We start from the raw sequence: 57,671 nt of genomic DNA, 5'->3' as shown, positions 1-57,671 counted from the left end.
CAGCCATAAAGCGCAAACGGTAAACGTGCGATTGATTTGTGCCACGACTGAGCCGGTCAATTCCACGTTGTTGCGTACTTTCCAACGCCGTATTCAGGTTAGTATTGATCTACCCGCTTTGCGCGAGCGTTCGATGGAAGAGCAGATTGAGCTGATTACCGGATTCCTGCATCAGGAAAGTCGCAAAATTAGCCGAACGATAAGAATCGATAAAGCGTTGCTTCTATGGCTGCTAGAGAAGCCGCTGGAAGGAAATATCGGTCAGTTGAAAAGTGATATCCAGTTCTTGTGTGCTCAAGGTTGGGCAGCAGGAATGGGGCAGCAAAATGATGTATTAACGCTGGATAAAAAACTGGTTGAACAGTCTGTGATGCCAAGCGCCGATCAGCGCCTGTTGGTTGACAGTATTTTTGGTCAGCAGCAGTGGCTGGATATCAGTTCTCAAACGCTGTCTGCGTTTAAACCTTCGCTTGGGGTATCGGCGGGGCACGAGGATAGCGATTTATTCTATCGATTCCTCACGCGTGAATATGTCAACCTGCGCAATAGTAACGTTCCGCCACAGGAAACGTTGGCTATTTTGAAGAATAAGCTGCGTTCAATCTTCGAATATGGCTTGTATAGCCGTGATACTGCGGTGGTGGGCTACAGCGGCCAACTCGAACAACGTTTGTCTCTGCTGATTGGCTATGTAGAACAGGTGGTGGGTTTTGCTCTGCCAGAAAATATGGTTAACCATCTGCGTAAGCATTTTCTGACTTTACTAAGCTATGTGCAGCGCGGGCTTATTCCACAGCTTTACTCTTCAAGTCTGATCCTCGATCACTGCAAAAATGAATACGATAACGCGATGCAGTTATGCAGACGCATTGATGAAATATTTAATATTCAATGTCCTGCTACCGAAGTCGTGTATTTATGTATGTTCCTGAAAGAGTGTCGCCAATACCGTTGTCAGATAGATGACAGCCCTGAGTTAGGCGTCATTTTTGTTGCCCATGGCGCGACTACGGCAACGAGTATGGCGCAATATGTTAATCAGGTTTTAGAACGAGACCTGTTCACCGCCATTGATATGCCTTTTGAGCAGTCCATTCATGACACGTTAGAAGTGCTGACCAATATCATTCGCAGCCGTGGCTACCGGCGTTTAATTCTGATGGTTGATATCGGTTCTCTGGTGCATTTTGGCAGCACCATTAGCAAACTGTTTCAGTTTGATGTCCTGCTGCTACCAAACATGACATTAACCAGCCTGTTGGAAATCGGTCTTGATCTGACCTACGAGTCCAGCGATTTTGCGGCGCTCACCGCTTTGATGAACGAGAAGCAAATACCTTGTCACTGGTGTTCACCTGAACAAGCGGGCGCGGGAAAAGTGCTGGTAGTTTCCTGTATTACAGGGATGGGGACGGCGGAAAAAATTCATAAAGTGCTATCAGAAAGTTTTGGTGAGTTGATGGCGCAGGATACGCGTTTGCTAATCCTTGATTACAACGAGGTACGTAGTCTGGAGCGTATTCAACAGGCACTGGCTCCGCATGAACGTTTAGTTGGGATTGTCGGCACTTTCCAACCGGGCTTGCCAGATATTCCGTTTATTTCTCTGGAAGAGATGTTTTCAGAACAAGGACCCGAACTGTTACTCAGCTTATTGAATCCTGACCTTAGCAGTATGGAGCGCAGGCTGGAAGTTGAGCGTAGTTCAATGCGTTTCATTAGTGCGCTGACATTAGAAAGTATTATTAATCAAATTTCAGTCCTGAACCCTCGGCGCATTTTGCAAGAAATGGAGGGGGTACTGCAGCACATCTGTCAGATTTCAGACCTCAAACCTAGCCGTCAGGTGACACTACGTTTCCTGATCCACTGCTGCTGCATGGTCGAGCGTATCGTGATTAGCCGTAAACCGTTACAGATGGCGCTGAACACGCCGCAGGATCTCGACGTGAACGCGATGAGTGTCATCAAACAGGCATTTTTGCCTATTGAAGAGGCTTACGCGATTCGTTTATCTGACGCCGAATTTATTTATATCTACGAACTTCTCTACTGCTAGCCCGCATCCAGCGGGCTTTCCCCTGAGTGCCCCACATAAATTAGCCTACCGTGACACATTGCTGGCATGCGCTTTGCTATATCAGACATAGATAGTTTTTTATTTCTTTGACTGAATGCCAGGAGGCTCATTTTGTCTACCACCGCTTCAAACTCGGCCCATGCTGTACCGCAAATATTGCTGCTTACTCACGGCGGCTGGGGTAGCCAGCTGTGTGCCAGCCTAAGAATGGTTGCCGGAGATATTCAAGGTGTTACCGAAATCGCATTAATGCCGGTAGATACCTTTAGCGATTTTTTCCAACGTGTTGAACATGCCGTGAGCACGATGCCTGCGGGGTCGCTGATCCTAACGGATTTCATTGGTGGCACAACGTCAAACGTAGCGGCACGGTTAAGCGTTGATTATCCCATCGGCGTCGTCGCTGGGCTCAATGCATCGCTGCTGCTTCAGGCGTTAGAACTCCGTGAAAACGGTCCGCTGACGGAGAGTATCGACGAACTGGTTGAGGCTGGTCGTGAAAGCTGTCGCGATGTTGTGGCGCATATAAACGGACTACAGAACAACGCGTGAACCATTTAGTACACAGTATCTAAACTCAATAAATATAAAAGGAAAATCACATGGCTAGCATCGTTTTATGTCGTATTGACAGTCGTTTAATCCATGGTCAAGTCGTTACCAAATGGGTAGGGCAATCGCAGGCAAATCGTATCGCAGTGGTGAGCGATGAATTAGACGCCGATCCTTTCATGAAAAATATTTATCTTATGGCTGCCCCACCAAGCATCAAAGTGGATTGCTATAGCAACAGCAGCTTCGCAGCGGCATGGAAAGAGAATCAGCTTGGTGAAGGTAAGGTTTTAGTGCTGTTCCCATCTTTAGTGGCGGTACAGGGTGCCGTTCATCAGGGATTTGATGTTCAGAGTATTCAAGTCGGTGGTTTAGGTGGTGGTCCAAGCCGTAAAGCCGTATTCCAAAATATTACGCTGGATGACAAGGACGTTGCGATTCTGGGCGATTTAAAAGATCACGGTATTAAAGTGTTCTTCCAAACCATCCCTGAAGATAAGCCTCAGTCATTAGAAGACATACTAAAAAAATATTAATCACCGTCTTGTACCAATTTGAGCTTACCCAGAGGAAATAACTATGGATACCTTGTTTATTGCCATCAGTATGGGGCTGTACTACTGGTTTGCCCGTTTACGCTTGGGCTATACCTTCTCAGGCATGTTAGTTCAGCCGATCGTTATCGCGGTGTTCGTTGGGCTTATTCTCGGCGACATGCAAACGTCGATGATCATCGGGGCCGGCATGCAGTTGGTTTATCTTGGTGTAACGTCAACGCCGGGTGGCAACGTCCCTTCAGACCCTGCATTAGCCGCGTGTATCGCTATTCCTATTGCTGTTCAGGCACATATGGAGCCGAATTTAGCCATTGCGTTGGCAATCCCGTTCGGCGTGATTGGGGTATTCCTCGATCAGTTGCGTCGTACTCTAAATGCTGCGTGGGTGCATATGGCCGATAAGTATGCCGAAGAGGCAAACACCGGTGGGATTATGCGCTGTGCCTTCTTATATCCGGCATTACTAGGATTAGTGTTGCGTTTCCCAGTGGTGTTTGGCGCCAACTATTTCGGCCAAAGTGTCGTGGAGAAATTCCTGGCGCTGATGCCGCACTGGCTGACTCACTCATTTGAAATTATGGGGGGCATTCTGCCTGCGTTAGGTTTTGCTATCACGATTATGGTTATCGGTAAGAAAAGCCTGTTGCCATGGTTTATCGGTGGTTTCTTCGCGGTGATTTATCTGAAGGTCGACATCATGGCTATGGCGATTTTCGGTACCTGCGTTGCGTTTTTGGTGAAAGGTTTGGCAAAGAATGAAGGAGCATCATCATGAGTGAATCCACCCAAGATATCATGCAACATGAACTGGTTGAACGTGCCCGCCATAGTTCGGCATTGACCAAAGGCGATATTACCAAAGCATGGTTTATTTATTGGCTCGGAGCCGAGGTTTCCAGTTCCTATGAGCGTTTACAAAGCCTGATTTTCTGCGCGTCAATGACGCCGATTATCAAAAAACTCTACCCAGAAAAAGAGGAGCGGGCAGAAGCGCTAAAACGCCACCTGAACTTCTTTAATACTGAACAGACCTTCGGTGCGGTTATCCAAGGTGTCGCCATCGCGATGGAAGAGCAAAAAACTCGCGGTGAACCTATCTCTGATGCGTCGATTACGGGGATTAAAACGGGTCTGATGGGACCGTTAGCTGGTATCGGTGACTCGGTGATTTGGGCTGCGGTCATGCCGCTTCTGATTGCCATTTTCATTCCGTTTGCTGCCAAGGGCAGCGCCTTCGGCGGGATCCTGCCGTTGATTCTCTACACCGGGATTACCTTGGCGGTGAGTTACGGTCTGGTACATAAAGGGTATACCTTGGGGCGGGATTCCATCATCACCTTACTACAAGGAGGGCGCATCAAAGAGCTTATCTATGGGGCCAATGTGTTAGGTCTCATCATGATGGGCGCGCTATCCGCCAGCTACGTTAAGATTACTTCTCCGCTAAAAATCAGTGCGTTGGAAGGTTCGGAGATAGTGGTACAGCAGATATTGGATTCTATCGCCCCTGGTTTATTGCCATTGGCCGCGGTGTTTTCTATCTACTTCTACCTAACTAAAAAAGGTCCTCGTTACACGACTATCCTGCTATCCGTCGTGGTGATTAGCGTGGTGTGTTCTCTGCTGGGTGTGCTGTAAAGGGGGAAACCATGAATCAAAATATTTATCAACGCCTAGGGCTTAAGCGAGTGATTAACGCCTGCGGAAAAATGACGATTTTGGGCGTATCGGCGGTTTCTCCTGAAGTCATGCAGGCAACGGCCGAAGCTGCGGGCTCCTTCGTTGAGATAGATAAACTCGTCGATAGAACTGGGCAGTTGGTTTCCACTCATACGGGGGCAGAAGACAGTTACATCACGTCATGCGCCTCCGCAGGGATTGCTATTGCGGTTGCGGCAGTGATTACACGCGGAGAGCCCGATCGTGTCGCCTTGATGCCGGATAGCTCCGGCATGGCAAACGAAGTTCTGATGCTGCGTGGACACAATATTGACTACGGTGCGCCAATCACTAGTGCTATCCGCTTAGGTGGCGGGCGCGTGGTTGAAGTTGGGCAAAGTAATCTTGCGGCGCGGTGGCAATTAGAGAAGGCCATCAGTGAACGTACTGCCGCGTTGCTGTTCGTGAAATCACATCACAGCGTACAAAAGGGCATGCTCACCCTAGCCGATTTTGTCGAGGTCGCTAAAGCGCATCAGCTGCCGTTGATTGTTGATGCCGCCGCGGAAGAGGATCTGCGTTTATATGTATCGCAAGGTGCCGATCTGGTGATTTACAGCGGAGCGAAAGCGTTCAATGCGCCAACCTCAGGCTTTATTACCGGCAAGCGAGAGTGGATTGAGTGCTGTAAAGCCCAGCACCACGGCATTGCGCGAGCAATGAAGATCGGTAAGGAAAACATGGTTGGCTTGGTCAAGGCGCTGGAGTTATACGCCGAAGGTGCAGATAGCATGACGCCTGACGCATTGGCAACCACCGTGGATGCGATTTCCGCTTTGCATGGTTTTAGCGCGGAAATCGAGCAAGACGAAGCGGGGCGTGCAATTTGGCGTGTACAGGTGCGTGTTCATCCTGATGTCTTAGGGATAGACGCCCGTCAGGTGGAAGCTCTGCTCCGTACGGGCGATGTGGCTATCTATACTCGCCGCTATTTCTTGCACCAAGGTGTTTTCAGCATCGATCCACGCACTTTAGATCAAAGTGAGTTGGCGATGATCGTCGAAAGACTGGCACAGATCTCTGCGGAACAGGAAAATTGTCATGCAAAGCATTAAGTTTTATCGGGACCGCGTAGCCATTAATGTCTTAGCGAAAGATATTGATAATGCTCGCGCTATCTATGATGCAGCGGAAGGACACGCCGTGATTGGCGTACTTTCCGCACAGTTTGAAAATGTCGCTCAGGGTGTCACGGAAGTGAAACGCTGGATAGCGCAAGTTCCGTCAATTTCGGTAGGTCTTGGGGCTGGCGATCCGGCTCAGTTTTATAAAGCCGCAATGATCGCCGCTGCCACGGGCGCCGCTCATGTCAACCAAACCTTTACCGGCTGTGGTTTTGCAGCAGGCGCTTTGGCTCAGGCACAGCATCCACATACGCATATCAACGCATTAGTGAGCCCAACGGGCGATGTTGGAACGGTGCAAATATCGACCGGAGAGCTCAGTGCGGCAGGCGATAAAGCCCTTGTTTCCTGTGATAGCGCGGTAAACATGATGCTGGATATGGGAGCACATGCTGCGAAGTTTTTCCCAATGGGCGGCGAGCGGAGCTTGCCAGAGCTGAAAGCGTTGGCGGAAAGCGCAGCGCGTAACGGAATGACGCTCATTGAACCAACCGGCGGTATTGATTTAGAAAACTTTGGCATTATTTTACAGACCTGCTTGCAGGCGGGCGTAGCGCGAGTAATGCCACATGTTTATACGTCGATTATCGATCCGCAAAGTGGTGAAACGCGGCCTGAAGATATTAAAACATTGCTCGAAATCATTAAGTCTATTGTGTAGATAACGCTTGCTGACAAGGGGCTTTGGAAAGGGATTTCCAGAGCCCTATTTTTTATCGCTATAAAAAGTCATGCCTCTTTGATTTTCCACATACATACCACACCGACCAACAGCAAAATCAGTGAAACAAAAAACACGGCGTAGTAGTCCCAGAATTGGGCGATTAAGCCAGCAACAGAGCCTGCAAATATCCAGCCTGTACGCGTTGCTGTAGTAAACAGCGTGGTGGCCGACCCCGCTTGACCGGGCATCAAATCCTGAAAATAAAGCATGCCAATCCCTGCCAGAATGCCGATGAAAATCGCATTCAACAACTGTAGTGCCAGCAATGCCCAAGGCGAGATAAGAAATAGCAGACCCGCATAAAAGGCGAGCCCAGCCACTAATGCCACCAGCATTAAGAAGCGCTTGCCGAAACGTTTGGCGTAATAGCCGGCAATGAGCATCGTTGGAATCTCTAAACCCGCAGCCGTTCCCATCATGACGCCCGCCAGCTTATCCGGTAAATGCAGTTCGTGGATGATGTATAACGGCATGTTGATGAGGTACATGCTGTTGCAGGTCCACATCAGGGTGCATGCGGCAAACAGTAGCAAGGTATCACGGCGATTGCGGCGCGGGGCATCCAGTACGCCGGTGGTTCGTACGACGGCTTTAGGCATAGAAGGCAGGGTGTACCAGACAATCAGCCCACAGACTAAAAATGTGGCCATCGCCGCCAGATACATAAACGGAAAGCCAAATCCTAATGCCAATGCAAATGAAATCGGCGGGCCTATCACCCACGCCAGAGAAACTTGTGCACGCAGAATCGAGCTAAACATGACGGCTTCTTTGCCCGTTTTATCCGCATATTCACGCGCCAGAGCAAACATTTGCGGGTTAGCCGTGGATCCAAAGCTGGTCAGCATCACGCCGACGATGAGCAGTAAATAATAGTTTCGGTTATAGGCAAACAGCAGACAACCCGCCGCGCCAAGAATACAGCACAGCAGGATCAGCTTTTTACGATCGCCGGAGCGGTCAGAGCGTGCGGCTAAAAACTGACTAACAATAATCCCGATAATGGCGCTGCCGGTATAAAAGAGTCCCACCATGAAAGGGCTTTTAACCACCTCAGTGGATAGAAAAAGGCTCAGCGTTGGTGTTTGCAGCGCGCCAGCAATGCCGGTTAAAAAAGCCACAATTAAGAATGAGGTCGAGGTTAAATCCGGCAGACGGCGAAGGGCGGTCGAATACATACGCATAGGTTTATCAGAGACGTGTCAGAGGTGGACGAGTTGTTTCAGGCGGGGGATGTTACGCCTGAATATAAAAAATGAAAAGCTGTTTCAGCTGATACGATGTAAGAAAGTTGCACAAACTGTACGGATTAAATAACGCTCAATAATGAATGGGGAGCGCTAAAAAATAGTCTGCAGCCAACATTCCATGCTTTTTCGCGGATGATGGCACATGATAGAAAGTCAGAAAAAACGGGGCCGAAGCCCCGTGGATATTAAGCGATATGACACATTACAAACTATGCGCCAGCAGGCACAGTATGAGCAGTGTTATTCAATACCGGTCCCTGATATTTTTCGATTTCAAGCTGAGCCATTTGTCCGCAGTTACCCTGCGCCAGACTGGATGAGCCGATATCGAAAGTCAGGCAGTTTACGTTACCATTTTTACACAGTGAGCCTGGCGTAGCAGGATCGGCAGGATCGAACCACGCACCTTCGCTGATACGGATAACACCTGGGCGTACGTCTTCGGTGACGACCGCACCGACCAGAATCTGGCCACGATCGTTAAATGCACGAACCAGATCGCCGTTGCTGATGCCGCGAGATTTAGCATCTTCAGGATGAATCAAGATCGCTTCACGATCGGCGACGGCGTATTTCTTACGCAGCGGCGTGTTATCCAACTGAGAGTGCAGACGGTTAATCGGATGGGCGGTATTGAGCGACAGCGGATACTTCGCCGCTTCCGGACCTTTATACCATTCGTGCGGCGGCATCCAAGTTGGAATGCCTTTGCAATCCTCATAACCCATTTTCTCAATGGCATCAGAGTAGATTTCAATTTTACCCGATGGAGTCCCTAATGGATTCAATAGCGGGTTTTCGCGATAGTCTGCGAAGCGTACCCATTGTTTATTCGCCTCAGGAACAGGGAAGCGTACATAGTTGTTTGATTCCCAGAACATATCGAACGGCGGCAGGGCAACACGGGCTGCACGAGCCTGCGTTTTCATGTCGTCATACATGCCTTTCAGCCATTGAGTCTCATCTTTGCCTTCGGTAAACGCGTCTAGTACGCCCAGTTTTTCAGAGATACCGGCGAAAATATCGAAGTCGCTACGAGATTCAAACTGTGGCGGTACGCACTGATGCATCGGGAACACATAGAGCTGTGAATAGTCACCGCCCATTTCCAGATCGTTACGCTCGTAGCTCGTTGTCGTTGGGAAAACGATATCAGCGTGCTTGGCCGTCGCTGTCCAGTAAGGCTCGTTTACCACAATGGTTTCAGGTTTTTGGAAAGCTTTGACCAGTGAGTTCGTGTCCTGATGCTGGTGGAAGGTGTTGCCGCCTGCCACATAAACCATTTTCACATCAGGGTAGGTAACCTGAGCCCCGTTGAAATTAATGGTTTTCCCCGGATTCATCAGACACTCGGCAATACGAGCGACAGGAATTGGCGTTGGTGTATTCTTCGGTGAGTTACCCGCAGAGATACCGGCTAAAATCCCACCTTTAGCGGTTGGGCTACCGCCGGAAGAGTAATGATAGCTAAAGCCAAAACCACCGCCAGGCAGACCTATTTGCCCCAACATGGAAGCAACGGTCACGAGCATCCAGTGTTGTTGCTCACCGTGATGCTGACGCTGGATCCCCCAGCCCCCCATGATCATGGTGCGATTTTTCGCCATATCGCGTGCTAGCTGACGCAATGTTTCAGCGTCCACGCCGCTGATTTCTGCCGCCCAATTTGCATCTTTAACAATACCGTCGTCCTGACCCATTAGATAAGCTTCGAATTTATCAAAACCAACGGTGTAGGTATTCAGGAAGTCTTGGTTATGCAGTTTTTCAGTCAGCAATGTGTGGGCAATACCGATCAGCATGGCAGTGTCGGTATAAGGGCGTGGTGCAATCCATTGAGCGTTAACGAATTTAGCGCTGTCGTTATGCACAGGATCGATGCTAATGACGCGCGTGCCTTTCTTCTTCAAGGCTTCGAAGCCTGTTTGGCCTACGTGATCTGGAACGTTCCAGCTATTTTTTAAGGTGATCATCGGGTTACAACCCCACATCACCACTAACTGGGTATTTTCAATCACGTTAGGCCATGCGGTTTGTTGCTCATAAACTTCCATTGAGCCAACCACATGCGACATGATGACCTGTGCTGCGCCAGTAGAGTAGTCGCCCGCGTAGCCAAGGAAGCCGCCGCTGAGGTTCATCATTCGCTGGAGTAGGGTGCGGCTGTTGTGTAACATCCCGACACTTTTCCAGCCGTAAGAACCCGCATAAATAGACTGTGGGCCATGTTCTTTTTGCAGACGAGCAATCTGATCGCTTACCAGCGTCAGCGCTTTGTCCCAGCTAACGCGAACCCATTCGTCGCGGCCGCGTAACTCTGGCTGGCTATTGGATGGACCACCTTCTAACCAGCCTTTACGCACCATTGGGTACTTAATGCGGTTTTCAGCATGTACCTGATAAGGCGCCATCGTGATCAGCTCATTTGGGAACGGATCGTCGCTAATGGCTTTCACGTCGACCATTTTGCCATCTTTGACGATAGCTTCGAACGCGCCCCAGTGTGCTGCGGTGAGGATACCGGTCTGAGCCTGACGTAGCGCGGTAAACTGCGGAAGTGCTTTACTGATCGCTTCTGCCAAAGCGGACTTCGGCCAGAACCCAGCCAGCAGCGGCACACTTAATACGGCGCCTGCACCTGTCAGGAAGCGACGACGGCTTACCTGAAGTGGTTTTTGTTCGAAATCGCTAACGCTTTCAATGTGGGAGTTCAATTCTTTTTTCATTGTTATAGCTCCTTAAATCTTGTCCGGCTGATTGGCAGGCATATCACTGGCATGTTTCTGAACGTATTGCGTCAGAACGCGCAGTTGTTCCTGCGTCAGGGATGTACGTGGAGCCATACCTTTGACCACACCGATCCACTGGTTGGCATTAAAGCGGTCGAGCGCCGTCAAGCCGTGGCAACCGGTACAGTTGGCAGACATCATGTCAGACGCGTAGCGCCAGATTTGCTGTTGATCGTCAACCAGCTGTTTCTTAGGCAACCAAACCTGCAGTGAAACTTGATGCCAAACCAAACCGGTTTCTGCATCTTTAGCCGTGCTCAGCGTTTTCAACTGTTTACGCGCATCTTCACCCAGCAGAACGCTGAGAATGCGTTTGCCTTGCGCCGCGTAGAAGACTTCGCTTACGCCGTCTTGCTGCCAGCCATTGACGTCAGCCAGAACGCGATCGCCTTGACGTTTCACCACTTTTACTTCGGTGGATGGCATCAGGTTACCGGCATTGTGCTGGGTTTCGTCTGCGCTGAGATAGAACGGTTCGGTAGCGATGGTATACAGCGTTGTCGCCGTGTCAGGGGTTTTGGCAGCAGCGTTAGCCAGTTCGCTGGCACCAGCAGCGGCTAAACCACTCATATCAGGTAAAATATGCGCAACGCCTTTATGGCAGTCGATACAGGTTTCGCCATTCTTGATAGCAACCGGATGCTGCTGGCGTGCTTCAGGTTTTTGAGCTGTCACATCCATTGCATCATAGCTGTGGCATGAACGGCAGGTTGCAGAATCGTTTTTCTTCAAGGTATCCCACACGCTTTGCGCCATAGCGAGCTTATGGGCTTCATATTTTTCAGGTGTATCAATTTTACCAGTGACTTCACCGTAGACGTCTTTCAACGCAGCAACTTTGGTCAATAGATAATCGATTGGCTGATGTGGAACGTGACAGTCAGCACATTCAGCGCGGATGCCCTTGGTGTTTTGGAAATGGATGCTGCCCTGGTATTCGGCGAGAGGTTGTTCCATCGAGTGACAAGAAATACAGAATTCCGTATCACTGGTTTTGTGCATGACGGTCGCGGTTCCTGCAAGGAGGGCTGCCCCGATGATGGCCCCCAGCAACAATAGCCACAGCCAGGCTCTGCTCCGGCGTTTACCGGGAGTCTGATATCGATTGCTCATAGTTTATTCCATATAATTATTAATATAGTCTTCTTGCCATAGTGTTTCTGCATAAATGAATTGATTTACTTTCAACACGCTAGAATGCAGAAACTGGCTAAGTATAGGAAATTTTCTCGTTGATTACCTATAAAGAAGTAACAGAAATGGCAGCTTTTTATTTTGTTTCCCTAACTCGAGATTACGTTGTTAATCCTTTGTTTTAATGGAGTAACACATTTTGTTAACTGTATGGGATGTTCTGCAGGTACATTGAGCGTTATAGATATTGTTTTGATTAAGCTAAACCTCTGCATCATTTTGCGAATGTCGTTTGAGCGGTAGGTCAAGACATTGGCCGTATGAAATCCTTGAAGGGTGAATCAATGAAGAATTTTGACTCCGCAACACTGCTCTCCCAGCTCCAGCAATCTCAGCCTCAGTTAGAAAAAATCCGCCATGAACTTCATGCCCATCCTGAACTGGGTTTTAATGAAACTCGTACCGCGAATAAAGTTGCAGAACTGTTGAAGACGTGGGGCTATGACGTTGCTACAGGGATTGGAGGTACAGGGATTGTTGCGAGCCTGACTAAAGGCTCAGGCACGAAATCGATCGGACTGCGTGCCGATATGGATGCATTGCCGATCCATGAAGCCAGTGGTGTGAAATATCAAAGCGGCTGCGAAGGAAAAATGCATGCTTGCGGTCACGATGGACACACATCAATGCTGCTAGGCGCTGCGCAGTGGCTGGCGAGCGACAGTGCGAGTTTTAATGGCACTGTGCGTTTGATTTTCCAGCCTTCAGAAGAGGATATGCGCGGAGCTCAGGCGATGATTGATGATGGGCTGTTGACTCGCTTCCCAGTGGATGCAGTGTATGGCATGCATAACATGCCTGGTTACCCGCAAGGGCATATGGCCTTTAAAGAAGGCGCCACGATGGCGGCAGTAGACAGTTTGACCATTACACTCACGGGCAAAGGTAGTCACGGGTCAACACCGGAAAAGAGCATCGATCCGATTGTGGCAGGGGCTTCGTTGGTGATGGCGCTGCAAACTATTGTATCGCGTAATGTAGCCGCACAGGATCAGGCGGTTGTTAGCGTGGGCGCTTTCCAAGCGGGGGACGCGGGTAATGTGATCCCACAGCAGGCGGTTTTGCGTTTGAGTATTCGCTCCACGGATGAAGACGTGCGCAAAAATGTGTTACAACGTATTCGAACGATCACCGAATCACAGGCTAGCTGCTATGGCGTGACCGCACAGATAGAAAGCGCCGTTGCCGGTGTGGTATTGATGAATACACCGCATGAAACTGCGTTTGCTAAGCAGGTTGCAGTGACGTTATTAGGAAACGACAAAGTTGTCGATATGCCGAATACGTTCATGGGCAGCGAAGATTTTGCGTTTATGCTCAAGCATAAACCTGGTTGCTACTGCGTTATTGGCAACGGTGATTCGCCGATGTTACATCATCCACAGTACGATTTTGACGACCGCAACCTCAGCGTGGGGGCGGCCTATTGGGTAGCGCTGACACAATCTTATTTGGTGTGATATTTGTATGAGCTGAGGTAGATTTATGCGTCTACCTCAACTGACTGTCTTTACTGCCGCGGCGGTTATAGCCGCTGTTGGCCTGCATTTTCTTATCAATTTCAGCCTGACAATTAACGCAGAATTGCACCCCAGGCAGCGCCTGGCGTCTGGCCTCCGGAATTTCGGCACCGCACTCTTCGCAAAAGTGCGCGCTTTCACCGTGACTTAGCTGACTACGAGCGCGCGCAACGGCATCATCCACCGTCGCATCAATCTGATCTTGTACTGCGCCATCATTCGCCCAACCACTGGCCATTTCTCACCTCCGGTTATTTTTTAGGCTCATTAAGTATAGATGGGGACGGGAGCGAGGGGATCAAGTGTACGAGGATATACGCGGTGTATCCGAGAAATAGACCGCCAGGCACTGCTGGCAATGATCCACCAACGCAATCCTTTTACTTTCATACGATTCTCACCTCGTCATTTTTAAATGAAGCGGCATTTTTATTTATCGATCGTTTAATTTAATTATTTCGGCCAATATTTTTTATTCATAAAATAATTAAAGAAAAATCAATACGTAAATTTTTTCTGAGGAGGCGTTAATAACAAGGACTCTACTATATAGATAACAATCTACAAAAAGAGCTTTCGAGAAGGGGCGGGTATTATCTCAACGCCAACCCAAGAGGAATGGATGACGTTGAGAATTGATATTAAGTTTAAATATTATTTTTCGTGACGTTTACGTAGATTATTAATGACCGCGCTTAAATCCAGATCCTGATCTTGCAGTAAAACCATCAGGTGGTACATCAGGTCAGAGGCTTCGTTCACCAGCTCGTCTCGGTCATGCACGGTGGCCGCCAGGGCGGTTTCCACGCCTTCCTCTCCCACTTTTTGAGCAATACGCTTGGTTCCGCTGGCGTAAAGGCTGGCGGTGTAGGAGCTCTTAGGATCGGCATTTTTACGCTCGCCCAGCAGTTGCTCTAACTGGAATAAAAATGCCCAATCGGGGGTGGCTGGTGAGAAGCAACTACGGGTGCCTTTATGGCAGGTCGGTCCCTGTGGTTCTGCGAGCACCAGCAGCGTATCGCTGTCACAATCAGGCGTGATGCTGACCACGTTCAAAAAGTGTCCAGAGCTTTCTCCTTTCGTCCACAAACGCTGCTTGGTACGAGAGTAGAAGGTGACGTGGCGGCTGCGATTGGTTTCGTCTAGCGCTTCTGGCGTCATATAACCGAGCATTAATACTTCGCCAGATACGGCATGTTGCACGATGGCTGGCATCAGATTATCGACTTTGTTCCAGTCTAGTTGTTCTTTTTGTTGTTCTGATAAAAACGATTCTTTTAGCACAAGCGGATCTCCACACCTTGTTGTGATAGGTAACGTTTTAAGTCGCCAATATTGATAATTTGTTTGTGGAACACCGAGGCGGCTAGCGCGCCATCAACGTCGGCATCGCGGAATGCGGCAAGGAAGTGTTCAGGCGTACCTGCGCCGCCGGAGGCGATCAGTGGTACATGGCAGACTTCACGGATCAGTTTGAGCTGGCGAAGATCGTAGCCGTTACGCACGCCGTCTTGGTTCATCATGTTTAACACGATTTCGCCCGCGCCGCGTTTTTGTACTTCTTGCACCCAGTCGACGGTTTGCCACGTGGTGGCTTTAGTGCGCTTTTCGTCACCGGTAAATTGGTAAACCTGATAGCTGTCGGTTTCTGCATCAAACCAAGTATCGATGCCCACCACGATGCACTGTACGCCAAAGCGATCGGCTAAGCGTGAAATCAAGTCAGGATCGGCGAGCGCGGGGGAGTTAATCGAGATCTTATCGGCGCCAAAAGTGAGAATTTGCGAAGCGTCTTCGACGCTTTTGATGCCGCCGGCTACGCAGAATGGGATGTCGATCACCTCTGCTACGCGTGACACCCAACTTTTGTCGACCACGCGCCCATCAGAAGAGGCGGTGATATCGTAAAATACCAATTCGTCTGCCCCTTCTTGGGCATAGCGTTGGGCAAGTGGAACGATGTCACCGATAATTTCGTGATGACGAAATTGTACGCCTTTGACCACTTGACCGTCGCGAACGTCCAGACAAGGAATTATGCGTTTTGCCAGCATGCGATAGCCTCCTTCACGGTGAATTTCCCTTCTAATAACGCGCGGCCTACGATAACCCCTTTGACGCCGCTGCCGCGTAGCGCAGCAATATCCTCTAAGCTACCGATACCGCCGGAAGACTGGAATGCCACCTGTGGGTAACGCGCGCAGATCTCTTGATAGAGCGCGACGTTAGAACCGCTCAGCGTTCCATCGCGTGAGATATCGGTACACAGCACGTGTTTCAGGCCATAGGGCAAGAATTCGTCGACGATGTGTTCTAGGGTGACGCCAGAGTCTTCCTGCCAACCACTGACGGCGATATTTTTGCTGCCATTAGCGTCAATGCGGACATCGAGCGCCAGAACCAGCGCGTCAGCCCCAAAACGCTGAAACCACTGCTTCACTTCTTCTGGCTGACGTACCGCCGTTGAGCCCACGACCACGCGCGAAGCTCCGGCTTCAATTAAGGCCGCTACGTCTTCTGCACTGCGAATTCCACCGCCAACCTGTACGGGAACCGAGATGCCCGCTAACAGTTTACGCAGTAGCGGTATCTGTCGAGCTGCAGGATCTTTGGCACCGGTCAGATCGACCAAATGCAGCACCTGACCACCTTGCTGTTGGTAGTCTTGCAAGCGCGGTAATGGATCGTTGCCGTAGTCGCGTTGCTGCCCGTAATCGCCCTGATGCAAACGGACAACGTTGCCGTCGATTAAATCTAATGCTGGAATGATCATCAGCGTGCCGCTCCTTAAAGGGTCAATTCCAAAAAGTTTTTCAATAATTGGGCACCGGCAGCGCCGGAGCGTTCTGGGTGGAATTGCACGCCAAAGAAATTATCTTTTTGTACCGCGGCACTAAACGGTGCGCCGTAGTGAGTTTGCGCGATGGTGTTCGCACATACCGGATAAGCATAGCCATGCACAAAGTAAAAATAGGCACCGTCTTCTAGCCCACTAAATAGGCGATGGCCCGCCAGCGCAGAAACCTGATTCCACCCCATGTGCGGTAAAGGCAGCCCGAAATCTTTCATGGTTTCAACGGGGGTATCGATAATGCCGAGGGTTTCGGTATCCCCCTCATCGCTGCGGCTCGCGAGCAATTGCATGCCCAAACAGATGCCGAGTACCGGCTGCGTACACGCCTTGATGAGCTCAATAAGATTGCGCTCGCGTAGCTGCTGCATGGCGGCCTGCGACGTTCCTACGCCGGGAAGAAATAGCTTATCAGCGGTGAGCACCACATCAGGCTCACGGCTGACTTTAGGCTCATAGCCAAGGCGCTGAATAGCGTATTGTACCGACGATAAATTAGCGCAGCCGGTATCAAGAATAACGACGTTGGTCTCTTTGGCATTCATCATAAAACCCCTTTCGAGCTAGGAAGGGTATCGCCCTCAACGCGGATGGCCTGACGAAGCGTGCGGCCAAATACTTTAAAGAGACTTTCGACGCGGTGATGATCGTTTTTGCCTTTGGTTTTCAGATGCAGAGTGATCCCCATGGCATAAGCCAGCGATTGGAAAAAGTGCTCGACCATTTCAGTACTCAAATCGCCCACTCGCTGGTGGGTGAACTCGGCTTTATAGACCAAGTACGGGCGGCCTGAAATATCCAATGCGCAGCGTGCCAGACATTCATCCATAGGCAGAACAAAACCGAAGCGCGAAATCCCCCGCTTATCACCCAGCGCTTTTTTCAACGCTTCGCCCAGTGCCAATGCAGTGTCTTCCACGGTGTGGTGATCGTCGATATACAGGTCGCCTTTCACGTCAATATTCATGCGAAAGCCGCCGTGAGTCGCGATCTGATCCAGCATATGATCGAAGAAACCGACGCCGGTACGGATGTGGCTTTCGCCTTCACGATCGAGCCAGACATTGACATCTATCGCCGTTTCTCGTGTTACTCGGCTAACCTGCGCGTGGCGGTCACGTTTGGTCAAATCATCCGCGATTTTCTCCCAGCCCATGGTTTCAGCGCTGTAGCGAATACCGGCGATCCCCATGTTTTCAGCCAGTTGAATATCAGTTTCACGGTCGCCGATGACGCGCGATGCCGCGTAATCCATGACGTCGGCATTCAGATAGGATTGCACTAGCTCGGTTTTGGGCTTACGGCAGGTGCAGTTATCCGCTGGCAGGTGTGGGCAAATCAATACGTCGTCAAATACCACACCCTGTGACGTCAGTATTTGCATCATCAGGTTATGCGGGCCGTCAAAATCAGCCTGTGGGAAGCTGGCGGTGCCTAGACCATCCTGATTCGTAATCATCACCAAACGGTAGCCTGCCTGCTGTAGCTTCAACAAGGCTGGAATGACGGCGGGCTCGAATGCCAGCTTGTCCATGCGGTCTACCTGAAAATCGACCGGCGGTTCGCTAATCAAGGTGCCGTCACGGTCGATAAAAAGAAACTTCTGGCTCACATCGCCTCCTGGCTGAGTTGTTTTGACGCTACGGTAGCGGAGAATGCGCGTAGGGCATCGATCACTTTACGGTTTTCTTCCTGCGTGCCTATGGTGATTCTCAGGCAGTTTGACAGGCTTGGCTGTTTGCTTTGATCGCGCAAGATAATGCCCTGATCCCACAATAACTTAAACACTGCCGCCGCCGCTGAACAGCGGAAAATTAAATAGTTTCCCTCACCAGGATAGACGGCTTCAACACAGTCGCATTCGGTTAATTCTTTCACCAACAAGGCGCGGTTTTCTAACACGCTTTGTACCCGCTGGCGCATCGTGGCTACGCCTTCGGGAGAAAGCGCCTGCGCGGCGATATCGGCGACCGGCGTAGACAGCGGGTAGGGGGCAATGACCTTCAGTAATAACGTGATCATTTCTGGGCTAGCGACAGTAAATCCACAGCGTAGACCCGCTAACGCAAAGGCCTTAGACAGCGTGCGGAGAACGACCATATGGGGGAATTCGGCTAGCCAAGGCACCGTTGTCGCGTGTGGTGCGAATTCGATATAGGCTTCATCCACGGCCACGATGGCTTTGCCCGCGGTGAGCGTCAACAGCCGACGCAGGTCGCTTTGACTGAGTAAATTCCCCGTGGGGTTATTCGGGCTGCAAACGTAGATCAGTTTTACCCCTGCCAAGTTTGCTTCGATGGCGGGCAAATCTAGCTGCCAATCTTCACGTAGCGCGATAGTGCGGCGTTCAATGCCAAACGTTTCAGCGCTGACGCCATACATACCGTACGTCGGAGGGCAGTATAGAACCGCATCTTGCCCCGGCTCACAGAAGGCGCGGATCAGCAATTCGATACCTTCGTCGGCACCGCGGCTCACCAACACCTGATCGCTATTCACACCGGCATAAGAGGCGTAGTTTTCAATAACCGCTTTAGGCTGGCACTCTGGATAACGGTTAAATGTCTCGGTACTCAGCTGATAGGGCGTCCCAATGGGATATTCGTTGGCATTAAGCCATACATCACCTTTTCCCCCCAAACGACGAGCGGACTGATAAGGCGTTAACTCACGGACGTTGGCGCGGGCTAATTCTTCAATGCTTGAACTCATCAGATGCTCTCCTTGGGTGAGGTTGTCGTCTCTTTTGCGCGCAGAGCGGCAACGCGCAGTGTCACGGCGTTCTTGTGGGCGGTAAGCAGCTCGGCGGCGGCCATTGCTTCAATGACCGGCGCTAACCCGAGCAAGCCTTCAGCGCTAATTTGTTGAACGGTCATGCGCTTTTGGAAATCAGCCAAGCCCAGGCTTGAATAGGTGGCGCTGTAGCCATAGGTCGGCAGTACATGGTTGGTGCCCGACGCATAGTCACCGGCAGATTCTGGTGACCAATCGCCTAAAAATACCGAACCGGCGCTCGAGATTTTATCCACCCATTGACGGGGTTCTCGGGTTTGGATAATCAGGTGTTCAGGGCCGTAGCGATTACTGATCTCAACGCACTCTTCGAGAGAGGAAGTGACAATCAAACGGCTTGAATCCAAGGCTTGGCGGGCGATGTCAGCGCGTGACAGGGTTGCCAACTGATTGTCGACTTCGATGGCGACACGTTTCGCAATCTCGGCATCAGGCGTAAGTAAAATAACCTGTGAGTCTGGCCCGTGTTCAGCCTGCGATAGTAAATCAGCCGCGATAAATGCGGGAGTAGCTTTCTCATCGGCGATGACCAACACTTCAGAAGGCCCCGCGGGCATATCAATAGCCGCACCGTCGATACGTTGGCTAACCTGACGTTTGGCTTCGGTTACGTAGGCATTTCCGGGGCCGAAGATTTTATCGACCTTAGGAATAGATTCACTACCGAAAGCCAGTGCGGCGATTGCCTGTGCGCCCCCCACCTGAAACACCTCTGTAATTCCGCATAAGGAGGCGGCAAACAGAATTTCATCGGCGATGGGCGGCGGTGAACACAGAACCACACGCTTACAGCCTGCGACACGGGCGGGAATACCGAGCATTAACACGGTAGAAAGCAGTGGTGCTGTTCCTCCCGGTATATACAGTCCAACCGAGGCCAGTGGGCGAGTGATTTGCTGGCAGCGAACGCCCGGCTGCGTTTCTACGTCTACTGCTGGCAGGATTTGTGCGACGTGGAATTTCTCAATATTCTTGGCCGCTTGCTGCATGGCATCTTTAATTTCATCGCCTAAGCGTGACGCAGCCTGTTCAATATCACGGATGCTGATGCGTAGCGCGTTGGTTTCGACCTTATCGAATTTGGCGCTCAACTCACGTAGGGCCGCATCACCGCCAGATTTCACCTGTTGCAATATCTCCGCCACGCTGGTGCTAATGCGGTCAGAAGCGGTTACTGCCGGACGTTGCAATAGCGCTTGTTGCTGCTGCGCATCGCATTCGCTCCAGAAAGTGATGTTGTTAAAATTATTATTCTTATCAGCAGCAGTCATGGCCGTTACTCCATCATTTTTTCAATTGGCAGAACCAGAATCGAGCTCGCACCCAGAGACTTCAATTTTTCCATGGTTTCCCAGAACAGGGTTTCGCTACTCACCATGTGCATCGCTACGCGGTTTTGATCTCCTGCCAGTGGCAGCAGGGTTGGGCGTTCAGCGCCAGGCAATAGCTGAATGATTTGCTCCAGTTTGTCGCTGGGCGCGTGCAGCATGATGTATTTGGATTCGCGTGCCTGAATCACGCCTTGAATACGGGTCATCAGTTTATCGATGAGTTCTTGTTTAGCGGCTGGCATTTCGCCATCGCGCTGGATCAGGCAGGCTTTGGAGCGGTAAATCACTTCCACTTCGCGTAACCCGTTGGCTTCTAACGTTGCGCCGGTGGAAACCAGATCGCAAATGGCATCAGATAAACCGGCACGCGGTGCGACTTCCACTGAGCCATTCAGCAGGCAGGACTTGAAACGGATATTTTGTTTATCGAGATATTGCTTGAGCAGGTGTGGATAAGAGGTGGCGATACGTGAGTCTTGCAAACACTGCGGGCCGTCGTAAGGAACGTCTAACGGCATAGCCAGCGAGAGACGACAGCTGCCGAAATCTAAGCGACGCAGGGTAAAGTAACGAGGATCTTCCCCTTGAGCGCGACGGCTTAACAGTTCTTCTTCCAAAACGTTTTCGCCGATAATGCCCAAGTCAACGACGCCATCCATAACCAGACCGGGGATATCGTCATCGCGAACGCGCAGGATATCGATAGGCATGTTTTCCGCGAACGCAATCAGGCGCTGTTGTTGTAGGTTGATTTTTATTCCGCAGCGAGCCAGCAGTTCTTGCGAGTCTTCACTCAGGCGACCGGATTTCTGCATGGCGATACGTAAGCGAGTTTTGTCTAACATGGTACTTCCCCTAATATTTTGAATTCTGTGATGTTGTATGTCAGTTAATGCTGTTTGCTGAGTTGTTGGCTAAATCGTAGATAACAAAAAAGCCCTCGGAAGATAATCTTCCGAGGGCTCTCTTTTTGCGTTCTGCGCCACTGGAAGATTGTTAACCGTCTTCCAGCACTCATCGGCCTGTCAGACTAGTCAGGATGATGGTGATGATGGTGGCTGAACTGAACGCGAGTAAGCATTTTTTGTAATCCAATAAGCAGGCAGACACGATTGTCTGCGTTAACTGTAAATTAACCTAAACCATATGACAGGGGGATGGCAACCCCTTTTTTATGGTTATTTTTTGTTTGATTAGCCGCTTAGTTCGACAGTAAAAAGTTTAATATTTCGTTTTTGTTTCATTTATCTAGCATGATTGATTATTACTGACAGTACTTTACTGCACGATATCTCGTGAAAGTGGCTTATAGCCGTCATACTTGAAGTTGCATCTTACTGGCGGTGCTGAGCGTGTCCTATTCACGGAATCGCTCTTAAGAGCCAGTATTTGCTGCCTTGATGTAATGCCAATTATTTTGGGGATAGAGGATGAATTGTGCTATATGGTCGGGCTATAGTTTGTGCTTGAATTATTTGCGATTGAATCGCAAGTCATAGGTGTCGAGAGGGTGCCGCAATGAATAAAGTAGCGATAGTTGGCCTTGGTTGGGTGGGGATGCCACTGGCTTTGTCACTTTTGGGACGTGGTTATCGAGTGGTGGGGAGTAAAACCACTCCAGATGGCGTTGAAGCGGCCCGCATGAGCGGAATTGAATGTTATCCATTGGTGATGACGCCTGAGCTTGAATGCGAGCAAGACGATTTAGAACAGTTGCTGGATGCTGACGCGTTAGTCATTACGCTTCCCGCAAGTCGTAGACCGGAAGAAGGCGAACGTTATCTTCATGCCGTTCAACTGCTGGTGGATAGCGCGCTGGCACACAATGTGCCGCGCATTATTTTCCTAAGCTCCACGTCGGTTTATGGTGACGCCGTGGGTACGGTAAACGAGCGTAGCGAACTGCAACCGACGACCAGTGCAGGCCGCACGTTAGCAGAGCTGGAAACATGGCTGCACGATCTGCCAAATACCTCGGTAGACATCCTGCGTTTGGCTGGATTAGTGGGGGCGGGCCGCAATCCTGGAAGATTTCTGGCGGGGAAAACCGGCGTAATAGGGGCAAGCAGTGGGGTGAATTTGGTGCATCAGGATGATGTTATCGCCGCGATTCAAATGCTGCTGAAATTGCCGCAGGGTGGGCATGTATACAATCTGTGCGCGCCGATACATCCGACTAAAGCGGAGTTCTACCCACCGCTAGCGCGTTCTTTAGGCTTGGAGCCGCCGCAGTTTGCACCTGAGGAAAAACCATCGCAGGGTAAGTTGGTCGATGGTTCGTTAATCAGCAAAGAACTGGGATTTGAATATCAGTATTCTAACCCCGCGCTGATGCCGTGGAATTGATTTTGTCTTTTGTTGTCATAAAAACGCTGCCAAAAGGCATAATGCCGGTCACTTAAGCGTGATTTTAGGGGAAGTACACCGATGGGGTCGTAGCAGCTTTAGCTGCCGACAACTTTGCAGGGAGCAAAGTTGAACAACGCTTTAGCGTTGACCCCTAGGGTGGAACACATAGATGTGTTCCATAACCGCCCCGCGGTGTGCTAGCCCCGTGTATCTCGATCTCTTAAACGATCAGCATTAGTCAAAAGGCAGCTGTTTCGTATCAAGTGAGCAGATTACGCTAAGTTTAAGCGCAAACGCTGCCCCACATGTCATATTCATCGACGTTTTCAATGGTGACGTTAACCACATCGCCCACTTTCAGCTTGGTTTCACCGTTCAGGTAAACGACTCCGTCAATCTCTGGAGCATCGGCCATACTACGGCCAATGGCGCCTTCTTCGTCTACTTCGTCAATAATAACCGGTAGTGTGTGGCCTACTTTGTCTTGCAGACGTTGAGCTGAAATCTGCTGTTGAAGCTGCATGAAACGGTGGAATCGTTCTTCCTTCACTTCTTCAGGAACTTGGTCAGCCAGTTCGTTGGCGGCAGCGCCTTCAACAGGGCTGAACTTGAAGCAACCCACACGGTCCAGTTTGGCTTCGCTTAGGAAATCCAGCAGCATCTGGAAATCTTCCTCGGTTTCACCTGGGAAACCAACGATAAATGTCGAGCGCAGTGTCAGCTGTGGACAGATTTCACGCCAACGTTTGATTCGTTCCAGCGTACGTTCTACCGCACCAGGACGCTTCATCAGTTTAAGGATTTTTGGACTCGCATGCTGAAGTGGAATATCCAGATACGGAAGCACTTTTCCTTCTGCCATCAGCGGGATCACGTCATCGACGTGCGGGTACGGGTAAACATAGTGCAGACGAACCCAGACGCCAAGCGATGATAGCTGCTCGCACAGGCTAATCATGCTGGTTTTGACCGGCTGGCCGTTCCAGAAACCGGTGCGGTGTTTAACGTCTACGCCGTAGGCAGAGGTATCTTGCGAAATGACCAGCAGCTCTTTCACTCCGGCATCCACCAGCCGTTTGGCTTCATCTAAAACAGAGCCAATCGGGCGGCTATCGAGATCGCCACGCATGGATGGAATGATGCAGAAAGTGCAGCGGTGATTACAGCCTTCGGATATTTTTAGATAAGCGTAATGTTTTGGCGTCAGTTTCACGCCTTGTTCCGGCACCAAGCTGGTGAAAGGATTATGCGTTGGCTTAGGCACGTACTGATGCACGTGTTTGAGCACGGCTTCATAACTATGCGGGCCAGTAATTTCCAGAACTTTAGGGTGAACTTCGCGGATCTGGTTCTCTTTTGCCCCTAAGCAGCCAGTAACAATTACTTTTCCGTTTTCGTTGAGAGCTTCACCGATAGCCTCCAACGATTCCTGAACGGCACTGTCGATAAAACCGCAGGTATTTACGATGACAAGCTCAGCGTCATCGTAGCGAGGCACAACATCATAACCTTCGGTGCGCAGTTCGGTCAGAATACGTTCGGAGTCCACCAGATTTTTCGGGCAACCAAGGGACACAAAACCAATACGCGGTTGTTGCATATATTACGCTCACAAAATGTTCAAAGAATAAAAACGGCTGAGATTTTACACGGGAATGTACCCCGCCTCTAGTTTTTATCATTGTGAGCTAGCTCAATTGAGCGCAACGGCTTAACCGGATTGTTATCCTCATGTTTTTGTGGATGTTGTTTCATTGCCTGCCTTAGCGCACTGGGTGTTAAGCCGAAATGTTGGCTAAAACGAGCACTAAATCGCGATGCGCAATTATATCCTCCATGATACGCAATCTCCCCAATACTGAGCGTACTGCTTTGTATTTCATAGAGTGCGTTACTCATACGAACACTTTCTAAAATAGAGCGAAACCCCTGATTTTCTGCCGCTAAACGGCGTCTCAGCGTTGAGCTTCCCATCTGCAGTTGATGAGCAACGTCATTTACACTCCAGTTGTGCGCAGGGTCTCGCAGCAATACCTGTTGTACCTGAGCCGTAAGGGGATCGTTTCTGTTGCGAAACAATATTTCGCCATAGCCAGAAAGTGCCAGTGCCAGCAATACTCCATGAAGTTGGTGTTTTTGCAGCTGTGGTGGTGTGTCATTGTGCAAGGTGTTCAGCAGTCCTTGCCACGTCAGACGAATATTGTCATTAAGGGGAATACATAGTGAGTTTGTTTGGGGGCTCTGTCTCGCCACGGAGCCATGAGATTGCTTAAATTCGCGTAACAATGGTTCTGGAATATAAACCATGTCGGAGATATACAGCCCTTGTTTGGGGGTATTGGCGATGCTGATTTCTGATCCTGCGGGGAACAGGATAAGAGAATGGGGAGTGGCAATTTCAGCGTGCTTTCCCCATTGCACTGTTTTGCTACCAACACGAACATGGCATAACGCGGGGGTGAATAGCGTGATTCGATGCAAGCTATGAGCGCAACGAGCGACTATTTCCTGTGCGGTTAATCGATGTTCCGCGTGATTGATAGCATGCATGTTTAGCGTCCGTAGTGAGGGGTGATTTCCGCATGGGCCAAGGCGTTGGTATTCAACATAAAACCGACTAAAGCACCACTGGATTGACTATCAATGGGTAATTTATCCGTTTTAAGTGCCCAAACGGTAAAGCGATAAGGGTGAGGTTTATCCCCTGGAGGAGGACAAGCACCGCCGAATCCGGCATAACCGAAATCATTCCGGCCTTGAACTGCGCCTAAGGGCAGATTCTTCCCATCTTTTGCACCGGCATTGGCCGCCAAAGTATGAATATTGGCTGGAATATTGACTACCGTCCAGTGCCACCAGCCGCTACCTGTCGGGGCGTTGGGATCGTAAGCCGTGATGGCAAAGCTTTTTGTTCCTTTTGGCGCATTTACCCACGAGAGTTGTGGTGAGGTATTTCCCCCATTACAGCCAAAACCTTGATAAACCTGCGACTGTTGTAACGATTTACCTTGCTGAATATCTGAACTGTGCAAGGTGAAGCCTTCAGCAAACACGCTTAATGACGAAGTTAACAGTGCTATACCTAAAATAGCTTTATTCATTCTGATGTCTCCCTTGATTGGTATAAATACAATACCCAAAGGAATATCAGTAGATTATGCCGAAACGCTCTGATGATGTGCTGAAATGCGCATGGAACAACATTGGCGTATTCCGTTTGAGCCTTGTGCGTAAATTTTTCCGTAGCCCCACCAGATATCACCCACCATTTCTGACTATCTATCAAAAATGAGATGCCGATCCGTTGAGTAGGACTTATGTCCTCAAACTATGACCTGACCATACATACAATCACGTCAACGGCTTCTCCTTTCTACCTTAATTTGCAGGAAATTTTATGACAGCACACATTAATGCGAGACCTGACGATTTTGCCTCCACCGTTGTCATGCCAGGCGATCCACTGCGGGCAAAATTTATTGCCGAAAACTACCTGACAAATGCGCGTGAAGTGACCAATGTTCGCAACATGTTGGGCTATACAGGCCTCTATCAAGGACAACCTGTTTCGGTCATGGGGCACGGTATGGGTATTCCATCAATGACGTTATATGCCCATGAACTGGTTCACGACTTTGGTGTTAAACGAATTATTCGCATAGGAAGCTTAGGAGCAACACAGCGCGATATTCGTATGAGAGACATTATTTTGGCGGTTGCTGCAGGTACGGATTCAATCACTAATGCTAAGCGGAGTGCCGGTTATCACATGGCGACCTCCGCATATTTCCCTCTGTTGCATGAAGCATGGTGCCAAGCAACAAAGGCCGGAATTCCAGTCAAGGTTGGTAATGTTTTCAGTGGAGATCTTTATTACGATCCTGATGAAAATTTGATCCCCGCGTTAGAGAAATTCGGTGTGTTGGGAATTGATATGGAGGTGGCAGGGTTATATGGGCTTGCACACCAGTTTGGGATAGAAGCTTTGGCAATTCTCACCGTGTCAGATCACTGTTTAACCGGAGAGGAAACAACAGCCGAAGAACGGCAGCTGACATTTAGCCAAATGATTGAGCTAGCTTTAAATACGGCTATAACAGAATAAAAACAGCCTAAAGCGATACACCAGGGAAATATAATTATGAAAAATAAACTTGCACTTACGGCTATTAGTTTCCTAGCCAATTTTATTATGGCTGGTTTTGCTAGCCAGTTTGGGATGTTAATCGAACCTATCGCTAACAGCTATAACGCAGATATTAATGCGGTAGCCTCAGTTTTCTCATTATTAAATGGGGGAGCGTTAGCGGGAACCGTGGCGGCGTTCTTCTTAATTGAGAGAATAGGCGTCAAACGCATGACATGTATTAGCTATTCGATTGTGTTTCTTTGTGCCTTAGCAATGCATTGGATAGGGGGGATCTGGGTCGTCATGGTTGCCATGACGCTGGTGGGTTTTTGCGGTGGTATTGGCTTATGTATCGCAGGAACTATCGTTGTTGCCGTTTGGCATGACAAAATCCAAAGTACAATGTTAGTGGTTCAAGATGCGACTTTTAATGTGGCAGGAGTGGTGTTCCCTCTAGTAACGACATATGCACTCACCCATAATATGTCTTGGAGTTATAGCTACTTAACGGTTGGGATAGTGGCTCTAGCGACGTTAGGCATTGTGGCAATGACAAACTTCTCTCGCTGTGAACCTGAAAAAGTATCGGGTCAGACAGAAGCGGTTAAATCTGAATGGAACTTCGGCATTATTAGCGGTGGCATTGGGTTGTTTTTAGGAATGTTAGCGCTATATACCTTCCTAACCTGGGCTCCGCTATTTGTTAAACAAAAGTTTGGTATACCATTCGAAGTTGCCGGAAGTATTATTACGCAATACTGGGCCGCTGCATTGGTCGGGGCATTGGTTTCTACGGTAATTGTGTCCAGAGTGAAAATCCATTATTTCTTGATGGGGGTTATCATGCTGGCATTCATTATCACGACCTGTATTGTAACGACAAATAATCTTAATCACTTAGACTATTTAGCCTACGGTTATGGCTTTGTTTGCGCGGCGCTTTATAACTCATTCATTGCTTATGGTGTTTCATTTGTAAAACACGCCAGCAGTCGAAATGTTTCTTATATTCTGATTAGCGGTAGTGCTGGTGCAATGTTTAGTCCTGCTATTAGTGCTTTGTTAGAAAAAACGCTAGGTATACAAACAATTATGTACGCCATTCCTATTCTCTATTTCGTGATCATGCTGATGCTAGTTGCAGTATTAAAAACGTTTAACCGTAATTCTCATAAGGAATCTTGTGTTTTATAGCATGATTATTTCATCTTATTGATTCGCCAATACTCTGGGAACTAAAAATAACTATTTTAATAAAACAAATTAATTGTACTAATGCTTATTATTAAATTTATAAGGAACGTAATTATGGCCAGCACAGTCTCTTTGGGTTTAAATAAAACTATATTAGCCTTTATTTTCTCTGGGTTAACGTTTGCTGCAAGCGCAGCTGACTATAAGGACGGAGACACACATAAAAATGATTATAAGTGGTTCCAGTTTAACCTCATGCAAAGCGTGGATGCCAAAGTACCTTATGGCGCACACAATGATACCTATTTAGAAATGGAGTTTGGTGGTCGTTCTGGGATATTTGATTTATATGGCTACGTTGATATCTTTGATATTTTCGACCGCAAACAGGATGATCGCCATGATAGCGATAACTTTTTTGCAAAAATCTCTCCTCGTGTATCCTTGGATGGGCTATTTGAAACTGATTTATCGGTTGGCCCCATTGAAGAATGGTATTTGTCGACCGTAACAAACATTGGCGATCGCGAATTATTTGAGCATTATATTGGTCTGGGTGCTGATGTTAATGTACCTTGGTTCGGAAAAATGGGGATGAACGTTTATGCTCATTATGTCCGAGAAAACTATGGAGCAGCCAATGAAGGAAAATGGGATGGCTACATGTTTTCAACCAATTGGTCTACGCCATTTTATAATTTCTCAAACGGAAGCTATCTAAGCTATCAAGGATATTTGGATTATCAATTCGGTGCCAATGAGATATCTAACGATGGGCTGCATAGCAATAATGCCATTGAGTGGTATAACGGATTGTATTGGCACTCAGAACGCTATGCTATCGGTTATGGTTTAAAATACTTTCGAAACATGGCACTAACCCAAAATGAGGTTGGTGCAGGTAAAACGACCGGTATAGGTCATTACTTCGATGTGACCTATAAGTTCTAATGGTTAGTCTTTAATAATAAAAGCCGAATCTATCTATTGAACACGGCCTGCTGCAATAAACTGTAGTTGTCAGTATTTATTGTGGCAGGCTTACTCTTCAATATCGTTGCCTAAAAATTTCTTCAGCTCAGCAAGGTTTTTAATTTCTAAACCTTGTGGTCCACGCATAATTAAACCACCATCTATGAGTTCTTTGACTGCCCTGCGATAGACTCGATCGGTTGTACCAAAACGCTCAGCCTCAAGATAGTTTTTTGTAAAGCCATCCATGGGTAATTTATTCTGATACTGTCGGTAGAGATCGTAAGCGACGTTATGAGCTATCGGATAAAGCATGCGATGAAGGAAAATATCTAGCGTATCTTGATAATCAATAGCCATAGCGCTGGCAAAATAGATTGCTAACTTGGGGTGCTGACTCAGTGCTATTTCTAGCTGTTCACAGCTACAGAGTGCAACGGTCAGCGGTTCCTCCGCGATAATATCGAGTTGGCAGGGATATCCTGTGAAGAACTCCATTTCACCAAATAATTGCTCATCACATTCCATTGTGCCTAGCTGAAAGCGCCTGCCATTTTCAGCGCTGTAGCCGAGGGAGATTTTGCCTGAAGCCACCATCATCAGCTGTTTAACTGCTTGACCCTGCCTGAAGAGATGCTCTCCCTCTGCGATGAGACATGTTTCGTTTAAATATGCACGCAGAGTTTTTTCAACGAGAGCATCATCCTGCTGCCAAATCCCCTGAAAGCGTCCTTTAGCCAATGATTTTAGCTGCATACTCTCACCTGTGCTGTATTCGTACTGTTTAATTCATATGATACCTGAATAAACATTAAGAATAATCGCTTGGCTGGTGAACATGCAGCTTGTATTTAAAAACTGCGATCCTGCTAGAGAAACCGCAGTTAACCGTGTTGACTAGGCCACCACGACTCTTACTCCATTAGTTTTCTTTTAACAAATAGCTGAGCACAAAGCAGAAGCACCAAGATACCGGCCATCACGAGTAAATGCTCAATGCGGAAATGATCGGCCAGTGGGCCAAACAGCACCATCCCTAGCGGCAGTGCACAGCAGTTAGCCACCTGTACCAAGCTGAAAATTCTGCCATGCATGACAGGGTCAACCTTTTCCTGTAATAACGCGGTGATAGGTGCGTTAAAACATGGCATGGTAATTCCAATCAGAAAATTAAAGGCCAGATAAATGGCAAACACCGGTGCGCAGCCGAGCGCAATCATGCAAAAGCCATAGGCGCCGCCCGCCAACAAGGTGGTTCGCAGGCGACTGTTGAATCCGCCCCACATCGCAATCGCGATGCCGCCCACGATGGCTCCGCTGCTAAATGCCATTTCATTGATAGCCAAACGCCAGGCCTCAGGGCCAAACGAACGGCTAACCATTAACGGAGTCATAAACGCCGCGGGACTTATCAGAATCATCATGACAATCAAAAAGATAATCAGATAGCGGATAAAAGGGTTTTCCTTCAAATAGTAGAAACCTTCTCTGATGGCCTTGATTGTCGATTTGCCCTCAAGATTTTGGCTGGAAAGTCTGGCTAGCTTCAGCATCGACATCAGCGTGAGCGCGATAGCCGCGGTGATAACATCGACAAAGAAGATTTTCTCGATAGATAAATAGGCATAGAGAACGCCGCTCGTCGCGGGAGCAATGAGCATATTCAGTGAACTCAGTGTGCTATTGATCCCGTTAACCCTGATTAAATGCTCTTTGGGAACCAACTGAGGAATAATGGAGTTAACCGTTGGCGTTTGGATTCCTGTACCAAAAGAGCGTACCGCTAATACCGCAAAAATGAGCCATAACGGCTTGTATCCAAGGATAAATGAAATCGCTAACAGCAGCGTAACTACGGCAATCACCGCATCCGAAATCATGCTGACATACTTGCGGTTATAGCGGTCAACCCACACGCCAGCAAACAGAGAGATGATGAGCTGTGGTAAAAAGCCACATAGGGTGGATAGGGTGATCATCAGCCCAGAGGATGTGGTCAGCGTGATATACCAGATAATGGCGTACTGCACGATCGAAGAGCCAAACAGCGAAATGGTTTGGGCAGATAGGAAAAGGGTAATGTCCTTTTTCCAGTAAGAATGTGGAGTCATAAGGTTGATACTCATTCATAGAAAGCCATTCAAAAGCCGGATAACGTTGAGCCGGCTTAAAGATTGTTTACTTCAACAATCCGTCACAGATGTCTTGCAACATCAAGGGGCACAGATAAAGCGTGGAAGGTAGCTTGTAAACTCTCGATTTCAGACAGCACGAAACGACGTAATTAAACGACGAAAAGCGGCTGGCTGATGAAGAGTTTAAGCGGCAATACGCTGCTGATTAGGCTCCGAACAACGCTTCATCTTTCGATTGCGCGGAGCTGCGTCTGGTGACGGACTTTTTGAAGTAGCTGCAGACCATGAAATAAGCTCACTAATAGGGGATGAATTCCCCTTAGATTGAGCGTGGATTATATCTATGGCTTATGGATTGGGCAAACCATCGTTGTTAAAAGATTATTCCAAACTTAGGCTATCGCCGGTGTTCAGCGGCTGCGAGTTGGGCAGCCATAAACGCCCCCAGGCTCCCGTGCAGTGACAACCATAGATGAGATCGATATTTTGTGCTTGAAAATAGCGGCGGGTGCTGAGCATTTCGCGAATGCCTGCACTGCGTAGATGCAGACCGCCAATAACGGCGCTGACTTTATCGATGCCGGTAATATGCTTGGCATAACGGATGATATCGCAGATGCCTGAGTGAGAGCAGCCAACGATAATGATGAGGCCTTGGCTTCCCTGCCAAATGAGACAGCTATCATCCTTAACGTAGTCGGTGGTGAAGCCATCTTCGTTTTCAATAAGGCCAAAACTTTTGTGTTTATTGCTGCGCTCAATTTCACCAGCAAAAATAAATCGACTGCCAATCGATACGGGATGGCGAGAAAGGCGAAAAGGAAAATGCGTTTTAAGCGCTGTTTCGCTATTTTCTGGGGAGATTTTTTTTAGTCTTATCGCGCGTGAACCGACAAATTTTCCCGCATAACGAGTAAGAAAGACGTCTGGGTGACAAATGACTTCGGGCTTATGCGGCGTATGAGGAATGAGGTAGGGCAGACCGCCAAAATGATCGTAGTGTCCGTGCGATAACACGACGCGAGTAAGGGTGCCTAAATCAATTCCTAAGCGGTGTGCATTGTCACAAAATCGCTGATCTTGTCCGGTATCAAATAAGATGCGTTGTTCACCATCGTCCAACAATAAACTTAATCCTACGCCGCCGTCTAACTGTGGGTGATGGTTTTTATTTTCTAACAGTACCGTGATGTTGAGCGACATCCGTTTTCTCTTCTATTTATTATCTTATCCGCGGGCTTAGGCCGCGCTTTTTAGATATGAATTAGGCAGCCCTGTTTTACGAGTGAAGCCAATTGCTCTGGATAAGTGGTAAATGAATTCCAGCGTAGATCGAGGCGTTTAAGATTTTTAAGTTCCTGAATGCTTTCCGGCAGCGACGTCAGATTATTGGCGCGCAAATCCAGCGTCTGCAGTTGAGTCAGTGCGGCAATCGTATCTGGCACTTCAGACAGATTGTTAAATCTGAAGTTGAGATCTTGTAAGTGGTTCAATTGAGCAAATGAATCAGGGATAGATTTAATCCTATTACCTGAGATATCGAGTACCCGAAGCTGGGTAAGTTGCCCGATTGAATCAGGAAACTGACTGAAATGGTTGTTCATCAGATGCAATTCTTGCAGATTTTTCAGTTCGCTAATTTTTTCTGCAAGAACGGATATTTTGTTGTTGTATAAGCGTAACTCCTCCAGCGCTGACATCGCAAAAACAGCCTCAGGGATCGCCGTGAGATGATTATCGGTGATGTTGAGGTAGCGCAAATTCCGCAGGGCAGAAAATGTGGCGGGAATGTCCGTAAGCGAGTTATTACTCAAATAGAGATAAATTAGCTGCGTGAGCTTTCCCATGGTGTCTGGCAGTTCGGACAACCGGTTATGCCCGAGATCGAGCATTTCTAACGCCCTAAGCTGCCCGATGCTGTCGGGAATTTTGGTCATCTGATTACAGGAAATATTGAGCACCTGAAGTTCAGATAGCATTCCAATTTGCTCAGGGTATGAGCTCAATTGATTATTATATACGCTAAGCCCCGTCAGGCTTGCGTTGAGTTCAATACCATCGAGACATTCAAGCTGTTGGTTATCCAGATTGAGGAACCGTGTATTGCTTTGGCTAGAAGATGAGCTTGTTCGCTGGTGTAATAACATACAAACTGTCCCAATAAGTCATGCCGAGGGCGAATTCATCAATCTAGCCAGTTTGCCAAGAGATGAAAAGGTTAAGGGGCTAAAACTGAGGTGTGGAAGAACAAATAGCCTCTTCATGACGCGATGAGATCTTTGTGAATACGCTTGTTTTTAAATAGTGATAGAGAGCACATCGCTGCGATGAATAGATTTTCATAATGCATAACATATTGGCAAAAGTTGAGATGAGCTATGGAACCACTGCATGCGATTTGGGTCACTATTGGGTTGTTTGTTCTCACATTTTTTAATCCCGGCGCAAACCTCTTTGTGGTGGTGCAAACCAGCTTATCTTCAGGGCGTCGAGCGGGTGTGTGTACGGGTTTAGGGGTTGCACTGGGGGACGCTATTTATTCCGGTCTGGGTCTATTTGGTATGGTTGCCTTAATGACCCAGTTTGAAAGCCTGTTTTCATTGATAAAAATAGCAGGCGGCCTCTATTTGCTTTGGTATGCCTACGGCGTCGTGCGTAATCAAAATGACGTGCAAATTAGCGCATTGCATACGCTTATTCCCGGAAAGGGCGCGGTGTTTTTTCGCCGTGGTTTGATTACCGACCTTTCTAATCCGCAGACCGTGCTTTTCTTCATCAGCATTTTTTCCGTCACGCTGAGTGCAGATACCCCTATCTGGGCTAAGTTGTTGACATGGGCAGGTATTGTTTTGAGTTCTGTGCTGTGGCGAATTTTTCTCAGTCAGGCTTTCTCTCTTTCCGTGGTGCGTCGTGCCTATTCTCGTATTCAGCGCGTTGCCAGCAAAATCATCGGCGCAGTGGTGGGCATATTTGCTCTGCGGCTTATCTATGAAGGTGGCCGTGAATTAAGCCACTAATCGTAATATAACATCACGTTGCTGAAGTATTTGCTCAGATATCAACTATGCTGATACTGGGTGAATATTGTGACATCGTGTTGGGGGCGATATGTATGATTAATATGCCTAACGGCTATATTACTAGGTAAGCCACCTCTTTTTACGCTAGCGAATATCTGCGCTTGCTGCTCTGTTTTTGTATATAAACTTGTTAGTTTTTATTGTTTGTTTTTTGTTCAATTAAGCAACATTTCGTGCGATCTATCACATTAAACAATTAACAAATTTTTAGTGTTCCTTTTCTACCCTAATCAGCAAGTTACCCGTAACAGTGTCCATTATTTAGCCCAAAACCGCCATTTCAAAACGTAGCGGAACGTAAATAAATGTTTCATAACAACACATTCATCAAGGAAATGGTGTTAAATAACTGATAACATTTTGTAAGTGGGCAATGTCATGGCAAAAGAAACCTCAGGAAGCTCGAGAAGAGATTTCCTACTAAAAACAATAACGTTAGTACCCGCAGTGGCTATTGGCGGAACGGGAATCGGCTCTCTTGCCGCTCCGGCCATCGTTCAAGCGGCAGAACCTAAAGCGCCAGAAAAACACACGGCGCGTGATTACAATCCTACCTTTTTCACCCCTGAAGAATATGCCTTTGTCAAAGCCGCCGTCGCACGTTTGATTCCCAATGACGATCGCGGCCCTGGGGCTTTGGAAGCAGGCGTTCCTGAGTTCATCGATCGCCAGATGAACACGCCGTATGCCACGGGTTCCCAGTGGTATATGCAAGGGCCATTTAATCCAGACGCCGAGCACGATTTTGGCTATCAACTACCGCTAACCCCACAGCAAATTTATCGTTTAGGCGTGGCTGAAGCGAATGATTATGCCAAAAAGCAGGGAGGTAAAGTTTTTGCTGAGCTACCGCAAGATAAGCAAGACGATCTCTTAAGCCAGATGGAAGGCGGTAAGGCTGAATTCACTCAGGTTCCGTCTAAGGTCTTTTTCTCTTTCTTACTGCAAAACACGCGTGAAGGATTCTTTAGCGACCCTATTCACGGTGGCAATCAAGGAATGGTGGGCTGGACGTTAATTAACTTCCCCGGCGCACGAGCCGATTTTATGGACTGGGTAGAGCGCGGTGAACGTTATCCGTTCCCTCCGGTATCTATTCGCGGAGAAAGGGGATAAGTCATGGCGAATACAATGAAGAAAGTTGATGCGGTCGTGGTTGGGTTTGGTTGGGCCGGTTCTATCATGGCGAAGGAGCTAACCGAAGCGGGCTTAAACGTGGTGGTATTGGAAAGAGGTCCGCATCGTGACACCTATCCTGACGGCGCTTATCCGCAGGTTATCGACGAATTGACCTATAACATCCGCCGTAAACTGTTCCAAGACCTGTCGAAAAGCACCGTCACAATCCGCCATAATGCTTCGCAAACCGCATTACCCTACCGTCAGCTTGCTGCATTTTTACCCGGTACGGGAACCGGTGGGGCTGGGTTACATTGGTCAGGTGTACATTTTCGTATCGACCCTATGGAATTGCGCATGCGCAGCCATTATGAAGAGCGTTACGGTAAAAACTTTATTCCTGAAGGCATGACCATTCAGGATTTCGGCGTGACTTATGAAGAGCTTGAACCCTATTTTGATAAGGCTGAAAAAGTATTTGGCACTTCGGGTACACCGTGGAGCGTAAAAGGTAAAGTTGTCGGACAGGGTAAGGGAGGCAATCCGTTTGCGCCGGATCGCTCAGATAACTTCCCACTGCCTGCGCAGAAGCGCACCTTCTCTGCACAAATGTTTGCTCAAGCAGCTGAATCTGTGGGCTATCATCCTTATGATTTGCCATCGGCAAACACCTCTGGTCCATATACCAATACCTATGGTGCGCAGATGGGGCCATGTAATTTCTGCGGATTCTGTAGCGGCTATGCATGTTACATGTATTCCAAAGCCTCTCCGAACGTTAACGTGTGGCCAGCGCTGCGCCAAGAACCTAAGTTTGAGTTGCGTACCAACTCACATGTGCTGCGCGTTAATCTGACCGATGATAAAAAACGCGCCACTGGCGTAACTTATGTGGATGCGCAGGGGCGTCAGGTTGAACAGCCTGCTGATTTGGTGATTCTGGCTGCATTCCAGTTCCACAACGTGCATCTGATGTTGTTATCTGGAATTGGTAAACCTTATAACCCTATTACCAATGAAGGTGTGGTGGGGCGTAACTTCGCTTACCAAAACATTTCGACTATCAAGGCTTTCTTCAATAAAGATATCTTCACCAATACGTTTATTGGTGCGGGTGGCGCTGGCGTGGGTGTCGATGATTTTAACGCTGATAACTTTGACCATGCGAAATACGGCTTTGTCGGGGGATCTCCATTCTGGGTGAATCAGGCGGGGACCAAACCTATTTCAGGTTTGCCAACGCGTCCGGGCACACCAACGTGGGGCAGTAAATGGAAAGCGGAAGTAGCTGATGTCTATTCGCACCATGTCTCTATGGATGCACATGGCGCACATCAGTCTTATCGTGCCAACTATCTGGATCTCGACCCGAACTATAAAGATGTTTATGGCCAGCCGCTGCTGCGTATGACGTTTGATTGGCAAGAAAATGACATCAAAATGTCGCAGTTCATGCATGGCCGGATGCATAAGATTGCGGAAGCCATGAACCCTACTGTAATCAGCGGTTCGCCAAAATCTGAAGGAACGCATTTCGATACCACGGTCTATCAGACCACGCATATGAACGGCGGCGCGATTATGGGGGAAGACCCTAAAACTAGCGCGATTAACCGCTATTTACAAAGTTGGGATGTGCCAAACGTATTTGTACCGGGGGCATCTGCATTCCCACAAGGTTTGGGCTATAACCCAACAGGTACCTTAGCGGCACTGACTTACTGGTCTGCTCGTGCAATTCGCGAACAGTATTTGAAAAATCCAGGACCGTTGGTGCAGGCATAAGGAAACCAGAAAATGAAAAAACTTATCTCAGCTCTGGTGCTTAGCGCGATTAGTCTTAGTGCCGCTGCGCAAGAAACCAGCGGTGTCGATTTGATTAAACGTGGTGAATATCTGGCGCGAGTCGGTGACTGTGTGGCATGTCATACTAGCAAGGGGGGAACACCTTTTGCGGGGGGGCTGCCAATGGCCACGCCGATTGGCACCATCTACAGTACCAATATTACTCCGGATAAAAAGCACGGTATCGGTGAATACTCATTTGAGGATTTTGATAAAGCGGTACGCCACGGCGTTGCTAAGAACGGCGATACACTTTATCCCGCGATGCCATATCCTTCTTATGCGGTGGTGACTGAGCCGGATATGCGTGCGCTCTATGCTTACTTCATGCAAGGGGTAAAACCTGTCGCTCAGGCAAACAAAGACAGTGATATTCCTTGGCCTCTGTCGATGCGTTGGCCGCTGTCTATCTGGCGCGGTATGTTTGCCCCTGATGTGCAAGATTTCACCCCAGCACAGGGTGAAGATGCCGTATTGGCGCGCGGTCGCTATTTGGTTGAAGGCTTAGGGCACTGTGGTGCCTGCCATACACCTCGCAGCATCACAATGCAGGAAAAGGCATTAAATAACGATGAGGGCGAAGTCTATCTATCAGGTAGTGCACCGATTGACGGTTGGATTGCCACGAATCTGCGAGGCGATTATAAAGACGGCCTAGGAAGTTGGAGCGAGCAGGATCTGACTGAGTTCTTGCGTACGGGGCGCAACGATCGTACTGCGGTGTTTGGCGGTATGACTGATGTGGTTGAGCACAGCTTGCAATACTTAACTCCTGAAGATGCCACGGCGATTGCGCGTTATCTGAAATCGCTTCCAGCGAATGATAAGGATCAAAAGCCGTTTAAAGAGGATAAAACCGTTGCTAATGCGCTGTGGAAAGGCGATGACAGTAAAACGGGCGCTGCATTGTATGTGGATAACTGTGCTGCGTGTCACCGCACCGACGGCAGCGGCTATACTCGATTCTTCCCAGAATTACGAGGTAATCCTGTCGTGATGACGGATGACGCCACTTCGCTGATCCACGTGGTACTTACGGGTAATACGTTACCCGGAGTGCAGGGGGCTCCATCGTCTATCACCATGCCAGCGTTTGGATGGCGCTTAAACGATCAGCAGGTCGCAGACGTCGTTAACTTTATCCGCACCAGCTGGGGGAATAAAGCTCCAGAAATTACGGCTAAAGATGTGGCCAAGGTGCGTGAGGATAAAGATATTATCCCTGACCCTAAACTGCTTGGTAGCCCTGACATTGAAAAATTGACGGCGAGTCAGCACTAGCATAAACGACCCCGGCAAGTCCGGGGTTTTTTATCGATTGTAGATAGGACAAATTTATATAAGGCATTACCCCTTAGTCTGTTGATGCGGCAATCTAGCGGCAATGGCGAACGCGTTTATTCTCTCCCCAGTACCCAAGAAAACGCTATCGCATCGTGAGTTAGTGACAAATCGACCATGAGCAGCACAACGATTAAGCAAAAAAATTGATTAGCGAGTCTGTAAGGTTGGATTATATTTAAAGGACTAATAATCGGGGGTTTATTCTTTAAGTTAAAGCCGTTATGGTTCCAAGCAGGGCTTGAAAAAGCTTTGCGAAGGTAAAGATTAATTTTTGTTTATCTGAATGGATACGCTGGCATCATCATGAAGAAAATCGCACTCACTACGTTAATCAAAAAAATCACTCTCGGGGCAGGCCTAACACTAATGGCGATCCCGATGACCTATGCCGATGAGGCTGCACCAGCGGCCCCACAAATCAACGCCAAAGCCTATGTGCTGATGGATTACGATAGCGGGAAAATCTTGACTGAAGCTAACGCCGATGAGCGTTTGGATCCCGCAAGTCTGACAAAAATCATGGCCAGCTATGTGATTGGACAGTCAATCAAAGCAGGAAAAATCACGCCGAACGATATGGTGGTGGTGGGAAAAGATGCTTGGGCAACGGGGAATCCCATCTTACGTGGCTCGTCGCTGATGTTCCTCAAGCCGGGCGATCGCGTGCCCGTCTCTGAGTTAAATAAAGGTGTGGTTATCCAGTCGGGTAACGACGCGAGTATTGCATTAGCTGATTACGTTGCTGGAAGTCAGGACGCTTTTGTGAGCCTGATGAATAAATACGTTGAGGCTTGGGGGCTAAAAAATACGTCGTTTAAAACCGTGCATGGTTTGGACTCTGAGGGCCAATACAGCTCGGCACGCGATATGGCGCTGATTAGCCAACGTCTGATTGCCGATGTGCCTGATGAATATGCGCTACATAAAGAGAAAGAGTTTACCTTCAATAAGATTCGTCAGGTCAATCGTAACCGCTTGCTCTGGGATAGTAGCCTAAACGTGGATGGTATTAAAACCGGCTACACGTCTGGCGCGGGGCACAATCTGGTTTCTTCGGCAACCGATGGGCCAATGCGCTTAATTTCCGTCGTGTTGGGTGCTCCTACGGATCGTATTCGCTTCGAAGAAAGCAAAAAATTGCTGACTTGGGGCTTCCGTTTTTATGAAACTGTAACGCCAATCAAAGTGGGTCAGGCATTTACTACCGAAAAAGTCTGGTTCGGGGATAAGAGTGAAGTCGAGTTGGGCGTGAATAAAAACGCCGCTGTCACTATTCCGCGCGGGCAGTTAAAAAATCTGAAGGCAAGCTTTACGCTCAATCAGCCACAGCTTGAAGCCCCTCTAGCTAAAGGGCAGGTGGTGGGAACTATCGATTTCCAATTGAATGGTAAAACTATCGAACAGCGCCCGCTGGTGGTGCTAAATGAGGTTAAAGAGGCGGGGTTCTTTGGCCGGATGATCGATTTTGTGATGATGAAAATTCATCAGATATTCGGCTCGTGGTTTGATTAAGTCATAGTGCCAATAATCAGCGTGCAGGACGCACGCTGATTTCTTATTAATTACTCCTCCGATCCCTATGTGCGACTAACTTAACCGATAAAAAGAGTGTACTTACCTATTTTATTGGTTTTGAAAGGTCTGTGATGAGGTCGCTTACTGAGTCGCTTTGGCTGGAATACAAGAGGGGGGCGCGGTGGGAGAGGCTATTGGGGATAGAGATATTCACCATATTGAGACTCAAAGTGCGAGCAACAATTGTTAACTCGCACTTTGAGGTTTTGTGGCTGAATCAACGGGTGTTTAGTTTGGCCACTAAGCACCCATTAACAATAGAATCAACCGCAGGTCAGTACTTTCAACGCCAAGCCACCGCGTGATGTTTCGCGGTATTTTGAGTTCATGTCTTTGCCCGTTTCGTACATCGTTTCGATGACTTTATCCAGACATACGCGTGGGTCGCTGGTACGGCGCATTGCCATACGTGAAGCATTCACCGCTTTTACCGCAGCGATGGCGTTACGCTCGATGCAAGGTACTTGAACCTGACCGGCAACTGGGTCGCAGGTTAAACCAAGGTTATGTTCCATAGCAATTTCTGCTGCCATGCATACCTGTGCCGGACTTCCGCCCATCAATTCGGTAAGACCTGCTGCGGCCATCGAACAGGCTACGCCAACTTCACCCTGACAGCCCACCTCTGCACCAGAAATCGACGCATTCATCTTGTAAAGTGCACCGATAACCCCAGACGCCAAGAAGTAACGAGAGTAGGAATTGGTGTTAACTTCGCGAATAAATTTATCGTAATAGGCCAGAACCGCCGGAATAATTCCGCATGCGCCGTTGGTTGGCGCCGTCACGACGCGCCCGCCGGCCGCGTTCTCTTCGTTTACCGCAAAGGCGTACATGTTGATCCAGTCAACAACGGCCATTGGGTCCACGCTCATTTTATCATGGGTGACCAGCATGCGACGCAGTGCTGAAGCACGGCGCGGAACACGTAGTGGCCCAGGCAAAATGCCTTCAGTATTCATACCGCGCTCAATTCCGCTGCGCATAACATCCCAAACGCGCGTGAAGTGTGCATCGATCTCTTCTTTGCTATGCAAGGCGAGTTCGTTTTGCATTACCAAACCAGACAGAGACAGGCCCGATGCTTTGCAGTGCTCTTGCAAATCAGCCGCGCTCTTGAATGGATAAGGTACCTGAACTTCATTTTCAGATTGCTTGCCGAAGTTTTCTTCGTCAACGATGAAACCGCCGCCGATAGAGTAATAGGTTTTGCTGTGAACAACGCTATCCCCTGACAGCGCAGTAATGCGCATACCATTTTCATGCAGGGAAAGATTGTCTTGGTGGAAATTCATGCTGGTTTCCAGCGGAAAATCCACTTCGTGCTGGCCTTTAGCCAACAGTAAACGCCCACGCTGTTCTACATCTTTGATAAAGCCTGGGATCATGTCGATATCGACGCTATCAGGCATGTTGCCTGCTAATCCCATGATAATAGCCAAATCCGTGTGGTGGCCTTTACCGGTCAGGGAAAGTGAGCCGTAAACGTCAACCACTACGCGGGTGACATCGTTCAAGATGCCTTTTTTAATCAGATCGTCAGAGAACTCTTTACCGGCTTTCATTGGGCCAACGGTATGGGAGCTGGATGGGCCAATGCCAATTTTATAAATATCAAATACGCTAATCATGTCGCCTCCGTACGTGAAACAGGGCTATATCCTTCGTACTTGAAGCTGCTGCCGTGCTGCAATTCCAATTACTTTGGATATAAAGAATGATGCTGCCAGAGAAGGGGAGTGATACGGCCAGCGCGAGAGAATGTGCGCTGGCCGGTAGAACATAACTCTTACAGCGATTAACCGAACAGGGTGTACAGGATTGCAGAGATTGCAATCAGACCCATGACAACCACGAACACGTTGCTGATGTGGCCGCTGTATTTACGCATCGCAGGTACTTTATGGATGGCATACATTGGCATCAGGAACAGGATCATCGCGATGACTGGGCCACCCAAGGTTTCAATCATGCCCAGAATGCTTGGGTTCAGCGTTGCAACAGCCCAAGTCGTCAGCAGCATGAACAGCGCAGTAATTTTGTTCAGCTTATTCGTTTCGATGGTTTTGCCTTTGCTACGCAGAGACTTGATAACCATACCGTTGAAGCCTTCACGAGCACCCAAATAGTGACCCAAGAAGGATTTAGTGATCGCGATGAAGGCAATAACAGGCGCCATGTATGCGATAACTGGAGTATTAAAGTGGTTAGCTAAGTAGGACAGAATTGAGATGTTCTGTGCTTTAGCTTCTGCCAGATCTGCTGGAGACAGGCTCAATACACAGCTAAATACGAAGAACATAACGGTCAGAACCATCATGATGTGCGCATAAGCCAGAATTTTGGAGCATTTCTTTTCAGCATCTACGCCATATTCTTCACGTTTTGCTACCGCGAACGCAGAGATGATAGGTGAGTGGTTGAAAGAGAACACCATGACAGGAATAACCAGCCACAGAGTCATCCACAGGCCGCTTCCGTTCATAGACTGAGTCATTGCAGCCGTTTCGAAGATAGCGCCATTCCAGTTAGGGATCAGATACAGAGCCAGCAGCATCAGTACCGCAACAAACGGGAATACCAAGATGCTCATTGCTTTAACGATGAACTGTTCACCCAGACGAACAATCGTCATCAGACCCAGAATCAGGATCAGAGACAGAATTGCACGTGGAGGAGCCGTCATACCCAATTGGTGAGTAATGAAGCTGTCAACGGTGTTAGTGATAGCAACGCTGTAAACTAACAGAATTGGGTAGATAGCGAAGAAGTAAAGCAGGGTAATCAGTTTACCTGCGCCAACGCCAAAATGCTCTTCTACAACTTCGGTGATATCTTCACCAGGATTTTTACCAGACAGCACGAAACGGGTCAGACCGCGGTGCGCAAAGAAAGTCATAGGGAAAGCGATAATAGCCATGATGATCAGTGGGATTAAGCCACCGACACCGGCGTTGATTGGCAGGAACAATACGCCCGCGCCAATCGCTGTGCCATACAGGCCCAGCATCCACATGGTATCTGACTTACGCCAGGCCGTTGCGGAACCAGAAGTAGAAGTAACAGTACTAGTCTGAGTAGTGTCCATAGGGTCTCCGAAGTGAACACGTTTAAAACAGTTTCTTTTCAAAACAAGACATCGTTCTAGCGTGAGATTTCACGAAAGAACTTTATTCAATTCAACATACTTAGTGTGTTGTTTATAACCTGGTTTATTAAAAAATGGATTTACACCATTAAATAAAGCCTAAAGCCGCTGCACTATATAGGAACTCACTTTTGTCTGCTCGACCAAAATAAGAAAAATCGAACAAAAAACAGTCCGTTCATAACGCGATCTTTTATTCGTAATGTGCAGCAATGGTTTTCGGCGGCAAAGATATATTTTTACAGTTGAAACGTCCGTGATCCGCCTCTCAAATGCGATATTCACTCGATTTTATGGCGTTTTTTCTATTTTTGGGGCTAAAACAAACACACAAATTTAACAGGGAAAACAATGCTGATTAACAGTCATAGGATAAATAGTAAAAATTCGTTTCTTATGTGAAATAAAAATCACGATTTCACTTAATTTCAAAAAACGACAATTTATAACAATAGTTATAGTAAACAGGTAAATTATGAGCTGGTAATAACATAACTAACTGTTTTTGTATGATTTTATTCTTGTGTGAATTTAGTACAACGTTGAACATAAAATATGCGTATCAAGCATGGTAATTATAATAAAATAGGTTATTAAACTAGAGTGATTAATAATCAATAGTCACGAGTATAAATAGAATTGGCAATTAAGTATGACTAATTAACTCACTGGTAGTAAAGGAATTGGCTAGGTAGGAATTTGTGAATGGTAAATAATTGAGCTTTAAAATAGGGCAAAATGACTACAGCTCAATTAAAATTGAAACTGTAGTTCATAAATTTGATTATCAAAGTGATACTACGTAAAAAATAGAAATTAGCATAATAACTGTACGTTTTTCAGGATCAGGAACTGGCAAATCTCTGAACGGGGGGCTTGATCGGTGACCAGAATGGAAAATTCGGAAAGGGGGGCGATCCACGCGGGCTTGACCTCGCCAAACTTGCTGGCATCAGCGATCAGCACTGAACGGCGGGCTCTTTGAATGGCTTTTTGCTTAAGTGCTATCTCGTCCAGATTAAAACAGGTAGCGCCTTGTTTTGGCGTAATGCCTGCCGCAGAGATAAATGCAATCGTTGGGCAAAGATTGTCTAACTCGCTGCTGATGCCGTTTGGCACAAAGATGGCGCTGTCAGGGTTAAATGAGCCACCGCATAGAATCACTTTGCAGTTTGGTTTGGTGCGCAGCGCCATGAAGGTATTCAGGGAGTAGCAGACCCCCGTGAAGCTCAGTGATTCATCCAATGCATCGATAATAAATGGAACCGTTGTGCCGCAGTCAAAAAACACCACGTCGTCTTCCTGCACTAATTGAGCAGCGAGTGTGCCGATGTGGCGCTTCTCTTTAACGCGTTTTTCTTGCTGGTCGGTCACGAAGTAGCGAGCGCTTTGGTGGATTTTGGGATCCAGTACCACATATCCTCCCAACAGCACCACATCGCTACTCTGTGAAGCTAAATCGCGGCGAACCGTCATCTCGGAAACATTGAGCAACTCGGCGGCATCTTTAAGATGCAGTTTATCTGTTCGTTTGAGCGCCTGTGATAAGCGGTTAATACGATCGTAACGCCGGGTTTCCATAATTTTTCTCAATAAAGTGGCCGGAGCAGAAAGCATAATCCGGACAAAGATAATCGGGATGCCTTTTCCCATGAGATTTTGGGTAAGGTACAACAGTTCCAACAATACGCTGGATGAGATAAATGCGACTACTTTCAACGAATTCAAACTTTCGCGAGGTTTTTTATCTTACCTCTGTGCCTGCCGAGGCGCAAACCTGCAATGTTGTCAATGTCGTGCAAATGTAGTGTAGCAAACACAAAAAAGCCCGTAGAAACGGGCTCATAGTATGTATTTGGTTATTGTCTCACCCAACCGCGACGAATAGGGAGCGCAAAACTAAACTGATAAACTTGGTATAGACGATTCACTATGCCTTGTCCGATCACGCCCCATAATAGCTGAGTGACAGCACAGCTCATTAGGCCAACTAAAAGCCCTCCTACCATGTCTAGCGGCCAATGTACGCCAAGATAGACACGTGACCACGCAATGCCTGCACCTAAAACGATTAATAGTGCGCCAAGCCAAATTCGGCGATACCAGAAAAGGAAAGCCAGTGCGAAAGTGAAAATACCGGTGCCGTGGTCGCTTGGAAATGAATTATCTGGTGCATGTGGAATGAACTGGTGACCAAATCCATCGACAAAGGGCCTTGCGTGAGGAAATACCATGCCGATAACACGTGAGGCTAATAAGGCAAAGACGAGAGCGAAGGTGGCTTTCGTTGCCAGAGTGCGGTTTTCTGCCATCTCTTTACGTGGCCCCCATAGCCAAAACCCAACAATGAGGATGGGGACTATGGCGATAAGATCGTTGGCAAAAAACTTAGCTAGCGTGATGAGCCAAGCAGGGGAATTTGGTGTAGCGTTCACCAGCAGAAAGAACGCTTGGTTAAACTTTTCCATATACGTCTTACTCTATTAACAAACCCGAAATAGGCAATCTCGATAAAAAACGACTTTCATCGAACAGAGCCTTACAAAGCCGAGCCGCAAGATCACATTGATCCGCATCAGTGACGGCAAAAGGAGGCATACAATAAAAGTCGATGTCGAGGGAGTAAAGGCTAGTAATCCTAAAGTTTGCAATAAGTGCGAATATTTGAATTTAAGATTAAAAAGTTGCGCGTTACCCCATACGCTCACCTTAACAATTGCAGCTTAAGGGAACATTAAGGGGGTAACGCGATATATCATTTCAAGTTATCAGTAGGCTCTAGCTGGTGTGGTCGGGAATATTAAACCAATAGCAATGGCGCTGAGCGCAGGAAATAATGCCATAAAGAACCAAGGCAATCCTGCGAGCGTCAGGCTATGTCTGGTCGACTCCATCAATTCACCGACGATAGGGCTACCCCCCAACACGGCAATTCCCCCGCTGAGCGCTAATGCTTGATAATAAGGCGCTGTGTCATTGCCAGCAGCAAAGTAGGTCACGATGCGTTTGGCGGCAGGAACGATAAGGAATTGCCCACCATTGATAAAGAATACAAACATCAGCAACGGCAAATATCCATGCCAGCCCGTTGTCTGATGACGTATGGCGATAAATGCCATATAGAGGAAAGCCAGAGACAATGTTGCAAAGCCCATGACAAGCGCTTGGCTCTCTTTTTTGCTGGTGAAGTTACGTAGACCAATCTGAATAAGCAGAGATATCAGTACTGAAAATGCAAACAATAAGCCAATGTATTGGCTCTCACCGCCTAGATGCCGAATCGTGAGGGGGAGCGCTAAAAACAGCTGGCTGTAGCTAAACAGATAGCTGCTATAGGCCAATACAAACAGTAAGAAACGACGGTTCTGCAACACGGTTTGCCACGTAATTTTCTTATCAGGCATTGCGGGATAATAGAAACTCGCGGGTAATTTTTTCGCAAGCCAAATCATCGCTACCACGAAAATCAGAACGCCTCCCCATGCAAGAACGTGAAAGCCAAGTCCAACTAACCAAAGACCCAACAATGGCCCAACGATAGAACCTAATTCACCTGCAATGGACACTGAATTCTTGAGCTGCTGCACTTTCTCTGTTTTTAGTTTGTGGTCACCTAGACCTGCTTCATTCATCAGCAGGTTTTTTGCTGGTGCAAATAGGGCACCGCCAATACCGGTTAAGAGTGCTCCAGTGATCAGGAGATTAGGCTGGCTCGCTAACGCTAGGCACAAGAAGCCGCTGGCTTGCGTAAAGCAACCCAGCAATAAGAGGTTCTTTCCACCAATCGAATGCGCCAGTTGGGTACTTTTTATATACATCATCTGTTGTGCGAAAAAACGCAGCCCGACGACGAGCCCAATAATCTCGCCAGATAGCCGCAGAGAGTCGTGCATAAACAGCACGAGGAAAGGCACCACAAGATAAAAGGCACCGCTGAAAAGTGACTGGCCAGTGATGAGGTCACGCGGGTTAGCGTACAGAGGGATTGAGACAATTTTATTTTTAGTCTTCATAGAATTACCAATAATGAGTGAACGTCCTTAAGGCACTCTCTGTGCAGAGAGGTCGCTTCAACCCGACTCATCGTGAGAACGGCTCTAATTTACAGTTCATTCAAACACGCCGATGTTAAACACACAGTATCGAATGCAGGTTTGACTGAAAGAACAGGACTTAGGGTATAGCGATTAACTTAAGCCAACATTAAGGAGTGACTAAGTCGGTGCGGAGCGTTTTTATGATGATCAGACATGTTTGTAGATAGAAGGATGCCGTCGCTGATGAGGGGATAGTTAATTGTGATGTCCAGCATCGCGTGCGTAATATTTTACTTTTTGCCAATGTAGTGAAACAGAAAGTTAATGCTGCCGAGGTGGGGGGATTGTGCACTATATTTATCGTTTTAATTTGTTTTTTATCTGACTAATGATTCGCTAAACTTATTAACTGCATTATTCTTCGCGATCAACTTTCTTCCCTACAAACCTTTAACCATGTTGGTATTTTTCATCTCTGGAGATGCGTGTTTTCTCTGCTGTCACTTGACTTAAATGCAGGCTGTAACTCATTGTTTTATATGGTTTTAAATTTCAGGCAATAAAAAACCCGATAGTGATAGCAGGCCTTGAAAATCAATAAGTTACAATAAATTCAAACACTTGATTCAGTGATGATAGGTGGTTAAATGTGGTGTTTTCCAACTTCTGCTGCCATTTTGCTGCCACTTGTCATCGTTGCCAGTGGGTTGAAATGCAGAGCAGTATCGAGGTGTTCCGGTGCAAAGTGTGCATACTTCATCGTCATTTTAATGTCACTATGTCCGAGAATTCTTTGCAGTACCAGAATGTTTCCCCCGTTCATCATGAAGTGTGCTGCAAACGTATGGCGCAGAACGTGAGTCAGTTGGCCACGGGGGGAGAGTGATGCTAGTTTGCTCAATTAATGCCATAAAACTGAAATACAGATCATCAAACAGTTTGTCTCGTTTTAAGTCGTCTACTTCTTTGTAGAGTGTTTTACTTATTGGAACACTACGATTTTTTTTACCTTTGGTTCTGGTGTAGGTAACTTTGTATGGAGAGAAGTGGGAACGTGTGAGATTTTCAGCTTCACGCCAGCGTGCTCCAGTTGCAAGGCATATACGGATTAATAGCGATAGATCTTTTTTAGCTGAGAACTTAGCCCTATCAAGAAGTTCTGTAATTTGCTTATGGGTTAGCCATGCCATCTCTTTTTCAGCTATCGTAAATTTACGCATGTTTTCAAGTGGGTTAGGTAGTTTCCATTCCCCTAATCGGATAAGTTCATTGAAAGCGCCACTTAGATAGTTTTGCTCTAGATTTACGGTGACAGGCGCAGCACCTTTGCTCCACTTTTCGGAGAAAAAGATTTCTCCTTTGAGCCGTTTATTTCGGTAGTGGGCGAAGTTTTTGGCTGTGAATTTGCTAGCTATAGGATCTCCTAGAGCCTCTACCACTAAATCCATCTTCTTGCGTGTACGTTCACCAGCTGTCAGTGATTGACCGTGGAGGTTGTACCACAACTCAACGATGTCACTTAACCGGCGGCGATCCTCAACCTCACCCAGCCAAGGCTTATCATTCACCTCAGACATAATGAAACGCTCATAGGCTAAGGCTTCCCCCTTAGTCGCGAACAGTTTGCGAATGCGGCGGTTGTCACGTCCACTGGGGAAACACTGGCATAGCCATTTACCTGATGATTGTTTACTTACTGCCACAAAAAAGCCCTCATGTCTGAGGGCTAAGTTTAACTGTATATAAAAACAGTGGTCAATGTTTGTAGATAAGTGAAATATACATCTATTAAGAGATTAGAGTGGAAAGCTCAACCAGCTCAAAATAGTTAGAAATCGGCAATTCATTATTATCAGTTTTAGCTCTTGTCGACGCTATTTTTAAAAGTGGCATCAAAGTGTTGTCATTTGGTAATACTCCAGCTGACCAGTGTAATTTTTGGTTTCCTTGTTCTGAATATGGGTTTTTTATATTTATTACATCTATTGAAATTTTAATATAATGAATTATATCTACCGTTATAAATTTGTGCCCTAGACGGTTCGGGGTAGTATACCCATTTTTTGGTGCGAAACTTGTAACCCCTGTTACCTCAGGCGAAAGGTTGAAAGAAAGGGTTACTTCCTTTTTTGGTAAGGTTTTTTTTAATAATATGTTGTGATCATTTTTAATTTCAGAGTATAAAGTATTATTGTTTTCAGCTAAACATATTAGAATAAGAAGTAAATAACCATTTATATTTATATTTTGTGTTAATAGTAAATCGCAAAATTTTTCATAGAATTTAATTGATTCACGAAGGCTTATACTTAATGACTGAAAAATAGAACTACATGATTTAATGAAAAAATCAGTATCGGCCGGTTGTGGGTGGAGTTTGTGCTCAAAACTATCAAAACTTAATAACACCGTATCAGGACTTTTTTGTTTTAATAATTGCTCCATTGATGGCGAGGGTAAAATAAATCTTCTGTCAAAAAAACGGCTTAAATAATGCGAAGCATCAAACTCATTCCCATAAATAACTTTTATTGAATGCTGGAGTTGATTGGTGTCTGTTGAAATAATGAAAACAACTCCTTTGACATCGAATATATGCTTTACTATTTCCAACAGTTTTATCGCATAACTAGGGCGGCAACGATCGAGTTCGTCAATAAAAATGTAAATTGGGAGGTTCTTTTCCATTGCATCTCGGTTTTTTATTAACTGAACCCATTCTGAAATATCTTTTTTTATTTCTAATATTGCATTGTTTTTACTATTGTGAAGCTTTATTAAACCCTCGGTAATTCCCTTGGCAGCATCACCTAGTTTTGTTGTTGTAGCGCCATTTATAACCTCTTTGATTAATAAAGGAGCAATATCCTTAAAGAGGAAAATTAATTTCCTCTCAACTTTTTTAGAAATAGTGATGAATTTATCTGACTGCTGGCCAAGTTGTTCTATAATGCAAGAGAATATAGCTAGCAAAGGATCATCTGAATAGTCTTGTTTCCATGCATCGATATACACTGTTGGGTGAGCGTCTTTTATTGTAGATGCAAGCCTCTTCACGAAATGAGTTTTTCCTGCCCCCCATTGTGCATTTATATTAAGTGCGAAATGGCTATCTTTTCCTCTAACAGAGGATATTTTGTAAATATATTCCGCATACTTGTTCCTCTCTAGTAAATCTGCTGATATTTTTTCATCATTGAAATCAGTTTCATTACTCCAGTCCCAGTTTAGAACAGTGGTCATTGATTTATCTCCAGCTCACCAGTATTGATCAAGTTAATAAACTGATGAGCATCGAAGATAAGTATATTCATATCTCTTGCACTTCTAACTTTTGTTGGCCCTGCATTATCCCCACAGCACAAAATCTGTAATTTCTGTGTGACGGACTTTCTCACCAACATTCCATTATCGGCAGCTAGTTGCTCAAGTTCTGCTCGTTGGTCTTTTTTGAAACCAGTAAAACAAACATCAAAGGTTTCTTTTATTTTCTTACTAGGGAAGTAACGAGTTACATCAATATCGCGGATATAAATTTCTTCATCTTCAGGTAGAGAGTCTAGATCTTGAATGACTCTATCTTTACGGAATGTTTTCAGTTTACCGTGTTCGCTATCCAGCAGGCTTATGCCTTGAAAATAAGTATCATTTTCCGTGACATCATGAATGTGTTGAACGCGTATTTGTTTATTAGAGTTAACGTATAAAAAAATCCTGCTTGCCACGGACTGCTCCTTTTATTTAATACAATTTATAAGCACTTTTGCGATGATATTGATATCTGTTAGAGAACACTCGAAGGGGATTTTCCCACCTTCAACACGGATACGATTAACCGGAAGGCGAGCTAATTCACGAACACTAATCTCGCCATCGATATCGACAACCCACTTACCATCGCGGACATCTTCAAACTGGCGTTCACAGATATGCTTTGCATCTTGCTCAACAATAACGATAGGGTTCTGCAGTTGTTCAGGAAGAAAAGACTTATCGAATAGATAGAAGCCATCGTCCTGTAACTTTCCATTTATGAGTTTTGATTTTGGAAGAGTAGAAACATCAATGTCACCCACGTCTTGCTGTGGGCCAGCACCAAACGCGATCCAGCGTAAAGACATTCCTGTTTCTAGCGCGCACTGAATCACCCAATCTGAAGGGAAAGAGTCACGCATATAGCGCGTCGCTAATGTGCTTTTAGACACCCCAAGCTGATCGCAAAGTTGTTGCCGAGTCTTGAAACCATACGCCTGAACCATTCGTTCAATTGCGCCACGCCCGCCATTCGTTAAATCCATAAATCACACCGTGTGAACTTTTGTGTTGACGATTGGTCTGTGTGATCGCAAGGTTTTCATGGTCACATGAAGTGAACTATCACTATTCACCAGAAGTAATCACCTCTAAACGGGGAATGTTGCACCATGAAAACTAACATTTCAATCACCTTGCTTACACCGCATGTCTCAATTGAGAGATATAGCGAATTAACAGGGGTTCCGGTCGATACCATCAATGACATGCTTGATGATGGTCGGTTGCCTTGTCACCGCCTCCGCAAAGATAAAAAACGAGAAAAAGTCATGATCAACATGGCTGCTCTTACCGTAGATGCTTTATCTAATTGCGAACTCTCCATTGGTTAGTTCGATATTGCGATATGTTCGGAGAAGCAACCATGTTTGATTTTAAAGATTCCAAACACGCACAGTTCGATGAGGCTTGTCGTTCTTTCGCCTTACGCCATAAAGGTGAGCTGTCAGCGATTGCTGATCGCGTGGGTATGAACCCGCAGATGCTGCGTAACAAACTAAACCCAGAGCAGCCGCACCAACTGACATGCGTTGATGTTATGCGCCTGACGGATGAAACCGAAGACCCGACGATTTTGGATGGTTGGTTGGAGCAAATGCAGTGTCATCCCTCTGTGCCATTAAACGAGATTGCAGGGGAGAACATTCCTGTTTATGTCCTAAATGCCACCGCTGAGGTTGGCAAACTGGCCGCAGATACCGTGGCCGGTGGTCACATGAACATGACCCGTTTGGCTGATTTTAAGCGCACCGTTAATTCAGCGGTTCGTTGCTTAACGCTAGCAGGTATCACCATGCAGGCGCGTGTGCAGTCTAATCCCACCTTAAGCGCACATTGCCACGCCTTGAATTAGTCACTAAGAGCTACCGCCTGCCAAAAATGACAGAGGGGAATGCCTCCCTGTTTGGCCGTTTTAATAAACTCCCTGATATGTCCCGCGCAGATGTTGAATTGCTGGCGGAAGACACCGCTACCTATATGCGGCTTGAGCTGGGATTTATTAGTGACCAAATGCCAGAAGCCAGTGATCTGCGTCTGGGGTGGGCGATGTATCAGCGCGCCGGTGCTATCACGCAGCAATTGGGCCAAACGCCGCCGTTATGGGATCGCATTAACAACAAGGTCTTTATTGAGTCGGAGGCCAGTTCAGCGATTTTCCGAATGACGTCACCAACGTGGTGGCGTAATCACTTACGTCGGAAGTCAAACGAATGGCGTGAGCATTTGCAGATTGCGCTGCGTAACGTCAGCAAAAAAGCAACCCCTACGCCAGTCGTACCACAATAGGCGAATGGCGGGAACAAAAACGCCGTACCCGTGAATTCTTGAAAGGCATGGAACTGGAAGACACCGAAGGCAACCGCATCAGCCTGATCGACAAATATGATGGCAGTGTGGCAAATCCGGCGATCCGTCGCTGCGAGTTAATGACTCGTATCCGTGGCTTTGAAAATATCTGTAATCAACTCGGCTATATCGGGGAGTTTTATACCCTGACCGCACCGTCTAAATATCACGCCACCACGAAAGCCGGTTACAGCAATAGCAAATGGAATGGTTCGAGTCCTGCAGACACGCAGCGTTATTTGCGCAGCGTTTGGGAACGTGTGCGGGCCAAGTTGCATCGTGAGGACTTGCGGATTTTCGGCATTCGCGTTGCAGAACCCCATCATGATGGGACTCCGCACTGGCACATGCTGATGTTTATGGAGCCAGAGAAGGTGGATCGCGTGCGTGAGATTTTGCGTGATTATGCCTTCAAAGAAGACAGCAAAGAATTGAACAGCGATAAGGCCAGAAAAGCGCGTTTTCACGCGGAGGCCATCGACCCTGACAAGGGCAGCGCCACAGGTTATGTGGCGAAATACATCAGTAAAAATATTGATGGTTATGCGCTAGATGATGAGCTGGACGATGACACCAAACAACCGTTAAAAGAAATGGCTCCCGCCGTATCGGCGTGGGCTGCACGTTGGCGTATTCGCCAGTTTCAGTTTATCGGTGATGCGCCGGTATCGGTTTATCGTGAACTGCGCCGCATGGCTGATCCTGAAACTGCGCTAGGTCTAAGCGTTGAGTTTGCGGCTGTGCATGATGCGGCTGATGTGGGCGACTGGGCGGGATATATCAACGCGCAGGGTGGTCCATTTGTTCACCGTGACGATCTGGTGGTGCGTACTTATTACGAACAGGCTGAGGATTTGAACGAGTACGGCGAAGAAACGACACGCATTAGAGGTGTTTTCTCTCCTTCTGTTGGCATGGACATCCCAATGATTACCCGCACGGTGCAGTGGAAGATTGTGCCGAAGCGTGCCCTTGATTTGGCCATTGACCTTTTGGGCGCTCCTGCGCCCTCTTGGCTTAAATGTAGGCTGTAACTCATTGTTTTATATGTGTTTATATTTCAGACAATAAAAAACCCGATAGTCTTGAACCTAAGTAGGCGGGACTATCGGGCTCCTCAATATGGGGAACATCAAAGAAAAGCAGTGGCACTAATTAAGACTTTGCGGAGGCTAGAAAGTTTCAGGCAAAGTGAAAAAAATCACATTTTTTCTTTTTTGCCTGAATTATAAGGTTTTCTTATCCGCCGAGGCCTGGCCAAATGATCACAATCAGTGTACCGGCCAGCGTGAGCAGTACGTTAGCGATGGCGTAGGTGCCTGCATATCCCAGCGCAGGAATATTACTGCGTGAAGCATCGCTGATGATTTCCATGGCCGGAGCACAGGTTCTCGCCCCCATGATTGCGCCAAATAGCAGCGCACGGTTCATACGCAGCACATAGGCACCAAACAGGAAGCAAATCACCACCGGCAGTAAGCTGACAACTAAGCCGGAAAGTAACATCTGTCCACCGATTTGCCCTAGCCCGTGGTTCATCCCTGCGCCCGCGCTCAGGCCGACACCGGCCATAAACACCATCAAGCCGAATTCCTTCACCATATTCAGCGCTCCCTGCGGGATGTAGCCGAAAGTAGGGTGGTTGGCGCGAAGGAAGCCAAGCATAATGCCTGAGAATAGTAGCCCAGCAGCGTTACCAATACCGAACGAGAAGTTACTGAACTTGAAGGTGATAAGGCCAATCATGAGGCCGATAATAAAGAATGCGCAGAAAGCCAGCAGATCGGTGACCTGACTGTGGATAGATATAAAGCCGATACGCTCTGCTACGCTTTTCACGCGGCGGGCATCACCACTGACTTGCAGCACATCACCTTTGTTTAAAACGATGTTGTCATCGATAGGCATTTCAATCTGGCTGCGGATAACGCGGTTCAAGAAACAGCCGTGGTCCGTCAGTTTAATTTGGCTCAGACGCTTGCCCACGGCATTGTTGTTTTTCACCACGATTTCTTCGGTCACGATGCGCATATCGAGCAGGTCGCGGTCGAAGACTTCTTTACCGTTACGGAAGCTAGGATCTAAACGTGCATGGGCGTCAGGGTAGCCAACCAGTGAGATCTCGTCGCCAACTTGCAATACGGCATCGCCGTCTGGCGTGGCAAGAATACCGTTACGACGAATACGTTCAATGTAGCAACCGGTTTGGCGGTAAATACCCAATTCACGCAGATTTTTACCATCAGCCCAGGACACGAGCTCAGGACCAACGCGATATGCGCGGATTACCGGTAGGAAAACTTTTCGCTGAACTTCATTATCTAAACCGCGCTCGCGAGCGATTTGCTGCGCTGACGTCGGCAAGTCTTGGTGCTGGAGTTTAGGTAAATAACGAGCGCCAAAAATGAGGCTGACTAAGCCGATCAAATAGGTGAGCGCATATCCAAGACTGAGGTTATCTTGCAAATGTGCCAGAGAAGGATTGTTCGCCATGGTTTGGCGCAGCGTATCACCCGCGCCGACCAACACTGGGGTCGATGTCATGGAACCCGCCAACATACCGGCAGTGAGCCCAATATCCCAATGGAAAAGTTTACCGAAGCCTAATGCCATGACTAGCGCGCTGCCTACCATCACCAGCGCCAGCATCAGATAGTTTTTCCCATCGCGGAAAAAGATTGAAAAGAAGTTAGGGCCCGCTTCTACGCCGACGCAGAAAATAAACAGCATAAAGCCGAGATTTAGCGCCTCAGTATTGATGGCAAAGTGTTGTTGTCCAAGCAGCAGAGATACAACGAGAACACCTATCGAGTTTCCGAGTTGTATGGAACCCAGACGAAGTTTACCGAGGCAAAGCCCCAGCGCTAAGACAACGAACAACAGCAGGATGTAATTTCCTGTTAACAAACTTGCGACATCAATGTTCACGGCGAATAACTTATCGTTAACTAGCTTGCGCTTGATATGATTGACTATTGGGGATACATTCAACCATACAAAATAATAAATTTCATCTATATCTAGGGTATCCCTAACAATAGATGAAATCCCAGTACCACTCTGGTATTGGCAGATAGATTAGACGTTATCTGGACGTTCGGCCAATAAAGGGCAGAACAAAATAGAGAAGTCGTTTGCTGTTGAACACCGTTGAACACGCTAGGGAATGCTGGATCCACCTCGTTATCTGTTTCATCAAGGCTGATGAGAAGTGCGGATAGCGGTGGGTGTGTTAAATATCGCTTCTAAGGAAAGAGGGATTTTTGATGGTTATTTATAGGCGTTGGCTAGGCGCAATTATTTCATTTATTTTGGTTGTACTCCTTTTTATCGTTTTGAAACCTTGGACGAATGCTCACGGTCCGAATATTGTCATGAAAGGCGAGATTAACCTGCTGTTGTTCGTCATCCCTGGTTTTGTCGCCAGTTGTTTCTCCGTAAGCGGACGTATTTTTTATCCTTTTCTTGGTACGTTATGTGCCGTTTTGATCTCTACACTGATCCATTTATGTTATGGCACCGAATTGCGTAGCGGACTACAAATGTTTGCCTATGGCACCAGCGCGCTTTTCTGGTCAGTTTCTGGTGCGTTTTTATATTGGTTTTTGACACTGGCTTGGCAAAAGAAGCAGAAACGCTCGTTAGGTGCGGAACGTTACCGCTAATCATTCGTTATTACAGACAAAACAAAAGGGCATCCATAGGATGCCCTTTTTATCGAACGAAGATTATTTTTACTGGAACAGCGCCAGATTTTCTTTCGCGTATGCTTCGAAATCGGTGCAGCCGCCAATGTGTTTTTGATCGATGAAGATCTGAGGAACGGTTTCAACAGGTTTACCGACGGTTTTTTCCAGATCGGCTTTGGTGATACCTTCTGCATGGATATCAATATAACGGAAGTTGAAATCATCGCGTTCTTCGGTCAGTTTTTCAGCCAACTCTTTAGCACGGACACAATACGGGCAGCCCGGACGCCCAAAAATTACTGCAAACATGAGAACTCCTTGATTGATTTGAGCTTATTCACTAAATCTTGATAATGTTTAGCGCCGACTCACTTTAACTGCGTTTACTATGCCTGTTACGGCAGTTAAAAAAAAGTAGGATTTGCCTGTTACTTTGATAAATTTTGCCTATATGGGGCGTACTGGGAGAAGCCTATGAAGGCTTTAGGGGATTTACCTAAACCCGTTTTGGTCTGTGAAGCAATAGGAATGGTGCTGCTGGTGGTAGCCTATCTGAGCATTCACGATTATATTCATTTACCCAATCCGCTAGCGACACCGTTCGCTGCGGTTATGATGATTTTTGCCGGTGTCGCTTTGATGATACCGGCTGCCGTAGCGCTGATCTGGAGCCTAACTCACAGCAAAACACCGCTGTTTAGCTTAACGCCAAAACAGGACACGCCAGCGGCAAAACCTGAAGTAAAATCTGAGGAGCATAAAAATGACGCCAACCATTGATCTTCTGTGTTCACACCGGTCTGTTCGGGCATTTACACCACAGCCTATCGGGGACGCGGAGCGGGAGGCAATTTTTGCTGCAGCGCGAGCTACGTCCAGCTCAAGTTTTTTGCAGTGCAGTACCATTATT

Annotated in this window: 52 protein-coding genes, 2 pseudogenes and 1 other annotated feature (2 of these 55 running past the window's edge); of the genes and pseudogenes, 23 read left to right on the top strand and 31 right to left on the bottom strand. The window is 47.5% G+C overall.

From position 1 onward, the window contains the following. The 7 genes from dagR to dagF all read left to right on the top strand — a co-directional run. Positions 1 to 2,059, top strand: the 3' portion of a protein-coding gene (dagR, locus tag M988_RS13055; protein ID WP_008812925.1) for a transcriptional regulator DagR. It extends 734 nt beyond the left edge of the window; only the last 2,059 of its 2,793 coding nucleotides appear in the window; its start codon lies beyond the left edge, outside the window; it ends in the stop codon at positions 2,057 to 2,059. Between the two features lie 132 nt (positions 2,060 to 2,191). Further along, positions 2,192 to 2,632: a PTS sugar transporter subunit IIA gene (locus M988_RS13050; protein ID WP_008812926.1), complete on the top strand. Its 441-nt coding sequence runs from the start codon at positions 2,192 to 2,194 to the stop codon at positions 2,630 to 2,632. Positions 2,633 to 2,682: 50 nt separating this feature from the next. Continuing rightward, positions 2,683 to 3,168, top strand: a complete 486-nt coding sequence (locus M988_RS13045) for a PTS sugar transporter subunit IIB (RefSeq protein ID WP_004095995.1) — start codon at positions 2,683 to 2,685, stop codon at positions 3,166 to 3,168. Positions 3,169 to 3,211: 43 nt separating this feature from the next. Then, positions 3,212 to 3,964 (top strand): PTS mannose/fructose/sorbose/N-acetylgalactosamine transporter subunit IIC, encoded by a 753-nt coding sequence (locus M988_RS13040; protein ID WP_008812927.1) that lies wholly within the window; start codon positions 3,212 to 3,214, stop codon positions 3,962 to 3,964. Continuing rightward, the gene (locus M988_RS13035; RefSeq protein WP_004095992.1) at positions 3,961 to 4,827 is read left to right on the top strand and encodes a PTS system mannose/fructose/sorbose family transporter subunit IID; all 867 of its coding nucleotides are present in this window, start codon (positions 3,961 to 3,963) and stop codon (positions 4,825 to 4,827) included. Before M988_RS13040 ends, M988_RS13035 begins: the two co-directional genes overlap by 4 nt. Before the next feature lie 11 nt (positions 4,828 to 4,838). Continuing rightward, entirely contained in the window at positions 4,839 to 5,963 is a 1,125-nt protein-coding gene (gene dgaE, locus M988_RS13030) for a D-glucosaminate-6-phosphate ammonia lyase (protein ID WP_064574491.1), read from the top strand. Then, entirely contained in the window at positions 5,950 to 6,693 is a 744-nt protein-coding gene (dagF, locus tag M988_RS13025) for a 2-dehydro-3-deoxy-phosphogluconate aldolase (protein ID WP_008812929.1), read from the top strand. The genes dgaE and dagF overlap by 14 nt, the downstream gene beginning before the upstream one ends. 68 nt (positions 6,694 to 6,761) lie before the next feature. On the opposite strand, the gene M988_RS13020 is transcribed toward dagF, so the two are convergent. The 3 genes from M988_RS13020 to M988_RS13010 form a co-directional block, all read right to left on the bottom strand. Next, complete coding sequence (locus M988_RS13020; RefSeq protein ID WP_008812930.1) at positions 6,762 to 7,940, bottom strand: sugar efflux transporter; 1,179 nt, start codon at positions 7,938 to 7,940, stop codon at positions 6,762 to 6,764. 275 nt (positions 7,941 to 8,215) lie between these two features. Next, on the bottom strand, positions 8,216 to 10,732 hold the full coding sequence (gene torA, locus M988_RS13015; protein WP_008812931.1) for a trimethylamine-N-oxide reductase TorA: 2,517 nt from the start codon (positions 10,730 to 10,732) through the stop codon (positions 8,216 to 8,218). Positions 10,733 to 10,744: 12 nt separating this feature from the next. Next, entirely contained in the window at positions 10,745 to 11,908 is a 1,164-nt protein-coding gene (locus tag M988_RS13010) for a NapC/NirT family cytochrome c (protein WP_004095984.1), read from the bottom strand. Positions 11,909 to 12,273: 365 nt separating this feature from the next. Between M988_RS13010 and M988_RS13005 the strand changes: the two genes are divergently transcribed. After that, positions 12,274 to 13,449, top strand: coding sequence for a M20 aminoacylase family protein (locus M988_RS13005; RefSeq protein ID WP_064574486.1), 1,176 nt, complete (start codon positions 12,274 to 12,276; stop codon positions 13,447 to 13,449). A 31-nt stretch (positions 13,450 to 13,480) separates the two neighbouring features. On the opposite strand, the gene M988_RS13000 is transcribed toward M988_RS13005, so the two are convergent. The 10 genes from M988_RS13000 to hisL form a co-directional block, all read right to left on the bottom strand. Continuing rightward, positions 13,481 to 13,747 (bottom strand): DksA/TraR family C4-type zinc finger protein, encoded by a 267-nt coding sequence (locus M988_RS13000; protein WP_008812933.1) that lies wholly within the window; start codon positions 13,745 to 13,747, stop codon positions 13,481 to 13,483. A 416-nt stretch (positions 13,748 to 14,163) separates the two neighbouring features. Beyond that, positions 14,164 to 14,793 carry a bifunctional phosphoribosyl-AMP cyclohydrolase/phosphoribosyl-ATP diphosphatase HisIE gene (hisIE, locus tag M988_RS12995; RefSeq protein WP_064574484.1) on the bottom strand — a complete coding sequence of 210 codons (630 nt, stop codon included), beginning with the start codon at positions 14,791 to 14,793 and terminating at the stop codon, positions 14,164 to 14,166. Beyond that, on the bottom strand, positions 14,787 to 15,563 hold the full coding sequence (gene hisF, locus M988_RS12990) for an imidazole glycerol phosphate synthase subunit HisF (protein ID WP_008812935.1): 777 nt from the start codon (positions 15,561 to 15,563) through the stop codon (positions 14,787 to 14,789). The genes hisIE and hisF overlap by 7 nt, the downstream gene beginning before the upstream one ends. Continuing rightward, positions 15,545 to 16,282, bottom strand: a complete 738-nt coding sequence (gene hisA / locus M988_RS12985) for a 1-(5-phosphoribosyl)-5-[(5-phosphoribosylamino)methylideneamino]imidazole-4-carboxamide isomerase (RefSeq protein WP_039189069.1) — start codon at positions 16,280 to 16,282, stop codon at positions 15,545 to 15,547. The genes hisF and hisA overlap by 19 nt, the downstream gene beginning before the upstream one ends. Before the next feature lie 14 nt (positions 16,283 to 16,296). After that, positions 16,297 to 16,908, bottom strand: coding sequence for an imidazole glycerol phosphate synthase subunit HisH (hisH, locus tag M988_RS12980; RefSeq protein ID WP_020303856.1), 612 nt, complete (start codon positions 16,906 to 16,908; stop codon positions 16,297 to 16,299). After that, positions 16,905 to 17,972 carry a bifunctional histidinol-phosphatase/imidazoleglycerol-phosphate dehydratase HisB gene (gene hisB, locus M988_RS12975; RefSeq protein ID WP_008812938.1) on the bottom strand — a complete coding sequence of 356 codons (1,068 nt, stop codon included), beginning with the start codon at positions 17,970 to 17,972 and terminating at the stop codon, positions 16,905 to 16,907. Before hisB ends, hisH begins: the two co-directional genes overlap by 4 nt. After that, positions 17,969 to 19,072: a histidinol-phosphate transaminase gene (hisC, locus tag M988_RS12970; RefSeq protein ID WP_064574480.1), complete on the bottom strand. Its 1,104-nt coding sequence runs from the start codon at positions 19,070 to 19,072 to the stop codon at positions 17,969 to 17,971. Before hisC ends, hisB begins: the two co-directional genes overlap by 4 nt. After that, a complete protein-coding gene (gene hisD / locus M988_RS12965) occupies positions 19,072 to 20,424 on the bottom strand; it encodes a histidinol dehydrogenase (RefSeq protein WP_064574479.1) in 1,353 nt (450 codons plus the stop codon). Before hisD ends, hisC begins: the two co-directional genes overlap by 1 nt. Before the next feature lie 5 nt (positions 20,425 to 20,429). Beyond that, the gene (gene hisG, locus M988_RS12960; RefSeq protein WP_004095958.1) at positions 20,430 to 21,329 is read right to left on the bottom strand and encodes an ATP phosphoribosyltransferase; all 900 of its coding nucleotides are present in this window, start codon (positions 21,327 to 21,329) and stop codon (positions 20,430 to 20,432) included. An 83-nt stretch (positions 21,330 to 21,412) separates the two neighbouring features. Further along, positions 21,413 to 21,539: a sequence feature (His leader region), on the bottom strand. Then, the gene (gene hisL, locus M988_RS22865) at positions 21,515 to 21,565 is read right to left on the bottom strand and encodes a his operon leader peptide (protein ID WP_102961614.1); all 51 of its coding nucleotides are present in this window, start codon (positions 21,563 to 21,565) and stop codon (positions 21,515 to 21,517) included. Its footprint overlaps the feature before it by 25 nt. Positions 21,566 to 22,002: 437 nt before the next feature. On the opposite strand from hisL, the gene M988_RS12955 reads away from it, so the two are divergent. Further along, entirely contained in the window at positions 22,003 to 22,830 is an 828-nt protein-coding gene (locus M988_RS12955; RefSeq protein WP_061060222.1) for an SDR family oxidoreductase, read from the top strand. A gap of 286 nt (positions 22,831 to 23,116) precedes the next feature. Here M988_RS12955 and rimO read toward each other — a convergent pair whose 3' ends face one another. The 3 genes from rimO to M988_RS12940 all read right to left on the bottom strand — a co-directional run bounded on the left by rimO (position 23,117) and on the right by M988_RS12940 (position 25,934). After that, positions 23,117 to 24,433: a 30S ribosomal protein S12 methylthiotransferase RimO gene (rimO, locus tag M988_RS12950; RefSeq protein WP_039189046.1), complete on the bottom strand. Its 1,317-nt coding sequence runs from the start codon at positions 24,431 to 24,433 to the stop codon at positions 23,117 to 23,119. A 68-nt stretch (positions 24,434 to 24,501) separates the two neighbouring features. Continuing rightward, positions 24,502 to 25,383, bottom strand: coding sequence for a helix-turn-helix transcriptional regulator (locus M988_RS12945; RefSeq protein ID WP_064574477.1), 882 nt, complete (start codon positions 25,381 to 25,383; stop codon positions 24,502 to 24,504). 2 nt (positions 25,384 to 25,385) lie between these two features. Further along, positions 25,386 to 25,934 (bottom strand): kinase inhibitor, encoded by a 549-nt coding sequence (locus M988_RS12940; RefSeq protein ID WP_064574475.1) that lies wholly within the window; start codon positions 25,932 to 25,934, stop codon positions 25,386 to 25,388. Between the two features lie 296 nt (positions 25,935 to 26,230). On the opposite strand from M988_RS12940, the gene deoD reads away from it, so the two are divergent. The 3 genes from deoD to M988_RS12925 all read left to right on the top strand — a co-directional run bounded on the left by deoD (position 26,231) and on the right by M988_RS12925 (position 29,107). Continuing rightward, positions 26,231 to 26,938 carry a purine-nucleoside phosphorylase gene (gene deoD / locus M988_RS12935; protein WP_064574474.1) on the top strand — a complete coding sequence of 236 codons (708 nt, stop codon included), beginning with the start codon at positions 26,231 to 26,233 and terminating at the stop codon, positions 26,936 to 26,938. A 36-nt stretch (positions 26,939 to 26,974) separates the two neighbouring features. Then, positions 26,975 to 28,156, top strand: coding sequence for an MFS transporter TsgA (gene tsgA / locus M988_RS12930; RefSeq protein WP_064574472.1), 1,182 nt, complete (start codon positions 26,975 to 26,977; stop codon positions 28,154 to 28,156). A 114-nt stretch (positions 28,157 to 28,270) separates the two neighbouring features. After that, positions 28,271 to 29,107: a nucleoside-specific channel-forming Tsx family protein gene (locus M988_RS12925; protein WP_064574471.1), complete on the top strand. Its 837-nt coding sequence runs from the start codon at positions 28,271 to 28,273 to the stop codon at positions 29,105 to 29,107. A 90-nt stretch (positions 29,108 to 29,197) separates the two neighbouring features. Here M988_RS12925 and M988_RS12920 read toward each other — a convergent pair whose 3' ends face one another. The 4 genes from M988_RS12920 to M988_RS12905 all read right to left on the bottom strand — a co-directional run bounded on the left by M988_RS12920 (position 29,198) and on the right by M988_RS12905 (position 33,410). Continuing rightward, on the bottom strand, positions 29,198 to 29,884 hold the full coding sequence (locus M988_RS12920) for a Crp/Fnr family transcriptional regulator (RefSeq protein WP_064574468.1): 687 nt from the start codon (positions 29,882 to 29,884) through the stop codon (positions 29,198 to 29,200). A 158-nt stretch (positions 29,885 to 30,042) separates the two neighbouring features. After that, positions 30,043 to 31,239: an MFS transporter gene (locus M988_RS12915; RefSeq protein ID WP_064574466.1), complete on the bottom strand. Its 1,197-nt coding sequence runs from the start codon at positions 31,237 to 31,239 to the stop codon at positions 30,043 to 30,045. A gap of 405 nt (positions 31,240 to 31,644) precedes the next feature. After that, complete coding sequence (locus M988_RS12910; RefSeq protein ID WP_064574464.1) at positions 31,645 to 32,466, bottom strand: MBL fold metallo-hydrolase; 822 nt, start codon at positions 32,464 to 32,466, stop codon at positions 31,645 to 31,647. Positions 32,467 to 32,516: 50 nt separating this feature from the next. Next, positions 32,517 to 33,410: a leucine-rich repeat domain-containing protein gene (locus tag M988_RS12905; RefSeq protein ID WP_064574463.1), complete on the bottom strand. Its 894-nt coding sequence runs from the start codon at positions 33,408 to 33,410 to the stop codon at positions 32,517 to 32,519. Positions 33,411 to 33,641: 231 nt separating this feature from the next. Between M988_RS12905 and M988_RS12900 the strand changes: the two genes are divergently transcribed. The 5 genes from M988_RS12900 (at position 33,642) to M988_RS12880 (ending at position 40,163) form a co-directional block, all read left to right on the top strand. After that, the gene (locus M988_RS12900) at positions 33,642 to 34,280 is read left to right on the top strand and encodes a homoserine/threonine efflux transporter (protein ID WP_039189034.1); all 639 of its coding nucleotides are present in this window, start codon (positions 33,642 to 33,644) and stop codon (positions 34,278 to 34,280) included. A gap of 441 nt (positions 34,281 to 34,721) precedes the next feature. Further along, on the top strand, positions 34,722 to 35,459 hold the full coding sequence (locus tag M988_RS12895; RefSeq protein ID WP_004095927.1) for a gluconate 2-dehydrogenase subunit 3 family protein: 738 nt from the start codon (positions 34,722 to 34,724) through the stop codon (positions 35,457 to 35,459). A 3-nt stretch (positions 35,460 to 35,462) separates the two neighbouring features. Beyond that, positions 35,463 to 37,247 (top strand): GMC family oxidoreductase, encoded by a 1,785-nt coding sequence (locus M988_RS12890; RefSeq protein WP_004095925.1) that lies wholly within the window; start codon positions 35,463 to 35,465, stop codon positions 37,245 to 37,247. A gap of 12 nt (positions 37,248 to 37,259) precedes the next feature. Next, positions 37,260 to 38,588, top strand: a complete 1,329-nt coding sequence (locus M988_RS12885; RefSeq protein ID WP_008812950.1) for a c-type cytochrome — start codon at positions 37,260 to 37,262, stop codon at positions 38,586 to 38,588. Positions 38,589 to 38,954: 366 nt separating this feature from the next. Beyond that, a complete protein-coding gene (locus M988_RS12880; RefSeq protein ID WP_064574461.1) occupies positions 38,955 to 40,163 on the top strand; it encodes a serine hydrolase in 1,209 nt (402 codons plus the stop codon). Positions 40,164 to 40,489: 326 nt separating this feature from the next. Here the strand turns inward: M988_RS12880 and M988_RS12875 are convergent, their stop codons facing one another. The 9 genes and pseudogenes from M988_RS12875 to M988_RS12835 all read right to left on the bottom strand — a co-directional run bounded on the left by M988_RS12875 (position 40,490) and on the right by M988_RS12835 (position 51,709). Further along, the gene (locus M988_RS12875) at positions 40,490 to 41,857 is read right to left on the bottom strand and encodes an L-serine ammonia-lyase (protein ID WP_004095916.1); all 1,368 of its coding nucleotides are present in this window, start codon (positions 41,855 to 41,857) and stop codon (positions 40,490 to 40,492) included. 167 nt (positions 41,858 to 42,024) lie between these two features. Beyond that, on the bottom strand, positions 42,025 to 43,314 hold the full coding sequence (locus M988_RS12870; RefSeq protein WP_008812952.1) for an HAAAP family serine/threonine permease: 1,290 nt from the start codon (positions 43,312 to 43,314) through the stop codon (positions 42,025 to 42,027). An 876-nt stretch (positions 43,315 to 44,190) separates the two neighbouring features. After that, positions 44,191 to 44,955 (bottom strand): DNA-binding transcriptional repressor DeoR, encoded by a 765-nt coding sequence (deoR, locus tag M988_RS12865; protein ID WP_020303855.1) that lies wholly within the window; start codon positions 44,953 to 44,955, stop codon positions 44,191 to 44,193. Between the two features lie 278 nt (positions 44,956 to 45,233). Further along, positions 45,234 to 45,842, bottom strand: a complete 609-nt coding sequence (gene ybjG / locus M988_RS12860; RefSeq protein WP_064574459.1) for an undecaprenyl-diphosphate phosphatase — start codon at positions 45,840 to 45,842, stop codon at positions 45,234 to 45,236. 300 nt (positions 45,843 to 46,142) lie between these two features. Beyond that, on the bottom strand, positions 46,143 to 47,387 hold the full coding sequence (locus M988_RS12855; protein WP_064574457.1) for an MFS transporter: 1,245 nt from the start codon (positions 47,385 to 47,387) through the stop codon (positions 46,143 to 46,145). Between the two features lie 667 nt (positions 47,388 to 48,054). Further along, a pseudogene (locus M988_RS12850) lies at positions 48,055 to 49,114 on the bottom strand (phage integrase). A gap of 85 nt (positions 49,115 to 49,199) precedes the next feature. After that, positions 49,200 to 50,654 carry a KAP family P-loop NTPase fold protein gene (locus tag M988_RS12845; RefSeq protein ID WP_064574455.1) on the bottom strand — a complete coding sequence of 485 codons (1,455 nt, stop codon included), beginning with the start codon at positions 50,652 to 50,654 and terminating at the stop codon, positions 49,200 to 49,202. Next, the gene (locus M988_RS12840) at positions 50,651 to 51,136 is read right to left on the bottom strand and encodes a BRCT domain-containing protein (protein ID WP_064574453.1); all 486 of its coding nucleotides are present in this window, start codon (positions 51,134 to 51,136) and stop codon (positions 50,651 to 50,653) included. Before M988_RS12840 ends, M988_RS12845 begins: the two co-directional genes overlap by 4 nt. A gap of 12 nt (positions 51,137 to 51,148) precedes the next feature. Then, positions 51,149 to 51,709, bottom strand: a complete 561-nt coding sequence (locus M988_RS12835) for a phage repressor protein CI (RefSeq protein ID WP_064574449.1) — start codon at positions 51,707 to 51,709, stop codon at positions 51,149 to 51,151. A gap of 126 nt (positions 51,710 to 51,835) precedes the next feature. On the opposite strand from M988_RS12835, the gene M988_RS12830 reads away from it, so the two are divergent. From M988_RS12830 to M988_RS12820, 3 genes and pseudogenes are all read left to right on the top strand, one after another. After that, complete coding sequence (locus M988_RS12830) at positions 51,836 to 52,057, top strand: MerR family transcriptional regulator (protein ID WP_064574447.1); 222 nt, start codon at positions 51,836 to 51,838, stop codon at positions 52,055 to 52,057. 32 nt (positions 52,058 to 52,089) lie between these two features. Next, complete coding sequence (locus M988_RS12825) at positions 52,090 to 52,578, top strand: phage regulatory CII family protein (RefSeq protein WP_064574445.1); 489 nt, start codon at positions 52,090 to 52,092, stop codon at positions 52,576 to 52,578. 26 nt (positions 52,579 to 52,604) lie between these two features. Then, positions 52,605 to 54,085 (top strand): annotated as a pseudogene (locus tag M988_RS12820) (replication endonuclease); the annotation flags it as partial. 226 nt (positions 54,086 to 54,311) lie between these two features. On the opposite strand, the gene M988_RS12815 reads toward M988_RS12820, so the two are convergent. Then, a complete protein-coding gene (locus M988_RS12815) occupies positions 54,312 to 56,000 on the bottom strand; it encodes an aspartate:alanine antiporter (RefSeq protein ID WP_008812958.1) in 1,689 nt (562 codons plus the stop codon). Between the two features lie 338 nt (positions 56,001 to 56,338). On the opposite strand from M988_RS12815, the gene ybjM reads away from it, so the two are divergent. Beyond that, on the top strand, positions 56,339 to 56,737 hold the full coding sequence (gene ybjM / locus M988_RS12810; protein WP_064574441.1) for an inner membrane protein YbjM: 399 nt from the start codon (positions 56,339 to 56,341) through the stop codon (positions 56,735 to 56,737). Positions 56,738 to 56,806: 69 nt separating this feature from the next. Here ybjM and M988_RS12805 read toward each other — a convergent pair whose 3' ends face one another. Beyond that, a complete protein-coding gene (locus tag M988_RS12805) occupies positions 56,807 to 57,070 on the bottom strand; it encodes a GrxA family glutaredoxin (protein ID WP_004095905.1) in 264 nt (87 codons plus the stop codon). A gap of 165 nt (positions 57,071 to 57,235) precedes the next feature. Between M988_RS12805 and M988_RS12800 the strand changes: the two genes are divergently transcribed. After that, entirely contained in the window at positions 57,236 to 57,541 is a 306-nt protein-coding gene (locus M988_RS12800; RefSeq protein ID WP_004095904.1) for a DUF1418 family protein, read from the top strand. Then, positions 57,525 to 57,671, top strand: partial view of an oxygen-insensitive NADPH nitroreductase gene (gene nfsA / locus M988_RS12795; protein WP_064574439.1) — the 5' end (the start) only. 576 nt of this gene lie beyond the right edge of the window; 147 of the gene's 723 nt are visible here — the first part of the coding sequence; it begins with the start codon at positions 57,525 to 57,527; its stop codon lies beyond the right edge, outside the window. The genes M988_RS12800 and nfsA overlap by 17 nt, the downstream gene beginning before the upstream one ends.

The organism is Hafnia paralvei ATCC 29927 (genome assembly GCF_001655005.1).
GTDB lineage: Bacteria > Pseudomonadota > Gammaproteobacteria > Enterobacterales > Enterobacteriaceae > Hafnia > Hafnia paralvei.
The sequence above is the reverse complement of the archived record's forward strand: the minus strand, read 5'-3'. Positions and strand labels throughout refer to the sequence as shown.

What these genes read in the sequence shown, in the direction of transcription:
- M988_RS13005 (WP_064574486.1), top strand. Translation starts at nt 12,274, where the DNA reads ATGAAGAATTTTGACTCCGCAACACTGCTCTCCCAGCTCCAGCAATCT.
- hisF (WP_008812935.1), bottom strand. Translation starts at nt 15,563, where the DNA reads ATGCTGGCAAAACGCATAATTCCTTGTCTGGACGTTCGCGACGGTCAA.
- deoR (WP_020303855.1), bottom strand. Translation starts at nt 44,955, where the DNA reads ATGGAAACCCGGCGTTACGATCGTATTAACCGCTTATCACAGGCGCTC.
- ybjG (WP_064574459.1), bottom strand. Translation starts at nt 45,842, where the DNA reads ATGGAAAAGTTTAACCAAGCGTTCTTTCTGCTGGTGAACGCTACACCA.
- M988_RS12920 (WP_064574468.1), bottom strand. Translation starts at nt 29,884, where the DNA reads ATGCAGCTAAAATCATTGGCTAAAGGACGCTTTCAGGGGATTTGGCAG.
- M988_RS12895 (WP_004095927.1), top strand. Translation starts at nt 34,722, where the DNA reads ATGGCAAAAGAAACCTCAGGAAGCTCGAGAAGAGATTTCCTACTAAAA.
- M988_RS12955 (WP_061060222.1), top strand. Translation starts at nt 22,003, where the DNA reads ATGAATAAAGTAGCGATAGTTGGCCTTGGTTGGGTGGGGATGCCACTG.
- hisA (WP_039189069.1), bottom strand. Translation starts at nt 16,282, where the DNA reads ATGATCATTCCAGCATTAGATTTAATCGACGGCAACGTTGTCCGTTTG.
- M988_RS12845 (WP_064574455.1), bottom strand. Translation starts at nt 50,654, where the DNA reads ATGACCACTGTTCTAAACTGGGACTGGAGTAATGAAACTGATTTCAAT.
- M988_RS13045 (WP_004095995.1), top strand. Translation starts at nt 2,683, where the DNA reads ATGGCTAGCATCGTTTTATGTCGTATTGACAGTCGTTTAATCCATGGT.
- M988_RS12830 (WP_064574447.1), top strand. Translation starts at nt 51,836, where the DNA reads ATGAAAACTAACATTTCAATCACCTTGCTTACACCGCATGTCTCAATT.
- M988_RS13020 (WP_008812930.1), bottom strand. Translation starts at nt 7,940, where the DNA reads ATGCGTATGTATTCGACCGCCCTTCGCCGTCTGCCGGATTTAACCTCG.
- M988_RS12885 (WP_008812950.1), top strand. Translation starts at nt 37,260, where the DNA reads ATGAAAAAACTTATCTCAGCTCTGGTGCTTAGCGCGATTAGTCTTAGT.
- tsgA (WP_064574472.1), top strand. Translation starts at nt 26,975, where the DNA reads ATGAAAAATAAACTTGCACTTACGGCTATTAGTTTCCTAGCCAATTTT.
- M988_RS13040 (WP_008812927.1), top strand. Translation starts at nt 3,212, where the DNA reads ATGGATACCTTGTTTATTGCCATCAGTATGGGGCTGTACTACTGGTTT.
- M988_RS12835 (WP_064574449.1), bottom strand. Translation starts at nt 51,709, where the DNA reads ATGGATTTAACGAATGGCGGGCGTGGCGCAATTGAACGAATGGTTCAG.
- M988_RS13010 (WP_004095984.1), bottom strand. Translation starts at nt 11,908, where the DNA reads ATGAGCAATCGATATCAGACTCCCGGTAAACGCCGGAGCAGAGCCTGG.
- rimO (WP_039189046.1), bottom strand. Translation starts at nt 24,433, where the DNA reads ATGCAACAACCGCGTATTGGTTTTGTGTCCCTTGGTTGCCCGAAAAAT.
- torA (WP_008812931.1), bottom strand. Translation starts at nt 10,732, where the DNA reads ATGAAAAAAGAATTGAACTCCCACATTGAAAGCGTTAGCGATTTCGAA.
- M988_RS13000 (WP_008812933.1), bottom strand. Translation starts at nt 13,747, where the DNA reads ATGGCCAGTGGTTGGGCGAATGATGGCGCAGTACAAGATCAGATTGAT.
- M988_RS12875 (WP_004095916.1), bottom strand. Translation starts at nt 41,857, where the DNA reads ATGATTAGCGTATTTGATATTTATAAAATTGGCATTGGCCCATCCAGC.
- M988_RS12900 (WP_039189034.1), top strand. Translation starts at nt 33,642, where the DNA reads ATGGAACCACTGCATGCGATTTGGGTCACTATTGGGTTGTTTGTTCTC.
- M988_RS12910 (WP_064574464.1), bottom strand. Translation starts at nt 32,466, where the DNA reads ATGTCGCTCAACATCACGGTACTGTTAGAAAATAAAAACCATCACCCA.
- M988_RS12890 (WP_004095925.1), top strand. Translation starts at nt 35,463, where the DNA reads ATGGCGAATACAATGAAGAAAGTTGATGCGGTCGTGGTTGGGTTTGGT.
- M988_RS13035 (WP_004095992.1), top strand. Translation starts at nt 3,961, where the DNA reads ATGAGTGAATCCACCCAAGATATCATGCAACATGAACTGGTTGAACGT.
- M988_RS12880 (WP_064574461.1), top strand. Translation starts at nt 38,955, where the DNA reads ATGAAGAAAATCGCACTCACTACGTTAATCAAAAAAATCACTCTCGGG.
- dagF (WP_008812929.1), top strand. Translation starts at nt 5,950, where the DNA reads ATGCAAAGCATTAAGTTTTATCGGGACCGCGTAGCCATTAATGTCTTA.
- M988_RS12855 (WP_064574457.1), bottom strand. Translation starts at nt 47,387, where the DNA reads ATGAAGACTAAAAATAAAATTGTCTCAATCCCTCTGTACGCTAACCCG.
- M988_RS12800 (WP_004095904.1), top strand. Translation starts at nt 57,236, where the DNA reads ATGAAGGCTTTAGGGGATTTACCTAAACCCGTTTTGGTCTGTGAAGCA.
- M988_RS12870 (WP_008812952.1), bottom strand. Translation starts at nt 43,314, where the DNA reads ATGGACACTACTCAGACTAGTACTGTTACTTCTACTTCTGGTTCCGCA.
- M988_RS12925 (WP_064574471.1), top strand. Translation starts at nt 28,271, where the DNA reads ATGGCCAGCACAGTCTCTTTGGGTTTAAATAAAACTATATTAGCCTTT.
- M988_RS12905 (WP_064574463.1), bottom strand. Translation starts at nt 33,410, where the DNA reads ATGTTATTACACCAGCGAACAAGCTCATCTTCTAGCCAAAGCAATACA.
- ybjM (WP_064574441.1), top strand. Translation starts at nt 56,339, where the DNA reads ATGGTTATTTATAGGCGTTGGCTAGGCGCAATTATTTCATTTATTTTG.
- hisH (WP_020303856.1), bottom strand. Translation starts at nt 16,908, where the DNA reads ATGATGAATGCCAAAGAGACCAACGTCGTTATTCTTGATACCGGCTGC.
- M988_RS12945 (WP_064574477.1), bottom strand. Translation starts at nt 25,383, where the DNA reads ATGCATGCTATCAATCACGCGGAACATCGATTAACCGCACAGGAAATA.
- hisG (WP_004095958.1), bottom strand. Translation starts at nt 21,329, where the DNA reads ATGTTAGACAAAACTCGCTTACGTATCGCCATGCAGAAATCCGGTCGC.
- deoD (WP_064574474.1), top strand. Translation starts at nt 26,231, where the DNA reads ATGACAGCACACATTAATGCGAGACCTGACGATTTTGCCTCCACCGTT.
- dgaE (WP_064574491.1), top strand. Translation starts at nt 4,839, where the DNA reads ATGAATCAAAATATTTATCAACGCCTAGGGCTTAAGCGAGTGATTAAC.
- M988_RS12915 (WP_064574466.1), bottom strand. Translation starts at nt 31,239, where the DNA reads ATGACTCCACATTCTTACTGGAAAAAGGACATTACCCTTTTCCTATCT.
- M988_RS12940 (WP_064574475.1), bottom strand. Translation starts at nt 25,934, where the DNA reads ATGAATAAAGCTATTTTAGGTATAGCACTGTTAACTTCGTCATTAAGC.
- M988_RS12805 (WP_004095905.1), bottom strand. Translation starts at nt 57,070, where the DNA reads ATGTTTGCAGTAATTTTTGGGCGTCCGGGCTGCCCGTATTGTGTCCGT.
- hisD (WP_064574479.1), bottom strand. Translation starts at nt 20,424, where the DNA reads ATGACTGCTGCTGATAAGAATAATAATTTTAACAACATCACTTTCTGG.
- hisC (WP_064574480.1), bottom strand. Translation starts at nt 19,072, where the DNA reads ATGAGTTCAAGCATTGAAGAATTAGCCCGCGCCAACGTCCGTGAGTTA.
- M988_RS12825 (WP_064574445.1), top strand. Translation starts at nt 52,090, where the DNA reads ATGTTTGATTTTAAAGATTCCAAACACGCACAGTTCGATGAGGCTTGT.